This is a genomic window from Ensifer sp. Root278, assembly GCF_001429285.1.
Taxonomy (GTDB): Bacteria; Pseudomonadota; Alphaproteobacteria; order Rhizobiales; family Rhizobiaceae; genus Ensifer.
In genome coordinates, this window is sequence record NZ_LMJJ01000019.1 from 1 (window position 1) to 41314 (window position 41314).

Below are 41314 nucleotides of genomic sequence, written 5' to 3' on the forward strand. Positions count from 1 at the left end.
TTGAGGATGCGCGCTCCGGCCAGGGGGTCGCTCTCGCGATCCTCGACCATCAGCGAGCCGCAGATGGCGGCGCGCAGCCGGCGGCCATTCAGCACCATGGGCAGGACGTTGACGCCGACAAATCCGGAAATGACGCCCTTGTCGTTCACGTGCACGAGGGGGCGTATCTGCGGATCGCAGCCGGGCGCATCGAGGTAAAGCTGCTGCATGTAATCGGCAAGTGCCGGCGGCGGTGTGCTCTGGTCATTGCGGAACACCCGCTGGAACATGCCTGCAATCGCCGGGATGTCCGCGCGTTCGAGCGAACGGATTTCGCTCATCTGGGTAAGCTTCCGGCCCGGTCATCGATTTTTCTGACGATGGCGACGCGCGGCTTGCCGTCGCGATCGGTTGCGAACGTCACAGGCTCATAGGTCTTGATGCGCGACAGAAGGGCCGCCGCCTGTCGATCCTGGCCCTCGCCAAACTCGAACAGCAGCCAGCCGCCCGGCTTCAGAAAGGCGACGGCGTCGCGGATCAGGCGCTGGTGAATGGATATGCCATAGGGGCCGCCATCAAAGGCTTCACGCGGCTCGCTTTCAAGCAGGTGCGCCCGGTCTCCCTCCAGACGTCCGGTCGAGATGTAAGGCGGATTGCAAACGATCATATCGACCGCGCCTTCGAGATTATCGCCTTCGAAGGCGGCGAAGAGATCCCCCTGCCGGATGGAGACACGTGCGCCCGTCTCGAGCCGGTCGACGTTGCGGCGCGCCAGCGCAACGGTGCTGTCCGTGAGGTCGGCGCCCCAGACGCGGGCAGACGGGACATCGTTGGCGATACCGAGTGCGAGATTTCCAGAGCCGCAGCACATGTCGATGACGGTTGGTGCCGAAGGGCCATCCGCGAGGATCGACACGGCTTTTCTTCCGAGGAGCTCCGTTTCCTCGCGCGGGACGAGAACGTCGGGTGCCAGTTCAAGCTCCACGCCCATGAAGCGATGCAGACGGATATGATTGTCGTTGTGCGGCACGGCCACCCCCTCATGTCCTCGGTCGAATTGTTCCTGGATAAATCTGTAGACGCGCAGTGCTGCAGACTATTGTAATCGGGTAAATGAAGCTCAAATGCAATTGCGGCGCATGTGTTAACCGCGCAATCATCTCTACCTGCTACCTTGCGCAGCGATCAAAGGCGATTGCTCGCTGTCATTGAGTGCGCTTCTGCGCAATGAACGGCTGGTTGGTGTCAAAGGCAGATCGGAATGGCTTCGGAAGGTGTGAAGGAACGCGCGCACAGACCGTTCCTCTCGATGATCATGTCCTATGCTGCATCTGGCGGCAGCCTCGTCATCGGGTCCGCCGCCCAGCTTCTGACGTTTGCTATCCTGGCGCGCTGGCTCGGCGTGCATGAGTTCAGCGTTTTCGTCGCAATTACCGCTGTCGCCAACATCGCCGTGCACCTGTGCGGTCTCGGCGCGATGGAATGCCTGGTGCGCCGCGTGGCGCGCGATCGCAGCATGTACGCGCGCATGCTCGGGCACAATATTCTGCTGACCGCCGTGAGCGGCGTGATCCTGGTTCTGCTCGGCGCTGCCGTCCTGCCATTCTTCTTCACATTGTCACCGGATCCCGCCACCAATGTCGCGGTGATCACGCTGATGCTCATCACCAACATCGTCTTCGTTCGCATCATCGTGCTGGCGGAGCAGATTTTCCTCGCGCATTCGAATTTTGCCTCGGCAAACAAGGTCGTCGTCGGCTTTGCCGTGGCGCGCACCATTGCCGCCGCGCTCGCCTGTATCGCGTTCGGAGCTGCGACGGTCGCCTCCTGGGCGGTGTGGCAGTTCATCTGTCATGTGCTCGTGGCTGTCGGATGCTGGCGTGCCGTCAAGGTGCTGGGGCGTCCGACCTATGGCATCGTCCGTGAAGAGTTGCCGCTGGGGCTCTATTTCAGCATCCCGTTCATCCTGCGGGCCGTCAGGCAGAATGCCGACCTCTTGGTTTTGAGCCTGGTGGCGACTGCCGAGGTCATGTCGAGCTACAGCGTCGCGCGGCGTATGCTGGAGAGCAGCTACCTGTCGGTTGAAGCGCTGAACCGGTTGATCTATCCCGGCTCCGCGAAAGCGACTGCAACCGGGCTGCACCATGCGTTCGAACGTGTGCGCAAGGTGCTGATTGCCGCCACCTCGATCAGTATCGCTGCCGCCGTCGCGGTCTTTGTGCTCGCTCCAGTCTTGCCCTATCTTTTCGGCAAGGATTACGTGTCGCTCGTTTCCTTCGTCCGCATCCTCTGCTGGGTCGTGGTGCCGCTTGCCATGTGGACGGTGGCGATGGAGGCGCTCGGCGCATCTGGGCACCATCCGGCGCGCGCCTCGGTCATGGGCCTCGGCAGCGTGCTCGGCGCCGCGCTTACGGCCTGGGCCACCTGGCATGCGCCGCCGACCGGAACCTTCGTCTCCTTCTATGTCATCGAAATTGCGATGGTCTTGGTGTCCTGGACCGTCTTCTTGCGCTTCGTGCGGAATGATCGGGAGCAGGCCGCTGGCGGCGCGTCTCTGGCAACGAGGATGGCCCATGAAGCTTGAGGCCGAAAACAGCCATGCCGCAAGGCCGCTCGGCCGGGAAACGCCGCGCCTGGGCAACGTACGGGCCATGGAGCCGCGGGATATTCCCATCGTCAGCAGCATGTTCACCCGCATCTTTCGCAAACGCGAAGAGGCGGCGAGCGAAGAGCTTCGACAATATCTCGAGACCACCTTCTTCGGCAGCCCGCTCTATACGCCGGAAAACGGCAGCATCGTCTATGACGACGGGACTGGCGGTATCGGCAGCGCCATACTGGCGCTGCCGATGGAGTTCACGGTCAATGGCCGACATACGGTGGCGAAACTGCTTTGCGCCTTCATGTCCGAAGGCAAGGCCGGCGCAGTCGGCGCGGCCTGCCTTGCCCGCGCCATGCGCGCCGCCAGACAGGACATGTGCTTTTCGGACAATTCGTCGCCGGTCAGTGCGGACCACTGGGTGGCAGGCGGGGGCGTCGTGCTTCCGATACAGAGCCTCGATTGGCGCCGTGCCTTTCGGCCGCTCAAAGCCTGGGCTCTGACGATTGGCCGGCAGGCACCGCTCCTCCGGTCGCGCGTCGTCATGGGGCCGCTTGCTGTTGCCGATCGAATCTTGCGCCGCCGTCGCCCCCGGACGAAGCCGGATGCGCGAGCCGGTTGCACGACGCGCGCCATCGATCCCGCGGCCTTTGTCGAATGCGCCGAGCCGATGCTCCTGCGTTTTGCCGTCAGACCCGTCTGGTCCCGCAGTGAATTCGACTGGCTGACGGCCGTCGCCGGTTTGAACAGCACTCTGGGGGAACTCCTGAGCCGGGAGGTCGTGGATGAGGGCGGGCGCGTGATCGGCGCCTATCTCTATTTCGGCAAGGCCGCTGAGACGGCGACGGTGCTCAACATCGTCTGCGAGGCGGGCCGTGAGTTCGACGTCACCGCGCAAATGTTCCATTCGCTTGATGCGGAGGGCTATGCGCTTGCCGTCGGCAGCGCGCAGCCTTTCCTGATGAACGCGATCTCTCGCCAGAGATGGCTCTCCTTCCATCATCGCGGCTACTTCTGCATGGTGACCCGGCACGCGGATCTCAAGGATGCCGCGCAACGCAACGACATCTATGTCGGCGGACTGGCGTCGGAGAGCTGGAGCCGGTTGCTGACTGACTTCTGACCCCGCGCGTTAAGCGGCAAGCCCTGCCGTTTAACGGAATATTCACCCTACAACCTTAATTCTGCGATAGATGGCGGCTCGCGGGGTCACGATCTTCGCGTCTTGATGGGCGTGCGTGAGGGATGCTTATGTACAGGCCGGACGAGGCCGAAAAACGGAGGCCCAGCCAGCAGGCGCACGATCAGCGTGCACCGGCCGCGAGAGGCTCGTTGCTCGATCTGCTGTCGTCTGACTTGCCGGAAACGGAGCAGGTGGCCGAGAAGTATGTAAACGCCCGGCCGCAACCCAATGAACCCTCGGAAGTATCAAGGCGCCAAGTCAAGGCCGCTGCGTCACCCCCACCGGTGCGTCGCGACAGCTATCTCCCCGGATTGAACGAACTCGGCAACATTGGCGTCGATGATATCATCGGCTGGCTGCGCGACGGGCTCCTCTGGATCGTCGTCGCAGTGATACTCTGTGTGGCCGCCGCGCTTGCCTATGCGATGACGGCGACGCCGCGCTACAATGTCTACACCGACATCGTTGTCGACCCCTCCAATCTGAATGTCGTCAGCGATGACGTTTTCACCTCCAACCCGCAGCGCGACGCGCAGTTGCTGGAAGTCGAAAGCAAGCTTCGCATTCTCACGTCGCGCAACGTGCTGTCGCGTGTGATCGACCTGTTGCACCTTGCCGAGGATCCGGAGTTCGTGAAGCCCTCGGCCTTCGGTTCGCTGAAGAGCCTCTTTTCGACGAAGGCGGAGCAGCAGGCAGGAAATGAACTTGCCGCGATGCGAGCGCTATCGGAGCGCGTCGAAGCCCGGCGCGAGGAGCGCTCCTTCGTCGTGGTCATGAAGGTCTGGAGCGAGGAGGCGGCGAAGGCGGTGACACTGTCCAACACGATCGTCGCGGCCTTTGAGCAGGAGCTGTTTCAATCTGCCGCCGAGAGCGCCGGCCGTGTTGCCCAGAACCTCAATGCGCGCCTCGATGAATTGCGCCACAATGTCACCGAGGCTGAACGCGCCGTCGAGGATTTCCGCCGCAAGAATGGTCTGCAGTCGACCAATGACGGCCAGCTCGTCAGCAATCAGCTTTCGAACGAACTGAACACGCAGGTTCTCGACGCCCAGCAGCGCTTCATCCAGGCGGATACGCGCTATCGGCAGATGAACGATGCTATCGCTCAGGGCCGAATCGCGAGCGCCTCGGAGTTCGAATCCGTCAACATGACGAACCTGCGCGAGCAGTACAACGTGCTGCAGCAGCAGATCGCCTCGATGCAGCGCACCTATGGCGAGCGTCACCCCCGTCTCGTCAATGCCCGGTCCGAGCGCACGACGCTGGAAGGCGCTATGACCGACGAAGCGCGCCGCATTCTCGATCGTGCCAAGGCGGACATGGGTCGCGAGCAGCAGGCGTTTGCTGCCCTGCGGGCCAAGGCGAGCGACGAGAAGTCCAACGTGTTTTCCGACAACGAGGCTCAGGTGCAACTTCGGGATCTCGAGAGAGATGCCCGCGCCAAGGCCACCATCTACGAGACCCACCTGGCGCGCGCCCAGCAGATCACCGAGCGCCAGCAGATCGACACGACCAATGTCCGCGTGATCTCGCGCGCGCTGCCGCCGAATGCGCGGAGCTGGCCGCCGCGGACATTGATCCTGCTCGCGGGAGGCGTAATCTTCGGTCTCGCACTTGGTATCGGCCTGGCCCTGACGCTAGGGCTCTGGCGTTTCCTGCGCGGACGCCGGCTCGCAGTGGCCTGAGAAGGGGGACGGCATGACGAGCGCCGTCTATCGCGAGGAGAGCCCGGCGGACCTGCTCCGCGTCCGTATAGGAACCGTGCTCTTCATGGCGACGTTCCTGTTTTTCTGGATAACGACCACGCCCTTTATCGACCTGACCGGGGCGGCGGTGCTGGATCCTTCGGCCGGCAACTCCAATCGGTTGAACCAGATCGTATCGCTTGCACTCTTCGCGGCCATGTTGGCCTATGGGCTGGCGCACCCGATGCGGGGCATCATCCTGCAGCCGCGGCCATTGCTGGCCGTGCTCTACATCTGGTTCCTGTTCGTCTCGGCCATATCGGCCTATCCGATGTTCGGCATCAAGGGGACCGTGCTCGCCGTAATGGTGACGATCAATGCCAGCATTTACCTGCTGCTGCCCGCTTCGGAGCGACATTTCGCCAAGATGCTCGGTATCGGCACCCTGTTCATGCTGGCGGTCGCCTATTACGGGGTTCTCTTCAAGCCGACCCTGGCGATCCACCAGGCCTCCGAACTGCGCGAACCGATGAACGCCGGCCTTTGGCGTGGTCATTTCCCCCACAAGAACAGCGCTGCGGCGGCCATGGTGATTGCCGCCTTCTTTGGCCTCTTCGTCATGAACGTCTGGTCACGACTGGCTGGGCTGGTTATCGTCGTTTTATCGTTCAACTTCCTGCTCCACACGGGCGGCAAGACTTCGACCGCCATGCTGCCGGCGATCGTGCTGCTTGCCTGGGTTTTCGAGCGGTTCCGCTTCCTGCGCATCCCGATCGTTATCGGCGGGGTCGGTCTGTTCAATCTCTTCGCCGTCGGCTCCGCGGTGTTCAAGCCACTCAGCGACTTCGTCACCGAGCTTGGCATCGATGCGACCTTTACCAATCGCGCCGATATCTGGCGCTTCGCCTTCACGGCGCTCGCCGAACAACCGATCACCGGCTACGGCTTCAAGGCTTTCTGGCAGACGTCGGAACTGGTCAACAGCGGCGGCTCGATCGAGACCTGGGCTGTGGCGGCCGCAAATGGTCACAACTCCTATCTCGATATCGCCCTGACGACGGGTTTTCCCGGATTGTTGCTGACGGTGATCTGGCTTTTGGTTCTGCCTCTCCGCAACATCGCGCGCCTGGCACCGGCCGTGGAGCATTCGCATCTGACCCGGCTTTACATCCGCGTCTGGCTCTACACGATCTTCAACGCCGGCCTCGAAAGCCTGTTTTTCGAGGGCGGCAACCTGCTGTGGTTCACATTCCTCTTTTCCCTTTACGGCCTGCACCTTCAATCGCGCGCGGTTCTTTCGGTGGCCCCGCAGCAGGTAAAATCCGGAGCCGTCTATGCCTGATCTCCTGCAAACCGTCGACGGCCTTGTCGATCGCGTCGCCAACCGGTTGATCTGGCGCTTCGCGGCTAAGCCGCGCGACGTTGTGACCGATGTGCCACTCGTTTCCTTCACCTTCGATGACGTGCCGGATACTGCGCTTCATAACGGTGCCGCGATCCTCGAGCGCCACGGTGCGCGGGGAACGTTCTACATCGCCGGCGGATTGGCTGATCGAGTCGAAGCTGATCGCACTCTGATCTCAGCGGAGGGATGCGCCGATCTCGCCGACCGCGGCCACGAAGTCGGCTGCCATACCTTTTCACATAGCAAGATCAGGCGCCTGGGTGCTGCCGGTCTTGCTCGGGATCTCGACCGCAATACCGATTATCTGAAGCGCAGCGGTGTCGGGGCGGCAGCGACGAATTTCGCCTTTCCCTACAATGCCGCCTGGCCGCTGTCGCGCCGGGAACTGGGTCGGCGCTACCGCACCTGCCGCGCCGCTGGCGAAAGCATCAACCGCACCGCCGTCGACCCGTTGATGCTGAAGGCAGTAGAGATCCGACAGCCGGAAGCGGATGCGCGCGCACTGAGCGGTTGGATCGACGATGTGGTCGCCCGGCCCGGTTGGCTCGTGTTTTTCACCCACGACATCGCCGCGCGTCCGACGCCCTATGGCTGCACGCCGGAAACGTTGGAACACCTCGTCGAATACGCGGTCGCAAAGGGATGCGTGGTCCTGCCCGTCGAGCGGGTGCTCGACAGGCTTGGCTGGTAGGAGAGCGCCATGTCTGGCCAACGAAACGGCAACAACAGGCTGCTCGCCATCAACAACTACTTCTATCGCCGCGGCGGCGCCGAAGCGGTTTTCTTCGACCATATGAAGATGTTCGGCGATATCGGCTGGGACGTGGTGCCCTTCGCCATGGAGCATGAGGACAATAAGCCTTCGCCATGGTCCGACTATTTCGTCTCCGAGATCGAATATGGCCGGCGCACCAATCTGCTGCGCAAGGTCGTGCAGGCGGCGAGCGTGATCTACTCGCGCGAGGCGCAGCGCAATGTCGACCGGCTGATCCGGAGTGCCCGGCCCTCGATCGCCCATGCGCACAATGTCTATCATCATCTGTCGCCGGCGATCTTCTCGACGCTGAAGCAAGCCGGCATCCCTGTCGTCATGACGGCGCACGACCTGAAGCTTGCCTGCCCCTCCTACAAGATGCTGCGTGATGGCGCCGTCTGCGAGGACTGTCGCGGCGGGCACGTCTACAACGTGTTGCGCCACCGCTGCATCAAGGGAGAGGTGACGCTGAGCGCGGTGGTGCTGGCGGAAACGCTGGTCCACCGCGCGCTCGGTCTCTACCGCAACCAGGTGGACCGCATCGTCGTGCCGAGCAAGTTCTATGTCGACAAGTTGGTCGAGTGGGGATGGCCGCGTGAGCGCATGGTCCACATTCCGAACTTCGTCGACGTCGAGGACTATTCCGACCAATGGACAGAGGGCGACTACTTCGTCTTCGCCGGACGTCTGGCGCCGGAGAAGGGGTTGGGGACGTTGGTAAGAGCGGCGGCATCGTCGCGTCAGCGCCTGGTGATCGCCGGAACCGGGCCCGAGGAAGCGATGCTTCGCGAGCTGGTCGAGCAGACCGGGGCCGATGTCACATTCGCCGGTTATCTCTCGGGCCAGGCCCTGCACCGTCTGATTGGGGAAGCACGCGCCCTGGTCCTGCCATCTGAATGGTACGAGAACGCACCGATCAGCGTGCTTGAAGCCTATGCGTTGGGACGACCAGTCATCGGCGCATCGATCGGCGGTATCCCCGAAATGATCCGGGAAGGTGAGACCGGGATGACGGCAAAACCCGGTGATGCTGACGATCTCGCACGGGTACTGACGCGGATGGCGGCGCTCCCTTCCTCCGAACGTGCGGCGATGGGGGCATCGGGCCGGCGTTGGGTCGCCAGTGAATTCTCCGCTGCCGCCTATCGAGACAGAACACTTGACCTCTATGCATCGCTCGGGGCGGGGGAGGGCCGGCGCCGTTAACCGTCGCGCGCAATTTGTAGTAATGTGGGCTCGCCGTATGGTTTCTGGTCAGTTATATAAGTGGTCAATGAAATATTTACTTGGTTGATAAGTATTTCGCCGTGAAATCCGGTACGGACAACCTTCGAGGCGACGCATGAGCAGTAACTCTGATGTCTCGCGAAGTCACCGCCAGCAGCCGGTGATTGCACAGGAGATCGCACAATCCGGGCTGTCCGAGGGACGCGCGCAGATGCCCCGGCGCGGCGCGGCTCTGTCTGGAAGGCAGCGGGCTCTGGCCGTCCAGAGTGGAGCTGTTGCCGCCAGAGGCGAGCGCAAGCGCGTGATGATGCTGGGCTTGCGCGGCATTCCGAACGTTCAGGGTGGTGTCGAGAAACACGTCGAAATGCTCGCCAGCAAACTTCTGGGCTACGGCTGGGATGTCGAGGTCGTCGGGCGTCGGCGCTATCTTCAGGAAAGCGACTGCTACGCCTGGAACGGGGTCGAGGTCATCCCTCTCTGGTCGCCGCGCCGCATGGCGCTGGAGGCGCTCGTTCACACCTTCCTCGGCGTATGTCTTGCCGCCTGGCGGCGACCGGACGTATTGCATATCCACGCCATCGGCCCGGCATTGATGACGCCGCTTGCACGCGTTTTCGGACTGAAGGTTGTCGTCACCCATCATGGCTACGACTACGACCGGCAGAAATGGGGCGCCTTTGCCAGGCGGACGCTGAAGCTCGGTGAGTTCTTCGGCATGCGGTTCTCGAATGGGCGTGTGGCGATATCGCAGGATATCGTCCAGACCATGCGCGCGCGCCACCATGTGTCGATGACGCTGGTCCCAAATGGTGTCGCGATTACGCTGCCCTCCGGCAACGCCGGTATCCTGCGTGAATTTGGCCTGGCGCCGCGATGCTACATCCTGCTCGCCGCACGATTGGTTCCGGAGAAGCGGCAGCTCGATCTCATCAGGGCCTTTGCGAAATGTGGGCTGACGGATGTCCGGCTCGTGATCGCCGGTGGCGCGGAGTTCGAGACACCCTATGTCCGGGAGATGAGAACCCTCGCCGCCGAGGTGCCGGGGGTGGTGCTTACCGGCTTCCAGTCCGGCGATAGACTGGCAGAACTCTTCGCCAATGCCGCCCTGTTCGTGCTGCCTTCAAGCCATGAGGGCATGCCGATCGCGCTGCTGGAGGCGATGGCCTACGGCCTGCCCTTGCTGGCAAGCGATATCATTCCCAACCGGGAACTGGACCTTGCGCCCGACGAGTACTTTCCGCTGGGCGATATCGATGCGCTTGCAGCCGGCATCACCGCAAAGCTTGCTGCGCCACTCAGCGATGACGATGTGCGGGAGCGCGCGGCCCACGCGGAAGCTACCTACAGTTGGACAAACGTGGCGCAAAAGACTGCGGCGGTGTATAGCGCATTGCTGGCGAAATAGGCCGACGTTCGCGTCTGCCCGTGTCTTCGCCAATCAAGTACGACAGCGCGCCTTGCACGTTTGGACGGGCAGGCGGGCGCCGTCGTGGTCCGTTCGACGATTGCCGTGCCTTGCACGCCGCCTGGAAGACAAGCTGACAATGAACCTCAAACGCGCCGCCGGCCTTTTCGCATGGCTCCTTTTTGCCGTGATCGCCTATTCGACGATGTCTCCCCTCGAATTGCGTCCGCGCATCGGGCATCTCGTTCATCTCGAGCGGTTCGGCGCTTTCGGCCTGCTGGGGCTGCTGTTCGCGATCGCCTATCCGAAGCACCTCGTGCGTGTCTTGGTTCTCGTGCTTGCCACTGCGATCGGCTTCGAACTTTTGCAGATGATTTCGGCGGATCGCCATGCGCGGGCGGCTGATGTCGCTGTCAAGCTTCTCGGTGGTGTCTGCGGCGTCTTCGGCGGCTGGTTCCTCTTTCGCTATCGGTTGCCATTGCTGCGTTTGCTGGGGCGGTAAACCAAAACGCAAAATATCGCGGGTAAGATCGCCCGCGACTTGGGCGCGGTTGTCGACGCGCTGTTGATATGAGGAGAATGCGTGGCAGTATCCGTCATCATCAAGACGCTGAACGAAGAAAAGCGCATCGCCGCGAACATCGAGAGTGCGCTTGTCGCCCTCAAGACGGTCGGCGGTGAGGTCATCGTTGCCGATAGCGGTTCCTCCGATAGAACCATAGAGATTGCCTCCCGCTATCCGGTCGTCATCGCCCAGATCAGCCCGCCGGCGCTTCCAAGTTGCGGGATCGGTCCGCAGCTCGGTTTCCAGTATTCCCGCCACGAGCACATCTGCCTGCTCGATGGCGACATGCTTCTGGACAGCGATTTTCTTGAGGTTGCCGAGGTGTTCCTGGCCGACAATCCTAAGGTCGGCGGCGTCACCGGTCATGTCCAGGAGATGCTGACTTCCAACCTCGAATTTGCCCGGCGAGTAACGCGCAATGCGCCGGAGAACCGCATCGGCGCGATCGACCGCATGAACGGCGGCGGCCTGTATCGCCGCTCGGCGATCCAGGCGGTCGGTTACCTCTCCGATCGCAATCTCCACGGCTACGAGGAGTTCGACCTCGGTATCCGGCTGCGCAGTGCCGGCTGGAAGCTGCATCGCCTCGACCGCCGCTTCGTCCAGCATTTCGGCCACACGGACAATTCCTACCGGCTGCTCGTCCGCCGCTGGAAGAGTAAGTATCTGTTCGGCATTGGCGAGCTGCTGCGCGCATCGCTTGGCCGGCCCTATTTCCTGCAGCTCATCAGGGAGCTGCCGGAGCTCAAGCTCTGGGCTCTGGTTTATCTCTGGTGGGCGGTTTCGCTCGGCCTGCTGCTTTTCATGCCCAACAGGGCGCTCGCGCTCGGCGTGGTCCTTGCGATCCTCGCCGGCGTCGTCGGGCTCATGAGCCTGCGCAAGGGGGGCATCAGCATGGGGCTCTACACCGTCGTTGCCTGGTTCTTCCATGCGGCGGCCCTGCCGGTCGGCTTCTTCCGGGCGCGCCGGAAGCCTGATGCGCCAATCGAGAGCAAGCTGCTCGGGGCCCCGGCGTGATAGGGCGTCGGCTGTTCGCTGCTGCGGCATTGCTCCTCGCATTCGGTTCGCCCATGCGCGCATCGGATCAGTGGCTTCCCGTGCGCGAAGTCTCACTCGAACTAGAGGCTGGCAGCCCTCTCGACTTCTCATCTTTCCTGCCGAACGGGACGATCAATGCGGATCGTCGCCTGGTCGCAGGCACCAATGGCCGACTCGCGTTCGCGAGCTCGCCCGAAAAACCTGAAAGGATGCTCTGCGCGTCACTCGCCTGGAGCCCGGCGTCCGGCGGGTTTCCCGATCACGTAACGGCCGATCGCTACGCCCGGCAGTTGGCGATGCACGGCTACAATCTCGCTCGACTGCATTTCGTCGATGCCAGCCTGATGTTCGGCCGTGACCGGGATTTCGACTACGACCCCGAGACCCTCGACCGCATTCAGTATCTGCTGGCGGCGCTGAAGCGCAACGGCATCTACTGGATGGTCGATGGCCTCTCGTCGCTGCGCGGCGTCTATGGCGGCTTTGACGACCGCTGGGACGATGGAGGAAACCTCAAGCTCGAGCTGCTTGTGGATGACCGGGCGTTCGATCACTGGAAGCGCATGCAGGAAACGATCCTTGCGCGCGTGAACCCCTATACGGGCGTCGCGCCCATCCGCGACGATGCCCTGGCGGTCGTCATTCTCGCCAACGAGAACGGGATGGAGTTCGACGCTGTCGTGCACGATCGGCCGGGAAAAGCGCCTTACGATCCGTTGCTCGCCAAGCCCTTCAATGACTGGCTGGCGAAACGCTATGGCTCCACCGAAGCTTTGGCCAAGGCTTGGCCCGATCTTCGCTCCGATGAGACGATCGAGGCGAGATCGGTCGAGCTTCCCGCAGACCGCTACGGCGACAGCGCGCGTCTGCGGGATCTGCAGGCTTTCTTCATCGAGACGGAACGGGCCACAACCGCACGAATGAGCGAGGTGCTGCGCGGGCTTGGCTACCGCGGCCTGATCAGCAACTACAACAATTGGCCGACGGTCCAGGCGTCGCTCAGCCGGCGCGACCTCGAAGCCGTGACCATGAATACCTATCACGACTGGGTCAGCGGCTACGCGCCGGGCAGCAAAACCACCCAGGCCAGCTCGATTGCCGACGGGGTGAACTATATCCGGATGATCGCCGCAGCGCGCTGGCTCGGCAGGCCCTTCGTGATCAGCGAATACGATCATCTCTTCTGGAACCGCTACCGCTTCGAGGCGGGGCTGGCGATGTCGGCCTATGCGGCGCTCCAAGGCTGGGATGCGCTTTGCCGCCATGGTCACGGCCCGATCGTTCTTACCTATGGCGAGCCCTTCGCACACAAGAAGGCAATGCTTCCCTATGCGATCGCCCTCGATCCCGTCGCCCGTGCCGGCGAGACGCTGGCAGCGTTGCTTTACCGCCGCGGGGACGTTGCGACATCGGACGTAACCGTCCCGTTTGCCGTGCGTGGTGAAGAGGATCTATCTGACGACATGCAGGCGCGGGAGCCGGAATATCTGACCGACCTCGCGCTCGTCGGGAGGATCGGACTTGAGGACGTAAAGGATCTCGACAAAACACCTGCCGTACTGCAACCACGTCAGCAAAACAGCGAAGCGCTGCTCGAAAGCCTGCGCCAAAGCGGCGCGCTTCCGGCGGACAATGGCACGAACATCGATGCCGGCATCTATCAGAGCAGCACAGGCGAGATCGTGCTGAACCGTTTTGCCGGGCAATTGCGCGTTGCAACGACCGCGACCGAAGCAGCAGCCTTCTCGTCGCTACGCGAGCCTATCGATCTCGGGGTCCTGAGCATCGACGGGGCCGACGGCAATGGGCTGATCGCGGTCTCGGCCCTCGATGCGGAAGCATCCCTGAGCAAGAGCCGCCGTTTCCTCTTGATCTTTGCGACCGATGCGCAGAACACCGGCATGACATTTCGCGACACCGAAGAGAAGGTGATCGAGGATTTCGGGCGGTTGCCCGTCCGGATCCGGGAAGGCTATGTGGATCTTTCGCTGGAGCGAAGCGCTGCGAGCTGGAGCGTCTCGCCTGTTGGTCTCGATGGGACTGTGCATGCGCCCGTCGTGAAGGGGAAGGGCGCCGTCGCCTTCCGTCTCTCAAACAAACTTCCCTCCGGTCCGACGACCTATTTCCTTCTCGAGCTGCAATAGAAATCGTCTGTCGCCAGTGGATCAATGAATGGCCACGATGTCAGCTTATTCTCCGCCGCTTTCAAGCACAGGAGGGTACGATGAAAATATCGGAAGCCATGCATCCCGGCGCTCGCTGGATCTCTCCCGAAACAGATATCAAGACGATCGCACGCATCATGCGGGACGAGGATATTGGGGCCTTGCCCGTCGGCGAAAACGACCGCCTGATCGGCATGGTCACGGATCGCGACATCGCCTTGCGTGCCTTTGCCAATGGGCGCGATCCCGCTTCGATGACGGCACGCGACTTGATGACCAGGGATATTGTTTACTGCCGCACCGGTGAGACGATCGAACACGCCGTCCACCTGATGGAGGCGAAACAGGTCCGGCGTCTGCCTGTAATCGACGAGGACAAGCGCATGGTCGGCATGCTGTCACTGGGCGACATATCCCATGCCAGCAGCCGGCAGTTGTCAGGTGAACTTGCGCGGGCAGTCACGGCTCATCACCTCTAACATCCTGCCTCTACAGTTGCGGCGCCTACTACGGCGCCGCAAACGGTTTCTCGCGTCGCTCCGCGAACGGATCAGAAGCGGTAACTGATGCCCGTGCCGATCAGCCAGGGGTCGAGTTTGACCTTGCCGCTGACCGCACCGGCACCGGGCAGCGTCGCGTTGACCTCAGGCTCAAGGAACAACTTCTTGACGTCGAAGTTCAGACCCCAATGGTCGTCGAGCTTGATGTCGACGCCCGCCTGCAGCGCCACGCCGAAGGTGTTCTTCATGTTGAAGCTCGAGAAATCGCCCCGGGGCTTCTCGTTGTAGAACATCGTGTAGTTCACGCCAGCGCCGACATAGGGCTTGATCTCGTCGGTGACGTTGAAGTGGTACTGCAATGTCAGCGTCGGCGGCAGCAGCCACGCCTTGCCGATTTCGCCGAGACCGGAGATCGAGCCGCTGCCGCGCGCCGTGTGCGGCGTCGTGCCGAGGACCAGTTCAGCCGCGATGTTGTCGGTGAAGAAGTAGGTGATGTCGAGTTCCGGCACGACGGAATTGCTGACGCCGACCTTTTCGCCATCAAGCGCTGTGCCATTCAGGGAGAGCGAGGCTTTGTCGTCGGGCAGGACGGCCAGCGCGCGGGCGCGGATCATCCATCGGCCCGGCTCGCTGGCGAGAGGCATTTCCGGTGCCGCGACCGCGCTGGGCTCGGAGAGATCTGCCGCCGTCGCGATCGCGAGCGGCGCCGCGAGTACGGCAAAGACGACGGCAGATGGCAAGATGGCGCGAGTAGGCATGATTTCCGGACCCCCAGAAGAAATTGAACATCGCCGGTCAGGGCGTTCGGCCACAGGGTATCTGCGGCCGGCGGCACTATGCTCACGAAGTGCGTCTCAGGGGTTGTCCTGGATCAATGCGGCCACGAATCACCAAGTCCTTGGGGGTAAAGGCGGATTCGTCCGGACCCAAGAACTTCGTGCAATCCCTTGTCAGGCAGGCATGCGCGGAATGCTGGCAAGCAACCGCTGCGTATAGGGGTGCTTGGGTACAGCCAAAATGTCGCGGGTCTTGCCGCTCTCGACCACCTTGCCCCGTTCCAGGATGATCATTTCTTCACAAAGGGCGGCAACGACGCCGAGATCGTGGGAGACGAACACCAGCGTCAGTTTTTCCGAAAGCGTCTTAAAGAGCTCGACGATGCGGATGCGGGTCGAAAGATCGAGCGCACTGACCGCTTCGTCGGCGAGCACGATCTGCGGACGGGCGACGATCGCACGGGCAATAGCGATGCGCTGGCGCTGGCCGCCCGAGAATTCGTGCGGATAGCGGCGCATCGCGTCAAGCGGCAGGCCTACCGCTTCGAGCGCTTCGGCGACCGTCTGCGTGCGATCGCCCGGGATCCGCAACGACCTGAGCGGCTCGCCGATGATGTCGATCACCCGCTGGCGCGGGTCGAGGGACGAATAGGGATCCTGGAAGACCGGCTGCACCGCGCGTCGATAGCGCTGCATGAAGGCACTGTTTCCAGTATCGAGGCTCTCCTCGCCAAAGCGAATGACGCCGCTGGTCGGGCGAATGAGCCCGAGCATCAGCCGCAGAAGCGTCGTCTTGCCGGACCCGGATTCGCCGACGAGGCCGACGCTGACACCGGGGCGGACAGACAGCGAGACGTCGTTGAGCGTGGTCTGCTCGCGGGAATAGCCGAAGCTGACGTTTTGAAGATCGAGCATCATCATCCGGTTGCCCCGAGCGCTTCGTCGAACAGGCGGGCCGCTTCAACCAGGGTTTTGGTGTAGTCGTGTTGCGGGTTGCCGAAGACCGCCTTGACGGGCCCTTCTTCGACAGCAACGCCGTTCTTCAGCACGATCACGCGCTCCACCACCTGGGCAACGACGGGCAGGTCGTGGCTGATGAACAAAAGCGCCATGCCGGTCTCGCGCACCAATTGATCCAATAGCTTGAGGATTTCCGCCTGCGTCGTGACGTCGAGTGCGGTCGTCGGCTCGTCGGCAATCAAGAGCTTCGGGCGGCAGGCGAGCGCCATGGCGATGGCGACGCGCTGGCGCTGGCCGCCCGACACTTCGTGCGGATAGGAGTTGATGATGCGTTCCGGCTGCGGCAGCGCCACCTTGTCGATGAGGTCGCGGACTTCGCGCTGGACGACATCCTTCGATGTCTTGCCGCTCTCCCGCTCCAGTCGGCGGCGAACCGGTTCGGCGATCTGCCGGCCGATCTTCATCAGCGGGTCGAGTGCTGTCAGCGGTTCCTGAAAGACGACGGCGGCGGCAGCGCCGCGCAGACGGTTCATGACGCTGTCGGTGGCGCCGACCACCTGCTGGCTGTCAAGCTCGATCGAACCGCTTACGCCGATCGACACGGGCAGCAGGCCGGTCGCAGCCATGGCGGTCATCGACTTGCCTGAGCCGGACTCGCCGATCAGTCCGATGCGCTCGCCCGGCCGGATCGAGAAGGAGAGATCGGATACCAGCGGCTTATCGCCGGCGCGAATGTGGAGGCCCTGGATGTTGAGAAGCGCTGTCATCGCGATCTCCCGCGTGTCGGATCGCCGATGTCGCGCAGGCCGTCGGCGAGAAGGTTCATGCCGATGACAAGGGCGACCAGGGCGATGCCGGGAGCAATCGCGCCGATCGGCGCCGTATAGACGGTGCCCTGCGCTTCCTGCAGCAGCCGTCCCCAGGAGGCGTTTGGCGGCGGTGCGCCGAGACCAAGATAGGAGAGCGACGCCTCGGCGATGACGGCAAGGCCGAACTGCAAAGCGAAATTGACCGAGAGCGTCGGCCAGATATTGGGAAGCACGTGGCGAAAAACGACGCCGGCCCAAGAGGTTCCCGATGTTCGCGAGGCGACGATATAGTCCTGGCGCAGCACCCGTTTGGCGAGGATGCGGGTCAGCCGAGCGACGGTTGCGGAGATCGCGAGGCCAAGGGCCAGGATTGCCGTCCACAGACTGGCGCTGTCGCTTGCCGCGACCACCAACATGGCCAGAAGCAGGGTCGGGAAGGCGATCAGGATATCGAGCGTCGCGGCCATCACGTCGTCGGCAAGGCGTGTTGCAAAGGCGGCGAGAACGCCGAGACTGACGCCGACCGTCGCGCCGATCGCAACGGCGCCGGTGCCGACAAGAAGCGCCGTTCGCGCACCGATCATCAGTTGCGTGAGCAGGTCGCGCCCCAGCCGGTCGGTCCCGAGCCAGTGCAGGAGCGATGGCGCTTCCAGTCGGCCACCGGAGGCGTTCAAAGGATCGTACGGCGTCCAGAACAGCGTGAGCAGGGCGACGAGCAGATTGATGCCGACGAGCGCGAGCCCGAGGGTGAGGGCAAGAGAGTGCCGTTGCTCCCGTCTGGATACCGACGTCTCGACCGGGCTCATGCGCTGCCTCCAACGGCGCGCTCGCGCAGGCGCGGATCGATCAGCCGCTGGGTAAGATCGGCGCCAAAGCCGATCAGCAGCACCAGTAGCGTCGAGATGAACAGCACGCCCTGGACGTTGGGATAGTCACGCTGCTCGATCGCGAGCAGCAGCATCGAGCCGAGACCCGGCAGCGCGAAGACACGCTCGATGACGACGGCGCCGAGCAGGGTCGTGGCAAGCTCGATGCCGAGAATGGAGACGATCGGCACGGCGCCGTTGCGGATGCCGTGGCGAACAAGCGCTTCAGGAAAGCTGGCGCCGAGGGCGCGCGCGGTGCGCAGGTAATCGCTGCCGAGAACATCCTGTGTCGCCGAACGCACGTAGCGCAGCAGCGATGCGCCCATGACGAGCCCGATCGTCAAAACAGGCAGCGCCAGCGCATAGAGCACCTGTCCCTCATTCTGCCAGCCGCGGCGGGGAAAGCCGCCTGATGGAAACAGCCGGAAGGTGACGGCAAAGACAGTGACGAGCAGGATGCCGACCCAGAAGACCGGAATGGCGATGCCGAGCTGCGAGACCGTCGAGATCAATCCGCCATACCAGCGGTCGGCCTTGACGGCCGAGAGAATGCCGAGCGGCACCGCGATCAGAATGGACAGCAGGAAGCCCATCAGCGCCAGCGGTACGGTGACCGTCAGCCGCGCGGCGATCTCCTCGATCACGGGCTTGCCACTGACGAAGGAGGTGCCGAGATCGAAGCGGGCGAGGCTGCCGGCAAAACGAAGGAACTGCTGCCAGAGCGGCAGGTTCGAACCGACCTGCTCGCGAGCCTTTTCGATCTGCGCGGCATCGGCGCCGACGGACAGAAGCGCATTGGCCGGGTCGCCGGGGAGCAGGCGCAACAACACGAACAGCACCACCGCCGCGATCAGCAGCGACAGGATGAGGATGGCAAAGCGGCGGACGAGATAGGTGAGAATGGCTGCATTCCTTTCTTCTCACGGGGTCCCGCGATCAGAGAAGTTGGCTTTTGCATCAAAACGGAGAGGGAGGCTAGAGCGGCGGCTCTATTTTAGTGTGGCCTGTATCGGACTGGCCGAAACGGCTCGGGCGAGGCCAAGCAAGCTTGCGGAACGCAAAGCCCCCGGATTGGATCCGGGGGCTCTTCATTGCCGCGAAAAGCGGAAGTCGTTTCGCTTACTGCTCGCTCTTCTTGATGCCGTAGGCAAAGAACTGCGAGTTCAGACCATTCACCGGGTAGCCTGACACAGCCGAGCTCGAAACGACGATTTGCGGATAAAGATAGAGCCAGTTGCTGGCGGCATCCTCGGCGATGATCGTGTTGGCTTCCTTGAGCTTGGCGGTCTGCTCGTCGGTGTTGGCGGCGGCTTCCGAGGCCTTGATCAGGTCGACAACCTTGGGGTTGTTGTAACCCCAGTAGAAGTCCGGGTTGCCGTAGAAGACGATGTCGCGGTGGTTGACGTGCTCCTGCAGCGTCGCCTGGAAATCATGTGCCTTGTAGACCTTCGTGTACCATTCGTTGGCGGTGATCACGTTGATCTCGACCTTGATGTTCACCTTGGCGAGTTCGCTCTGGATGAACTGGGCGACGATCGGGTGCGGGTCGTAGTTCGGCGTGTCGAGCTTGAAGGTGAAGCCATCGGCAAAGCCTGCTTCCTTCAGGAGCGCCTTGGCGCTTTCGACGTCATAGGTGTCGACGGCGGTGAGGTCCACGTACCAGGGATCGGTCGGCGGCACGAAGGAGCCGATCAGCGTGCCGTACTCGCCCCAGATCGAGGTCAGCAACTTCTTGTCGTCGATGGCGCGGGCGATCGCCTTCCTGACCTTGACGTTGTCAAAGGGGGCGACGCGGTCGTTGAAGGCAAGCAGTTGCTTGGTGGTCGACTGGCCGGCGGTTACGGTGAAGTCAGGATTGTCCTTGAACTGGGCGATCGAGTCCGGGCTCTGGACACTGGTGATGATGTCGACCGCGCCGGTCAGAAGCGCATTGTTGAGTGCGGTTGCGTCGGTGAAGTACTGGAAGACGACTTCGCCATTGGTCGGTGCTGTGCCCCAATATTTGTCGTTGCGGGTCAATGCCAGCGACGAGCCGCGGCGCCATTCGTCGAGGCGATAGGGGCCGGTGCCGTCTTCGCTGGCGTTCAGGTCCTTTGCCGCATCGTTGACGATCCAGACGTAGCTCAGATTGTAGGGGAGCGAGATCGAGCGTGCGGACAGCTTGACGACGACGGTTTGGTCATCGGGCGTCTCAATCGCGCTGATCGTCGAAAGGCTCTTCTTGCGCGAACTCTTGGATTGCTCGGCGGTCACGCGCTCGATGCTGTACTTCACGTCGGCTGCGGTGAGCGGGTCGCCGGAATGGAAGGCAACGCCAGGGCGAAGCTTGAACGTGTAGGTAAGGCCGTCTTCGCTGACGCTCTGCTCGGCGACCAGACCCGGCTGGACGTCGCCCGCATCGGTCAGCGTGAACAGCGCTTCATAGACATTGCAGTTGAAGGCTTCGTTGATGCCCTGGCCGGCGCCGGCGGTGTTGTCGAGGTTCTGCGGCTCGTAGAGCGAGCCGATGGTGATCGAGGCGTTGGGGTCAAACTTGGCGTCCTCGGCGAAGACGGCTGTGCTCGTCGACAGAGCGAGCGCCAGTGTGGCGGCAGCCAGAGTTGCCCCTCGTGCGCGGCGGGCTTGTCCCGCGGTCTTGCCAAAACCGATGATAGTGCCAGTCATGTCCCAAACTCCTGCATTGTGCCTGTCACGCGGATCGCGTCGCCACCCGAATGTACGCACCGGATGATTGCGATGCATCATACTTATTCCCTAGTAATTTAGTGGGAAAATTGGTTTCTTTTGTCCGTCGAAGTTGAAAATTGTACCCGCGGCCGTGGCGGATGGGCATACGCGTATTTCGCCTTCCGTCGTCCGGCGCACTTTCGAGATATATCAGGGAGCCTTCACGGACCAGTTTGGTTCCGGCGAATTGGGCCGCCACCCAACTCTGATTTTGAACGGTCTTCTCCATAAGCTTTATGCAGGATTGCCGGCTTGGAATAAGGGGGGACGTCGATTGTTATTCATGACGATTTTCCCTCGAAAATTGCAAAATGCAACACGTCGACAAAAGGATTCGACACCCAGGAGATTCTGATATATCGCATGATTAATCGTTTAATCATGCGATAGCGGAAACCACGGATTTTGGCGCGTTCCGGACCAAAACTAACGAGGATTGCCAGAGCGCTCGGCGTGTCCGCAGCCACGGTTTCGAACGCGCTCTCCGGCAAGGGCCGCGTGTCTGCCGAAATGGTGGAGAAGATCCGCGCGACCGCGGCCGAGCTCGGTTACGTACCGAGCCAGGCGGGCAGGGCGCTCAGGACCGGTCGCACCGGCGTCATCGGTCTCGTTCTTCCCGATATCGCCAATCCGCTCTTCCCCCAGATCGCCCAGGCGATCGAGCTTGCCGCCTCGTCGTCGGGCTACGGCGTGCTGATTGCGGACTCGCGCGGCGACGTCTCGACCCAGACCAAGGCGATCGAGCGGCTGATCGACCGCGACGTCGACGGCCTGGTGATCGTGCCGCGGCGCGGTACCCGCGTCGCCGATGTCGGCTGTCCGGTTGCCGTCATCGATACGCCCTCGACGCCCGGCAACACGGTTGCCGCCGACCACTGGGGTGGCGGCCAGCAGATCGCCGAGCACCTGAAGGCGCTCGGGCACCGGCGCGTGCTGATCATCGGCAACAATCCCGCCTCGAACGTGCAGAACGACCGCGCCGGCGGCATCCGCTCCGTCTTCGGCCAAGGGCTTCATACCGACACGCTCTGGATCGAGCCCTTGGAGAAAGTGTCCGGAAAGGGCTGTCCGCTCGGGCTCGCCGGGAAGGTGGCGGAAGGCTACACCGCGTTTGCCTGCATCTCCGATCTCCATGCGCTCCGGGCACTGACCGAATTGCAGCGCGCCGGCATCAATGTTCCGGAAAAGGCGAGCGTGACCGGTTTTGACGATCTGATCTGGTCGCCGGTTATCACTCCAGCGCTCACGACCGCGCGCATGGACATGACCGAGATTGCCGCGATTGCCGTTGCCGCGCTCGTCAAGGCGATCCGCGAGCGCGATCCGTTCGATCCCGAGATCGGCGCACCGGTCACGGCCGAGAAGTCGAAAGTGCCGATGCATCTGGTCGTCAGGCAATCGGCCGCCGCACCGCCCGCGCTTCAACCCGTTCATACCACTGCCACCGCAGCCACATCCGTCACCGAAGGAGGACACCAGTCATGAAGAAGTTCCTGCTTGCCTCGAGCGCGCTCTTGCTCGTCGCCCCTGCCGCGTCTGCTCAGGAAAAGACGCTCACAATTTCCGTCTACGGCTTTGCCCAGGACGCATTCAAGGAGCTTGTCTACACGCCGTTTGAGCAGAAGTGCGGTTGCAAGCTGGTGGTCGAAACCGGCAACAGCGTCGAGCGCCTGGCAAAGATGGAAGCCAACAAGGCAAGCCCGGTTGTCGACATGGCCGTCGTTTCGATGGCCGACGCGCTCTCGGCTTCGCGCGCTGACCTGATCGAAAAGATCGACACCTCGAAGCTCCAGAACTTCAACAAGCTCTATGACCTTGCCAAGGATCCGAACGGCGACGGCATGAGCGTCGGCTACACCTTCTACGCAACCTCGATCGTCTATCGCTCGGACAAGATGGAAGTGAATTCCTGGGCCGATCTGCTCGACGAGAAGAACGCCAGCCACGTCGCCTTCCCGAACGTCACGACCAACCAAGGCCCGCCGGCGCTCTACATGGTTGGCGAGGCCATCGGCAAGAATACGCCGGACCTCAAGGAAGCGATTGCCGCCGTCGGTGCCAAGAAGGACGACATCGTCACCTTCTACGTCAAGTCTTCGCAGCTCGTGCAGTTGATGCAGCAGGAAGAGATCTGGGCCGCACCGATCGGCCGCTTCTCTTGGGAAGGCTTCACCAAGCTCGGCCTGCCAATCAAGTGGGCAACGCCGAAGGAAGGCCAGACCGGCGGCATGAATGTGATGGTGCTGACCAAGGGCGGCAAGAACCAGGACTTGGCGCTTCAGTTCATGGATTTCTGGCTCTCGACCGAAATCCAGACGGCGCTCGCCGAAAAGCTGGTCGACAGCCCGGCCAACAAGGACGTCAAGGTTTCGCCGGAGATCGCCGAGAACCTGACCTACGGCGAAGAGACGGTGAAGAACCTGAAGCTGATCCCCTCGGCTGTTGCCCTCGACAACCGCGAAGCGTGGCTGTCGGAGTGGAACGCGCAGGTCGGCCAGTAAGCCAAACAACTGAACTCCATCGGCCGAACTTTTCGGCCGGTGGAGCCACGGCCACCGGGACGGGCAGGCCGCTCTACTTGATGCCTTGAAAGGAAGAAGGATGTTTCAGAACCGCGCCGAAGCCCTGGCGCTCGCTCTGCCCGCAGCGGTCTTTGCGGCGATCGTCTTTCTTGCGCCGGTGGTGATCCTGCTGGCGGAAGGCTTTCGCAACGCCGACAGCTGGTCGCTGTCGGCCTATACGACCTTTTTCTCGGATCCGCTGAACCGCACCGTCTTCCTGCGTACCTTCCGACTTGGTCTGATGGTCACCGCTGTTTCGGCGGTCATTGGCTATGCCGCGGCCTTTGCCATCGTCAATCTGACGCCGCGCAACAAGGGGCAGATGATCGGCCTCGTCGTGCTGCCGCTGATGATCTCGTCGGTTGCCCGCACCTATGCCTGGATCGTCATCCTCGGCCGCACCGGCATCGTTAACCAGGCGCTGCAACTGGTCGGCCTCTCGGATGAGCCGATCCGCTTTCTCTTTACCGAAACGGCCGTCTTCATCGGTCTCCTTCAGCTCTTCCTGCCGCTGATGATCCTGTCCTTGATCAGCGCGCTTGAGAACATGCCGAAGGATGCAATTCCTGCGGCGCGTGTTCTTGGCGCCAACTGGTTCCAGGTGTTCTTCAAGGTGATCCTGCCGCTCACCAAAGAGGGCCTTGTGATCGGCGGCACGCTGGTCTTCACCGGCTCGCTGACGGCCTACATCACGCCTGCGATCCTCGGCGGTTCCAAGGTGCTGATGCTCGAAACGCTGCTCTACCAGCGCGTCACCGTCGCCAACGATTTCGTCGCAGCCAGCGTCATCGCCTTCATTTTGATCGTCATGAGCTTTGCCGCCAATCTTCTTTTGAAACGGCTTGCCACCGCGAGGAACAAGCGATGACACCCCGCGTCTTTTCACCCCTTGTGCTCTTCCTGGTGATTGGCTTCCTGATAGGGCCGTTCTTCATCATCGTCGCCGCCTCGCTTTCAGGCGGCGAGACGCTGGCCTTCCCACCGCAGGGCTTCTCGCTCAAATGGGTCGCCAAGGTCTTCACTGTCGAGAGCTTCCGCGAGAGCTTCGCGATCTCGATGCTTTTGGCGATCGGCGGTACGGCTGCGGCGCTTGTGCTTGGCGTTCCCGCGTCCTATGCGCTTTCACGCTACAAGCTGCCGTTCGGCGAAACCATCCGCACGATCGTGTCGCTGCCGATCATTGTGCCGGGCATCATCGTCGGCCTGGCGCTGCTGCGCTACATCGTCGTGCCCTTCGGTTTCAACATCACGCTGACCCTGTTTCTCGCGCATACGGCGCTGGTTCTGCCCTATGCGGTGCGGGTGGTCTCGGCGAGCCTCAACAACCTGCGCTCCGACATCGAGGAGGCGGCCGTGCTGCTCGGCTCCTCGCGCGCCGGCGCCTTCTTCCGCGTGGTGATGCCGAACATCCGCAGCGGCATCTTGGCCGCCTTCATCCTCGGCTTCGTCACGAGCTTCAACCAGGTGCCGGTATCGCTCTTCCTTTCCGGCCCCGGCGTGCGCACGCTGCCGATCGACATGCTCTCCTACATGGAGATCACCTACGATCCGTCGGTCGCCGCCCTCTCGGCACTGCTCGCCTTCATGTCCATCGGCATCGTCTTCCTTGCCGAACGCTTCCTGGGATTCTCTCGCTATGTCTGACGCCGCCTTCCTCAGCCTTGAAAAACTGACGCTCGCCTATGGCGATACCGTTGCGGTGAAGGATCTCGACCTTTCGATCCGCAAGGGCGAACTCGTGGCGTTCCTCGGACCGTCCGGTTGCGGCAAGACGACGACGATGCGCTCGATCGCCGGCCTGCTGACGCCGGCCTCCGGTGCCATCAGGCTCGACGGTGCCGATATCACTCGGGTCTCCGCAAACAAGCGCTCCGTCGGTCTAGTCTTCCAGTCCTATGCACTGTTCCCGCACCTGACCGTGTTCGAAAACGTCGCCTTCGGCCTGCGGCTGAAGAAGCTGCCGGCGACAGAGATCGAGAGCAAGGTAACGGCCGGGCTGAAGTCGGTCGGGCTTTCGAAGTTCTCCGCCCGTAAGCCGGGCGAACTCTCGGGCGGCCAGCAGCAGCGCGTGGCGCTGGCGCGCTCGATGGTCATGGAGCCGAAGGTGCTGCTTCTCGACGAGCCGCTGTCGAACCTCGACGCCCGCCTGCGCCTCGAAATGCGAACGGAATTGCAGCGCGTCCAGAAGGAAACCGGCGTCACGATGATCTTCGTCACCCACGACCAGGGCGAAGCCCTGTCGCTGGCGGATCGGATCGTCGTCATGCTCAACGGCGCGATTGAGCAGATCGGCACGCCCGAGGATATCTACAACCGCCCGATCTCGCGCTTCGTCGCCGATTTCGTCGGCTTCGAGAACATCTTTGCCGTCGAGGGCGGCAAGCTTGCGGTCGGCAACGGCCCGATCGATCTTTCCGGATCCCTGCCGCCTGACACGGCAGGGCTTGCGTGGCGTCCGCGCATGGTGACCCTTGGTTCAGGTCCTTTCCAAGGCACCGTGCGCGGAGCCTCTTTCTCCGGCAGCACGCGCGAATACCTGCTCGATACGCCGCTCGGTGCCATCAAGGCCGAGGAAGATGCCGCATTGGCGGCGCGCGAAACCGGCTCTACGATTGCCTTCGATCTCCCGGTCGACAAGGCTGCGCGCCTCAAGAAGTTCGGTTGACGTCATATGGGTGTCTGGATCGATACGGACATGGGCTTCGACGACATCGCCGCGGTGCTTGTCGTCCTTCATGCCGCTGAAGAAATCGACGGCGTTTCGCTCGTCTTCGGCAACACGCCGATCGAACAGGTGAAGCGCAACGCCGCCAGTGCCGCGCTCGCCTTCGGCTGGAACTTCCCCATCCATGAGGGCCGCGCCTCGCCAGTGCTTGGCAGGCTTGAGACTGCCGAACGTATTCTCGGCGAGGCCGGCATGCCGACCGCCGGGCTGACGCTGCCGCGAGCCGATGCACTGCCGCAAAGCGACGCTTTCGCTGCTCTCTCAGCCTGGTTGGAACAGGAAGGGCCAAAGCGCATTCTCGCTCTCGGGCCGCTCACCAACCTTGGCGCCCTCTGCCTTGCCCGCCCGGACCTTGCCGCGCGCATCACCGACCTTACCTGGATGGGCGGCGGCGTCACCAGCGGCAACCACACAGCCTCCGCCGAATTCAACGCCTTTGCCGATCCGGAGGCGCTTGCCATCGTGCTCGCGCACGGCCTGCCGCTGCGCATGGTCGATCTCGATCTCTGCCGCAAGGTCTTTGCCTATCCGGACGACGTTGCGCCGATCCGCTCGGCCGGCGGCGTCAATGCCGCGCTGATCGCCGATCTGCTTGCCGGATACATCTCGATCGGTACCAGCCGTGGACGCCCGGGCATGGCGATCTATGACCCCTCAGCCGCCGTCGCCTTCGTCAACCCCGGCGCAGTCTCCTTTAAGAGCGCACGTATCGATGTCGAGCTTGGCGGATCCCTGACGCGAGGGCGTACCGTCGTCGAAACCCGCGCGAGCCATGCGACCTTCAATGCCGAATACGCCGTTGACGCACACGTCGAGACGACGCGGGCCCAGATCCTGGGTGCGTTGATGAAAGAAGCGCAGAAATGAACTCCGTGCTGCAGCCTCAGGACCTGGCCGATGCGGCGCTCCGGACCCGCGCGGTGGCCGCAGCGCGCGGTGAGCAACCCTTCGACATCCTGATACAAGGCGGGACGCTGGTCGACGTGGTCACCGGCGAGCTTCGTCCGGCCGATATCGGTCTGGTCGGATCGTTGATCGCGAGCGTGCACGAGCCCGGCACGCGCAGCGACGCGGCTGATATCATCGATGCGGGCGGTGCCTTCGTTTCACCTGGCCTGATCGATACGCATATGCATGTCGAAAGTTCGATGGTGACACCGGCGACCTATGCCAACGCGGTGCTGCCGCGTGGTGTCACGACCGTTGTCTGGGACCCGCATGAGTTCGGCAACGTCAACGGTGTCGCTGGAGTGCGGTGGGCTGCGGATGCCATTCGCGATCTGCCGCTGCGCACCGTTCTGCTGGCGCCGTCCAGCGTACCGTCGGCGCCGGGTCTGGAACTGGCCGGCGCCGATTTCGACGCGGGCATCATCGCCGACATTTTGAGCTGGCCGGAAATCGGCGGCATTGCCGAGATGATGAACATGCGCGGCGTCATCGACGGCGAGGCGCGCATCAGCGCTATCGTCCAGGCCGGGCTCGCCGCCGGCAAGCCGGTCAACGGCCATGCGCGCAGCCTTGCCGGCACCGACCTTCAGGCGTTCGTCACCGCAGGCGTCAGCTCCGACCACGAGCTCGTGTCCGGCGACGATCTGATGGCGAAGCTGAGAGCAGGGTTGTCGATTGAACTGCGCGGCTCGCACGATCACCTGTTGCCTGAGTTCGTCAATACCCTCAATGCCCTAGGCCATCTTCCTCAGACGGTGACGCTCTGTACCGACGACGTCTTTCCGGACGATCTCGCCCGCGCTGGCGGCCTTGATGATGTCGTCCGCCGGTTGGTCCGCTACGGCCTGCCCGCCGAATGGGCGCTACGGGCGGCGACGCTCAACGGTGCCGTCCGGCTCGGCCGGCACGATCTGGGGCTCGTTGCGCCCGGACGCCGGGCGGATATCGTGGTCTTCGAGGACCTGAGCGAGTTCCGCACGCGCACGGTGATCGTCGACGGCAAGGTCATCGCGAAGAGCGGTGACATGATCGAGCCGCTGACTGACATCGATGTCGCGCCGTTATACGGCACGATGAAAATTGCACCGCTCGCAGAGGCCGATTTCCGCATCTGCGCTGCCGGAACGAAGGTGCGCGTCGCGACCATCGATCGCCCGCGTTTCACCCAATGGGCCGAAGCAGTTGCCGAGGTGGAAGGCGGCTTCGTCGTGCCGCCCGAGGGGACTACGGTGATCGCAGTCGCGCACCGCCACGGGCGCGCTGACAGCCGGCCACGCGTCGGCTTGCTTTCGGGTTGGGGCGCCTGGCGCGGGGCCTTCGCCACCACGGTCTCGCACGACAGCCACAACCTCACCGTCTTCGGTGGCAACGCTGCAGACATGGCTGTGGCGGCCAATGCGGTGATCGCCGCCGGCGGCGGCATGGCCGTCGCGTCCGGCGGCAAGGTTGACGTTCTCCTGCCGCTACCGATTTGCGGGTTGGTTTCGGAACAGCCGCTCGCGGAGATAGCTGCCGGCTTCGCAGAACTTCGCGATGCTGTTGGCCGCATTGTGGATTGGCAGCCACCCTATCTGGTCTTCAAGGCCTGTTTTGGCGCGACGCTCGCCTGCAACGCCGGACCGCACCAGACCGACCGCGGCATCGCCGATGTCGCAATCGGCAAACTGATGGAAAGCCCGATATTGGAAGTGCTTTGAGGTGTAACTCGCGCGGTCAGCTCGGTTTAAGCCGCCTGTGCGATCCGCTCTCAGCTCCAATGGGACAGATCACTTCTCCGTTCAGAGAACTGATACAAGCCCCTGAAATTGCGCATCTTCGGGTGATTTGCGGCCACGCGCCCGGGCTGGCGCGCGCTATTCGGCGCGCGGCAGCTCCTGCTCCACCAGCGTCGACCAGAAGGCAACGCCCGGGCCGATCGCGGCGTCGTTGAAATCATAGGCGGTGTTGTGATGCAGCGCGCCGTCGACGGCGGGGCCGTTGCCGAGCCACACATAGCAGCCCGGAGCTTCGAGCCCGAAAAAGGCGAAATCGTCGCCGGCGGTGGAGGGCGGAAATGCCGTGCGGGTCTTTTTGCCGAAGACGGCTTGGGCCGCCTTCAGCGCCCGGGCGGTCGCATCGCCATCGTTGACGACGGGTGGGATGCGGCGCTCGAATTCGTAGTCGACCGCAATCCCGTACATTTCCGCCGTGCCCCGGGCCAGTCGTCCGATCTCGGTTTCGAGCTGGTCGCGCACTTCGGGTGTATAGGCGCGGGCGGTGCCGCCGATTTCCACGATGTCGGGGATCACGTTCAGTGCTTTTGGGTCGCCGGCACGCACGGAGCAGGCGCTGACGACGGCCGGTTGCAAGGGATCGACGACGCGGCCGACGATCGACTGCAGCGAGGCAAGGAAGGTACCGGCCGCCGTTACGGGGTCGCGGCCGAGATGCGGCTTGGCACCGTGGGTTCCGACACCGCGGAAGGTCAGACGCCAGCTGTCCGAGGAGGCGAGCTGCGGCCCGGCGACGACGGCGATTTCGTCCGGATCGAGGCCGGGCATGTTGTGCAGACCGTAGACGGCGTCGCAGGGAAAACGCTGAAACAGCCCTTCCTCGACCATGCGCTTCGCGCCGCCGCGGCCTTCCTCGGCCGGTTGGAAAATGAAATGAACGGTGCCTGAGAAATTGCGGGTCTTTGCCAGATGGCGGGCGGCACCGAGCAGTAATGTGGTGTGGCCGTCATGGCCGCAGGCATGCATCTTGCCGGCTTCGCGGGACTTGTAGGGTCGGTCGGCGATTTCGGGCATGGCGAGTGCGTCCATGTCGGCGCGAAGACCGATCGAGCGCGTGCCGTTGCCCACTTGCAGGGTGCCGACGACGCCGGTTTTTCCCAAGCCTCGATGGACCTTTAGCCCGGCGGCCTCGAGCCATTTGGCAACGAGGTCGCTGGTGCGCTCCTCCTCGAACCCGAGTTCCGGATGGGCATGCAGATCGCGACGGAAGTCCGTGAGGAAGGCGAGGTCGTCAGCAATTCCGTCTGGCAGGCGCATGTTCAGGTATTCCCGTGGTTCATCTGGCGAAGGGCTTGTGAATTCCGCGCGCTTTGCTCGCTGCACGGTGCCCTTTCGGTTTGATCGAAGTCGCAAACGGTATAGACGAAAACCACCGGGATCAGAACAGCGAACCGGCTTTTTGGGTCGCCTTTCAATCCGGGCGAAATGCGCAGACGAGGACGGAACCGATGCAGCCTCACGACTTCTGGCAGGAGGTCTACCCGCCGAAAAGTTTCGGCATTCAGGCGGGTTATCGCGATTTCTTCCCGGCAACGCTCGGCGACGGCCGCCAGATATTGCTGCCGATCCGGCCGCTCTCGGATGGCAGGCACGCGCTCGCCTCGCTGATCGTCAACCAGGCGAGCTTTGCGGTGGAAGATGCGCTGGCCACCGAACTTGCGGCAAAGCTTGCCGCCTTCGAGCCCGATGTCGTGGCCGGTCTCCCGACATTGGGCCTGACGCTTACTTCTGCCGTTGCGCGCAAGCTCGGCCATAGCCGCTACGTGCCGCTCGGTACATCAAGAAAATTCTGGTATGTCGACGACCTGTCGGTGCCGCTCTCCTCGATCACGACGCCGGACCAGAAGAAGCGGCTCTACGTCGATCCGCGCATGCTTCCACTGCTCGAGGGGCGACGTGTCGCGCTGATCGACGACGTGATATCGAGCGGCACGTCGATCCTGGCCGGGCTGACCCTGATGGAGGCTTGCGGCATCGAGCCGGTCGCGATCGGCGCCGCCATGCTGCAGACCGAGCGCTGGCGACAGCCGCTCGCCAACCTCGCGCCTTATTGGCCGGAACGCGTCGTGGGGGTGTTCCAGACCCCGATGCTCGCGCGCAGCGACGATGGCACTTGGCAGGTGGTCTGACCGCGTAGAGATCGCAAACAGGCGCGCTACCATGAAACGGCCGAGCCCGAGAGGGCTTCGCGAACGGCATTCTCTTTGCCATCTTTCAACGTGAAAACTTTAGGCAAGCTTTGGTCCGAGCGGCAGTCTTCGCGAAAGGAAGTCCATGCGCTTCGTCAATCCGATCCCTTTCGTCCACGACATCGCCCGGTCGCGGGAATTCTACGAGAAGACGCTCGGCCTGACAGTTCGCGAGGACTTCGGAAACTTCGTCCTCTTCGAGAGCGGCTTTGCCGTCCACGAAGGCCGCTCGCTCGAGCGAACAGTCTGGCGGGAAGAACTCGCCTCGGCGGAACCCTATGGGCGAGGAAACCTGCTCCTGTATTTCGAACACGATGATGTCGACGCAGCTTTCGCACGCGTCGCGCCCCATGTGGAACTGATCCATCCGGTCGAACGGCAGGATTGGGGGCAGCGCGTGTTCCGTTTCTATGATCCGGATGGGCACGCCGTCGAGGTCGGGGAGCCGCAGGCGCTGGGATCCACGGTCGAACTGGAGAAGCGCTAGCTTCCTGCGAGGCTGAGCTTCATTGGGGGCCAGACGCTTCCGACGAAAGAGGAAGCGCCCAGGTTTCGTGCTTGCGAGGCGCTTCGGGGCCGAAGCGCTGCCGCTTTGCAGCCAATGCCCTAATTCGCCGGACGGACCTGATAGTAGACCGTCGACTGGGCGCCTGCCTTGGCGATCGTATAGACGTCGTAGGACGCCTGCGGGTCATTGCCCATGCCGAGCGAGCCTGCGGGCATGCCGGGCACGGCGATGCCGGCGATATCGGGCCGCTCAGAGAGAAGCTTGCGAACCGCTTCCAGCGGCACATGCCCCTCGATGACGTAGCTGTCGACTACTGCCGTATGGCAGCCTTCCACGTCGGCGGGCACCGCGAAGCGCGTCTTGATCGCCGACATATCGGCCTCGTCGTGCACCTCGACCTTGTAGCCGGCCGCCTCCATCGCCTCGGCCCATTGCTCGCAGCAGCCGCATTGCGGATCCTTGTAGATGGCCATGGTGCCGGCCGCAGCCGCGGCGGCTGTCGCAAAGAGGGTGATGCCTGCGATTGCGCCTGCTACGAAATGTCTACGTAACACGTCCATTGGACGCTCCTTTCCGGTTCTGCCTGACTATAGCATCGTGCCGGCCCGGGCGGCGTGATTTCGACCCGGGCCGTTTGTCGCAGCTTACTTGACTTCGGTCACGGTCAGCTTGCCGTTGACCCGGTCGGCGACGAATTCGATCGAGGCGCCTTCCTTGAGCTTGGCAAGCACCGCATCGTCGCCAACGCGGAACACCATGGTCATGGCCGGCATGTCGAGGTTCTTCAGGTCTTCATGATCGATCGTCACCTTCTTGGCCTTGGTATCGATTTTCTTGACGACGCCCTTGGTGAACTCCGCCGCGTGTGCGGGAAGGGCAAAGGCGGCGGCGGAGGCAGCGAGCGCAAGCGCTGCGAAGAATGTACCTACGGTCTTCATGGTCAGATCCTTTTCTATGATCGGGGATTACTTCTTCACGACGTAGAGCGGACCGTGCATGCCGGCGTCGTAGTGGCCGGGCACCAGGCAGGCGAACTCGAAGGTGCCGTCATTGGTGAAGGTCCAGTAGATGTCGCCGGATTTGCCGGGCTCGAGCCGGATGGCGTTCGGGTCGTCGTGCTCCATGTCGGGGAACTTCTCCATGGTGATCTTGTGTTCCTGGATCGTCGCCTTGTCGTCGAGAACGAATTCATGGGCCAATTCGCCGGCATTCTTGATCGCGAAATGAACGGTCTGGCCCTGACGCACCTTGATGGTCGCCGGGGTGAAGATCATCTTGCCGTCGTCGGTTTCCTTCATCGTGACGCGGATCGTCTGCGTCGCCTTCTTGCTGTCACCGGGCTCGCCGACGGACACTTTGTCGTGGCCGCCCGCGTGGCTGCCCGATGCGAGCGCCTGGGCGGAGAAGGCAGAGGCGACAACGAGCGCCAGAGCGAATGCTGTTTTCTTCATCGTATGGTTCCTGGTGGAATTGAGAGAATTCATCGTGGTCAGCCGTTGCTTCATGGTTTCGGCGTGATCACGGTCTTGGCACCCTTTGCCCGCGTTGCTTCCGGCAGTTCGCCGGTCCACTCCCAGGCTTGTGTTCCCGGCGGGTTCTCGTACCAGCCGGGATCGCTGTAATCGCCGGCGGAGATGCCTTCGCGCACCTTCACCACCGAGAACATTCCGCCCATCTCCAACGCGCCGTGCGGACCCCAGCCGGTCATCATCGGGATCGTGTTGTCGGGGAGCGGCATTTCCATTTCGCCCATGTCGGCCATGCCGGCCGTTCCCATGGGCATGTAGTCGGGCTTGACCTTGCGGATCTTCGCCGCGACCGATGTCTTGTCGGCGCCGATGAAGGTCGGGATATCGTGGCCCATCGCATTCATCGTGTGGTGCGATTTGTGGCAATGGATCGCCCAGTCGCCCTCATACTTTGCGTCGAATTCGTAGGCGCGCATGGCGCCGACGGGGATGTCGATCGACACTTCCGGCCACCGCGCCTCCGGCCGCACCCAGCCGCCATCGGTGCAGGTTACCTCGAAATCGTAGCCGTGCATGTGGATCGGATGGTTGGTCATGGTGAGGTTTCCGACCCTCACCCGCACCCGGTCGTTCTTGGACACGACCAGCGGGTCGATATCGGGGAAGATCCGGCTGTTCCAGCACCACATGTTGAAGTCGGTCATCTCCATGATCTTCGGCACGTAGGTGCCGGGATCGATGTCGTAGGCGTTGAGCAGGAACACGAAGTCGCGGTCGACGCGCATGAAGTCCGGGTCCTTCGGATGCACCACGAAGAAGCCCATCATGCCCATGGCCATCTGCACCATCTCGTCGGCGTGGGGATGGTACATGAAGGTGCCCGACTTCACGAGGTCGAACTCGTAGACATAGGTCTTGCCCGAGGGGATGTGCGGCTGCGACAGTCCGCCCACGCCATCCATGCCCGAGGGCAGGATCATGCCGTGCCAGTGGATGGTGGTGTGTTCCGGCAGCTTGTTGGTGACGAAGATCCGAACGCGGTCGCCTTCGACCGCCTCGATCGTCGGACCCGGCGACTGGCCGTTGTAACCCCAGAGATAGGCGGTCATACCGTCGGCCATTTCGCGTTCGACCGGCTCGGCGACGAGGTGAAATTCCTTGACGCCGTTGTTCATGCGGTGTGGCAGTGTCCAGCCGTTGAGGGTGACGACCGGGTTGTAGTCAGGTCCGCTCGTCGGCACCAGCGGCTTCTGGGTCGCGGCATTGTCCATGCTTGCCGCTTCGGGCAGGCCGGAGTTGGAGGTTTGCGCCCATGCGGCGGTGGAAACGAGAGCCGCGCCTGCACCAAGGAAGTGTCTTCTGTTGAACATGATCCTATTCCTTCTCAATGCCCTGCAGCGCCGGCTTCCGCCGTCGCGGGGGCGGCCGTTGCTTCGGCTGCTCCGCCTGATCCGCCACCGTGGATCGCCGTCATCAGATCGCTGTCGGCGAGCCAGAAATCGCGTTTCGCATTGACTGAGAGAACGGTCGAATCGACCCTCGCCCTGACGTCGGCAAGCAGTTCGAAGGTGCTGGTGATCATCCCGTTGTAGCTAAGCGTCGCCTCCTCCTCGATCTTGCTGCGCAGCGGCACGATGCTGTTGCGATAGTGGCGGGCGATATCGTAGCGCGAGCGATAGGCCTCATAGGCGGAGCGCGCCTCGGAGCGGATGTTGACCGCCTTTTCGGCAAGCAGGTTGGCCGAGCGCATGTGGGCAAGCTCTGCCTTGCGCATGCGCGCGTTGCCGCTGTCGAAGATCGGGATGACGAATTCGAGCTCGAACTGGCCCGTCGTCTCGACCTTGGTGCCGTGATCCTCTTGCTCCCGTTCCGCTTCCGCACCAGCGACGAGTTCCAGATCGGTGACGAAGCGGGTCGCCTCGGTCAGCTTGTAGGATTTTGCGACGGCCTCGAGATCGAGACGGGCGATCTGCAAGTCGACGCGTCGCTTCAGCGCCTCCGCCTCGATGCTATCCTTGCGGGCAAGCGTCTTCGGCAGGTCCGGCAGGCGGTTCGGTACCTGGTAGTCGACATCGGATCCCCACAGGCCCATCCGTCGTGTGAGGTTCTCCTTGGCAAGCCGCGCGGCAAGTCGCGCCTCGGCCGCCTGTCCGGCAAGTTCCGCATTGAAGACATGTTCCCGCGCCTGCGCGCCCTTGCCCATGGCACCGGTTTCACCGAGCTTGGCGGCAAGTTCCGAGGAGGCGTCAGCAGCAATCTGGGCCCGGCTCAACTGTCCGACGGTTTCCCAAGCAGCGACGGCCTCGATCCAGGCGCGACGGGCTTCAGCGGCAAGTTCCAGGGTCCTGAGCGCTGCTGAAAGTTGCGCCTGGCGAAAACGGGCATCGGCGATGGCAATGGTCTTGTCGCGCGTCAGCAGCGCCAGGATGTTGGTGGTGACCAGGCCCTCGATTGCGCGGTAGGCTTCGAGTTCCGGCGCGCCGATCCCGGTCGTGCCGATCGAGACGGTGGGGTTAAGGAAAAGGGTCGCCTGCCAGGCGTCCGCCGAGGCATCGCCAAGATCGGCGTAGGTCGCTTGAAGACCCTTGTTGTTGAGAAGCGCGATCTGAACGGCGGTGTCAGCGTCGATCGTCTTGCGCTTCAAGAGCGCCTTGACCTCGGCATTGACCTTGTCCGCCTGTTCTCGGTTTTGGATCCAGACGCTTTTCTTGGTCGCAGCTGTCGCAACCTTCGCATCCACCGTCGTAAAACCCGCGTCCTTGGCCGAATACTCTGCGTTGGTCGCGCAGCCGGCGAGCACGAGCGGCAGGCCGATGAGCGCCGCCAGCTTGATCTTGCGGCTCATCATGACGCGTCCCCCTTCTTGGGCGATTGGGCGTCGTTCAATGGACCCCACGGCTTCGGGCCGATCGGCTCGCGGTGGGTATAGCCGACAACAGGGCTTCGATACTGGAGGCTACGAATTCCGCTGGTGCCGTCGGCGGGATCGCCAAGGCTTGAAACCTCGGCAGGCAATGTGGCAGCGCATCCGCCCAGAATGATGGGCAGGAGCGCCATGGAAAACAAACGTTTCATGGTCAAACCTGAAATGTGAATGGCAGAGGTCGGCGACCGACCGGCAGTGGTCCGGGCGGGCCTCATCGCTGACCGTGCTACGGTGCCTCGCGTTTCAGTTGACGCGCAAAAGGCGGCCACAGCGCTTTGCTCTGCTGCATGTTTTTGCCCTTCAATCGGCTAGGATAAAAGGCAACATGCAGAAGCGGTCACGGCTTCACAAAGTCAGGCTTTTGGAGGGCGATGTAGGCCGTCGAGCTCACCTGGGGTCAGCTGCGGCTGCGGTCCGAAGTTGCGGATGGAGCGCGGGAAAACGGGATGGCTAGCGCCGGTATCGGCAAGGACTGCAACGGCGGCACAGAAGGTCTTGCAGCAATCCTTCTTGTCGGCCTTGCCGCTATCCTGGGTCGGCTTCACCTTGCCCTTGTCGAGGCTCGGGCAATGCTCGGTCGCTGCCTGGATCGGGTTGTCTGAGGACGCTTCGATCTGCTTCGAGCCGTGCGTGGCCGCATGTGTCATGCCGGATGCGGTGGAATAGGGCAGCAGGGCCAGCGACAGCATGACTGCCAGCTTCAGCACAATCAGCAAACGCAGATATGTGGTTCGCACCTTTTCCATAATCGATCCGTAAAAACGCCCGCGATTCCTGTCAATGCCGCTTGCGCTTCGCACCGTCACGAATGCGTGAGACTTTGCCAAGCGCATGGGACCACGTCATCCGCGGCGGCGGTTGCGAACAGGATCGATGCCGGCCGTGCCGAAACGGGCGGGCTCCGCCTGCTTTGCTGGGGTGTTCCCGGCATCGGCCAGATCGTCAAGAATAGGACAGTCCGGTCGTCCGTCGCCATGGCAATGGGCCGCGAGATGCTTCAGCGTCCGGCTCATCGCCTTCAGCTCCTCCGCCTTGCGTTCCAGGATCTCGACATGTTCGAGGGCGATCTTCTTGACCTCGCCGCTGGCACGCGATCGGTCGCGCCACAGCGCCAAAAGGTCGGCCATCTGCTCGACGGTGAAGCCGAGATCCCGCGAGCGGCGGATGAAGCGCAGCGTATGGACGTCGTTGTCGCCATAGTTGCGGTAGCCGGCTTCGCTGCGGTCGGCCTGTGGAATGAGGCCGATCGTCTCGTAATAGCGGATCATTTTCGTCGAGACGCCGGAGGCGCGTGAAGCTTCGCCGATATTCATGATTTCATCCTTGCAGCCGCCTTCGCGGCCATTCCCTTCGAATATAAGGGCTCTCCCCGGCTTCCGCCATGCTGTGGCGGGAAGCCGGGGAGAATGTCGATCTTACGCCGCGCGTCCTGCCGCGACCGGGCGGAATGCCCTCAGCCGCAGCGCGTTGCCGAGCACGAAGACGCTCGACAATGCCATGGCGCCGGCCGCGAAGATCGGCGACAAGAGCAGGCCGTAGGCCGGATAGAGCGCGCCGGCTGCTACCGGGATCAGCACAACATTATAGGCGAAGGCCCAGAACAGGTTCTCCTTGATGTTGCGGATCGTCGCCTTCGACAGTGCGATCGCATTCGGGACACCGAGCAGATCGCCGGACATCAGCACCACATCGGCGCTTTCGATGGCGACATCCGTGCCGGTGCCGATCGCCAGCCCGACATCGGCTTCGGCCAGCGCCGGCGCGTCGTTGATGCCGTCGCCGACGAAGGCGACCGCGCGTCCGCCTTGCTTCAGCTTCTTCAGCGCTGCGACCTTGCCGTCGGGCAGGACTTCGGCGATGACCTCGTCAATGCCGAGCTTGGCGGCGATGGCTTCGGCGGTGCGGCGGTTGTCGCCGGTGATCATCGCGACCTTCAAGCCAAGCTCGTGCAGCATGCGGATCGCCTGCGGCGTCGTCTCCTTGATCGGGTCGGCAACGGCGATGATCGCCGCAAGCTTGCCGTCGATCGCCGCATAGAGCGGGCTCTTGCCTTCGGAACCCAGGCGGGTCGCCTGCTCGGCGAAAGCGGAAACGTCGAGCTTCAACTGCGCCATCAGCCGGTCGGCGCCGACATGGACGGTGCGGCCCGTGACTTCGGCGCTGGCGCCGAAGCCGGGGATGGCCTCGAACTTCGCCGGCTCGGCGATTGCCAGGCCCTTTGTCTTTGCGGCCTCGACGATTGCTTCGGCGATCGGATGCTCGGAGCGGGTTTCGACGGCGGCGACCAGTGCCAGAACGGTATCGCGGTCGAAGCCTGCGGCGGTTTCTAGGTCGGTCAGTTCAGGCCGTCCCTTGGTCAAGGTACCGGTCTTGTCGACGGCGATGACGGCGGCATTGCGCAGCATCTGCAGTGCCTCGCCCTTGCGGAAGAGTACGCCCATTTCGGCGGCGCGTCCGGTGCCGACCATGATCGACGTCGGGGTGGCAAGGCCCATGGCGCAGGGGCAGGCGATGATCAGAACTGCGACGCCGTTGACGAGCGCGAAGGTCAGCGCCGGATCGGGGCCGAAGACCAGCCAGATGCCGAAGGTCAAAAGCGCGATGGCGATGACTGCGGGCACGAACCAGGCGGTGACGCGATCGACCAGCGACTGGATCGGCAGCTTCGCGCCCTGGGCCTGCTCGACCATGCGGATGATCTGCGCCAGCACCGTGTCGGCGCCGACCTTGGTTGCACGGAAGGTGAAGGAGCCGGTCTTGTTGATCGTGCCGCCGACCACCTCGCTGCCGGCGATCTTTTCAACCGGAACCGGCTCGCCGGTAATCATCGATTCGTCGACATAGGAGTTGCCGTCGATGACGCTGCCATCGACCGGAACCCGGTCGCCGGGACGCACCAGTACGGTATCGCCGGCGTGCACGTCGGAAAGCGGGACCTCGATCGTCTCGCCGTTGCGGACCAAGCGGGCGGTCTTTGCCTGCAGGCCCATCAGATGCTTGATCGCCTCGGATGTCCGGCCCTTGGCGCGTGCTTCGAGGAAGCGGCCGAGCAGGATCAGCGTGACGATGACGGCCGCCGCCTCGTAGTAGACGTTGGCAGTGCCGTCAGGCAGCAGATCCGGTGCAAAGGTTGCGACGACCGAATAGATCCAGGCGGCCGACGTGCCGATCGCGACAAGCGAGTTCATGTCGGGCGCCAGGCGGAAGAGGGCGGGGACGCCCTTCTCATAGAAGCGCAGGCCCGGGCCGAAGAGCACCAGCGTCGTCAGCACGAACTGCAGATACCAGCTTTCCTGCATGCCGATATTGGTCATGACGAAATCATGCACGGCCGGGATGAAGTGCGAGCCCATTTCGAGCACGAAGATCGGCAGCGTCAGGACGCCGGCGATCAGCAGCGAGCGTGCGAGCTTGCGGGTCTCCTGTTCGCGCTTCTCGCCTTCGCGGTCGACGCTTTCGTCGCCGGTGATGCGCTTGGCGGCGTAGCCGGCAACGCGAACCGCCTCCTCGAGCGCGGCGGCCGTTGCGATCCCCTTCGTCACGTGTACGGAGGCGCGCTCGGTCGCCAGATTGACACTGGCTTCCGTGACGCCCGGCACGGTCTTCAGCGCCTTCTCGATGCGCGCGACGCAGGAGGCGCAGGTCATGCCTTCGATTGTGAGTTCGATCGTGTCTTCGGCGGCGCCGTACCCTGCATTTTCGATCGCCTTGACGATGTCGGCGGACTTGGTGCTGGCATCGAAGCGAACATCGGCGCGTTCCGTTGCGAGGTTGACCGAGGCTTCGGTGACACCAGGCACGGCGCGGATCGCCTTTTCAACGCGGGAGACGCAGGACGCGCAGGTCATGCCCTCGACGGGTATGCTCGCACTCAGCGCGGCCGCGGAAATCGCTTCGAGATTGTTCGTTCTAATGGGGGTCACCGATCCCATGATCGTGCTCCTTTCGCTGTCTTTGTCACAAGATGGAGCTTCCAACGATGGGAAGGTCAATGGCGCTGCCGAACTTTCTCTGCGCCGCCAACCCTGATGGGCCAAAACTAATTTGAAGCGGCGCCAAAAACACACGGCACAAACCCAAAAAATCTTGGTGTTTCCGTTTGCGTATGTCCTTGATGTAAAATTGATTAGTCGCTCTCGCGCGATTTAAGCGGGCCCGCCGTTACTTGGCTTCGTCCTCGGTCCGCTTCTCGAAACGAACATTCGCCGCGCAATGACCATCTCGCGCCCGATCAGTCTTATGCTCCTTATCGCAACGGTTGGCATGTTCGTGCTGATGGTCGTGCCGTCCTTCCGGCGGACGTGCGAAGAAGCATTCGAGGACGAGGAAGACTGATCGCAAGCCGACTGGGAAACTTGATAACGGCGGCCACGTGCGGCCGTTATCAATTTCAGCTCGGTCCCAGGTGAGCCAGAAGCTCTCGCATTCGAAAGCCCTGACGGAAGGTTCGAATCTGGTCAAGGCGAAGAGAAGCTGGTCCGACATCGTGCTCGATGCCAACTGCGGTCCACGCTCAACAACGGCTTTGCGCCCTCGCTCCTTCCGGAATGGCCGGTGGAGTTCCCAAGAGCATACGTTCCCCCGGAGGCGAGTTTCCCGACCCGCGCTACTCGTCTTTGCTTGAAAGCAATTCGTCGAGCTGCTCCAGCTGTTCCGGCAATGCGGCCGCCGAGCCCTGTAGTGTTTCCTCAAGCGCCTCCTTGGACGGATAGATTTCGTGGAAATTCAGCAGCGTCTTCCCGCCCTGGTCCTCGAAGGTTACGGTCGTGACCGCGCCCTCTTCGCCCTCGTCGTTGGTCCAGACGATGCGCTCGTTCGGCACCACCTCGAGATACTTGCCGTAGAAGGCCATGGTGTCCGAACCGCCGGCGCCGAATTCCAGCCGATATTTGCCGCCGGTACGGACGTCCATATCGCACGATACGAGCGAAACGCCGGATGCCGATTTTGGCACCCACCAGCGCTGGAACAGCTCGGGCTGGCTTGTCCGCGTTACGACGAGTTCGCGATCCCCTCTGCGCTCGACTGACATGCCGTGCTACTCACCACCGGGACTGTTAACTTGCTGAATCATCGCTTCCCTCTTTTTTCATTTCGCTGATGATTTCGTCCAATGCTTCGAAGCGGGCCCCGACGAGCTTGCGATGCGCCTCGATCCACTCGGCGTCCGCCTTGAGGCCGCGTTTCCCAAGCTTGCAGATCTCACCCATCCAACCTTCTGCGTGACGACGAGGCACGTATCGCCCTCAGGATCAATCCCGGTTTTGACCCCAAGGCTGCTGGCATGAAGATGGGCGGGGGCCCAAAGTTTGGAATTGACCAACGCTGAAAGCCGACCCTTGTATTCAGCGTAGTGGGCCGACTGCAGGGACGACGAACGGAGCGACGGCCCTTACTTCACCGTGATGGCAAGTCCGCTGAGATCGGCGTTGACTTGCAGGCCTACCTGCTTGCCTGAGAGCTCGAGTTGGGCATCCTTGTCATTGGTCATGGCGATCACCTGGGCCCCTTTGCCGACCGCGCCGCCACCGCCTACCGCACCGTAGACCCCCGTCACATCTCGGGCGCGGCGA

The 41314-nt window shown here is 62.7% G+C and carries 37 protein-coding genes and 4 pseudogenes; 20 read left to right on the top strand and 21 right to left on the bottom strand.

The window, feature by feature from the left end; translation table 11 throughout:
• Positions 1-320, bottom strand: a pseudogene (locus ASE60_RS15725) (hypothetical protein); the annotation flags it as partial.
• Positions 317-970 (bottom strand): HemK/PrmC family methyltransferase, encoded by a 654-nt coding sequence (locus tag ASE60_RS15730; RefSeq protein ID WP_082615888.1) that lies wholly within the window; start codon positions 968-970, stop codon positions 317-319. The pseudogene ASE60_RS15725 and the gene ASE60_RS15730, both read right to left, overlap by 4 nt.
• A gap of 270 nt (positions 971-1240) precedes the next feature.
• On the opposite strand from ASE60_RS15730, the gene ASE60_RS15735 reads away from it, so the two are divergent.
• The 11 genes from ASE60_RS15735 to ASE60_RS15785 all read left to right on the top strand — a co-directional run bounded on the left by ASE60_RS15735 (position 1241) and on the right by ASE60_RS15785 (position 14484).
• Positions 1241-2563 carry a lipopolysaccharide biosynthesis protein gene (locus ASE60_RS15735; RefSeq protein ID WP_057251508.1) on the top strand — a complete coding sequence of 441 codons (1323 nt, stop codon included), beginning with the start codon at positions 1241-1243 and terminating at the stop codon, positions 2561-2563.
• Positions 2564-2630: 67 nt separating this feature from the next.
• On the top strand, positions 2631-3701 hold the full coding sequence (locus tag ASE60_RS15740; RefSeq protein ID WP_112994701.1) for a GNAT family N-acetyltransferase: 1071 nt from the start codon (positions 2631-2633) through the stop codon (positions 3699-3701).
• Between the two features lie 128 nt (positions 3702-3829).
• Positions 3830-5446, top strand: coding sequence for a GumC family protein (locus ASE60_RS15745; RefSeq protein WP_057251510.1), 1617 nt, complete (start codon positions 3830-3832; stop codon positions 5444-5446).
• A gap of 13 nt (positions 5447-5459) precedes the next feature.
• A complete protein-coding gene (locus ASE60_RS15750) occupies positions 5460-6788 on the top strand; it encodes an O-antigen ligase (protein WP_057251511.1) in 1329 nt (442 codons plus the stop codon).
• Entirely contained in the window at positions 6781-7542 is a 762-nt protein-coding gene (locus ASE60_RS15755) for a polysaccharide deacetylase family protein (RefSeq protein WP_057251512.1), read from the top strand. The genes ASE60_RS15750 and ASE60_RS15755 overlap by 8 nt, the downstream gene beginning before the upstream one ends.
• 9 nt (positions 7543-7551) lie before the next feature.
• A complete protein-coding gene (locus ASE60_RS15760; protein ID WP_057251513.1) occupies positions 7552-8811 on the top strand; it encodes a glycosyltransferase family 4 protein in 1260 nt (419 codons plus the stop codon).
• 325 nt (positions 8812-9136) lie between these two features.
• Entirely contained in the window at positions 9137-10237 is a 1101-nt protein-coding gene (locus ASE60_RS15765; RefSeq protein ID WP_244495634.1) for a glycosyltransferase family 4 protein, read from the top strand.
• 139 nt (positions 10238-10376) lie between these two features.
• Entirely contained in the window at positions 10377-10739 is a 363-nt protein-coding gene (locus ASE60_RS15770) for a VanZ family protein (RefSeq protein ID WP_057251514.1), read from the top strand.
• Between the two features lie 81 nt (positions 10740-10820).
• Entirely contained in the window at positions 10821-11819 is a 999-nt protein-coding gene (locus ASE60_RS15775; RefSeq protein ID WP_057251515.1) for a glycosyltransferase, read from the top strand.
• A gap of 53 nt (positions 11820-11872) precedes the next feature.
• On the top strand, positions 11873-13984 hold the full coding sequence (locus ASE60_RS15780; protein ID WP_057251537.1) for a hypothetical protein: 2112 nt from the start codon (positions 11873-11875) through the stop codon (positions 13982-13984).
• Between the two features lie 80 nt (positions 13985-14064).
• Entirely contained in the window at positions 14065-14484 is a 420-nt protein-coding gene (locus tag ASE60_RS15785) for a CBS domain-containing protein (protein WP_057251516.1), read from the top strand.
• A gap of 71 nt (positions 14485-14555) precedes the next feature.
• Here ASE60_RS15785 and ASE60_RS15790 read toward each other — a convergent pair whose 3' ends face one another.
• From ASE60_RS15790 to ASE60_RS15815, 6 genes are all read right to left on the bottom strand, one after another.
• On the bottom strand, positions 14556-15263 hold the full coding sequence (locus tag ASE60_RS15790; protein WP_063891513.1) for an OmpW family protein: 708 nt from the start codon (positions 15261-15263) through the stop codon (positions 14556-14558).
• A 192-nt stretch (positions 15264-15455) separates the two neighbouring features.
• Positions 15456-16202 carry an ABC transporter ATP-binding protein gene (locus ASE60_RS15795; RefSeq protein ID WP_057251517.1) on the bottom strand — a complete coding sequence of 249 codons (747 nt, stop codon included), beginning with the start codon at positions 16200-16202 and terminating at the stop codon, positions 15456-15458.
• On the bottom strand, positions 16199-17008 hold the full coding sequence (locus ASE60_RS15800; protein WP_057251518.1) for an ABC transporter ATP-binding protein: 810 nt from the start codon (positions 17006-17008) through the stop codon (positions 16199-16201). The genes ASE60_RS15795 and ASE60_RS15800 overlap by 4 nt, the downstream gene beginning before the upstream one ends.
• The gene (locus tag ASE60_RS15805; protein WP_057251519.1) at positions 17005-17856 is read right to left on the bottom strand and encodes an ABC transporter permease; all 852 of its coding nucleotides are present in this window, start codon (positions 17854-17856) and stop codon (positions 17005-17007) included. The genes ASE60_RS15800 and ASE60_RS15805 overlap by 4 nt, the downstream gene beginning before the upstream one ends.
• The gene (locus ASE60_RS15810) at positions 17853-18818 is read right to left on the bottom strand and encodes an ABC transporter permease (protein ID WP_057251520.1); all 966 of its coding nucleotides are present in this window, start codon (positions 18816-18818) and stop codon (positions 17853-17855) included. Before ASE60_RS15810 ends, ASE60_RS15805 begins: the two co-directional genes overlap by 4 nt.
• Positions 18819-19035: 217 nt before the next feature.
• Complete coding sequence (locus ASE60_RS15815) at positions 19036-20580, bottom strand: ABC transporter substrate-binding protein (protein WP_057251521.1); 1545 nt, start codon at positions 20578-20580, stop codon at positions 19036-19038.
• 468 nt (positions 20581-21048) lie between these two features.
• On the opposite strand from ASE60_RS15815, the gene ASE60_RS15820 reads away from it, so the two are divergent.
• The 7 genes from ASE60_RS15820 (at position 21049) to ASE60_RS15850 (ending at position 28574) form a co-directional block, all read left to right on the top strand.
• Positions 21049-22128, top strand: coding sequence for a LacI family DNA-binding transcriptional regulator (locus ASE60_RS15820; protein ID WP_057251522.1), 1080 nt, complete (start codon positions 21049-21051; stop codon positions 22126-22128).
• Entirely contained in the window at positions 22125-23144 is a 1020-nt protein-coding gene (locus ASE60_RS15825) for an ABC transporter substrate-binding protein (protein ID WP_057251523.1), read from the top strand. Before ASE60_RS15820 ends, ASE60_RS15825 begins: the two co-directional genes overlap by 4 nt.
• Before the next feature lie 100 nt (positions 23145-23244).
• Positions 23245-24072 carry an ABC transporter permease gene (locus tag ASE60_RS15830; protein WP_057251524.1) on the top strand — a complete coding sequence of 276 codons (828 nt, stop codon included), beginning with the start codon at positions 23245-23247 and terminating at the stop codon, positions 24070-24072.
• Complete coding sequence (locus ASE60_RS15835) at positions 24069-24848, top strand: ABC transporter permease (protein ID WP_057251525.1); 780 nt, start codon at positions 24069-24071, stop codon at positions 24846-24848. The genes ASE60_RS15830 and ASE60_RS15835 overlap by 4 nt, the downstream gene beginning before the upstream one ends.
• Positions 24841-25869, top strand: a complete 1029-nt coding sequence (locus ASE60_RS15840; protein WP_057251526.1) for an ABC transporter ATP-binding protein — start codon at positions 24841-24843, stop codon at positions 25867-25869. Before ASE60_RS15835 ends, ASE60_RS15840 begins: the two co-directional genes overlap by 8 nt.
• A 6-nt stretch (positions 25870-25875) precedes the next feature.
• Positions 25876-26796, top strand: coding sequence for a nucleoside hydrolase (locus tag ASE60_RS15845; RefSeq protein ID WP_057251527.1), 921 nt, complete (start codon positions 25876-25878; stop codon positions 26794-26796).
• On the top strand, positions 26793-28574 hold the full coding sequence (locus tag ASE60_RS15850) for an adenine deaminase C-terminal domain-containing protein (protein ID WP_057251528.1): 1782 nt from the start codon (positions 26793-26795) through the stop codon (positions 28572-28574). The genes ASE60_RS15845 and ASE60_RS15850 overlap by 4 nt, the downstream gene beginning before the upstream one ends.
• 156 nt (positions 28575-28730) lie before the next feature.
• Here ASE60_RS15850 and ASE60_RS15855 read toward each other — a convergent pair whose 3' ends face one another.
• Positions 28731-29906: a M20 aminoacylase family protein gene (locus ASE60_RS15855; protein WP_057251529.1), complete on the bottom strand. Its 1176-nt coding sequence runs from the start codon at positions 29904-29906 to the stop codon at positions 28731-28733.
• A 185-nt stretch (positions 29907-30091) separates the two neighbouring features.
• Here ASE60_RS15855 and ASE60_RS15860 point away from each other — a divergent pair.
• Positions 30092-30778 (top strand): annotated as a pseudogene (locus ASE60_RS15860) (phosphoribosyltransferase); the annotation flags it as partial.
• Between the two features lie 145 nt (positions 30779-30923).
• Positions 30924-31325, top strand: a complete 402-nt coding sequence (locus ASE60_RS15865; protein ID WP_057251530.1) for a VOC family protein — start codon at positions 30924-30926, stop codon at positions 31323-31325.
• A 119-nt stretch (positions 31326-31444) separates the two neighbouring features.
• Here ASE60_RS15865 and ASE60_RS15870 read toward each other — a convergent pair whose 3' ends face one another.
• The 12 genes and pseudogenes from ASE60_RS15870 to ASE60_RS15920 all read right to left on the bottom strand — a co-directional run.
• Entirely contained in the window at positions 31445-31906 is a 462-nt protein-coding gene (locus ASE60_RS15870; RefSeq protein WP_082615885.1) for a DUF411 domain-containing protein, read from the bottom strand.
• Positions 31907-31990: 84 nt separating this feature from the next.
• On the bottom strand, positions 31991-32284 hold the full coding sequence (locus ASE60_RS15875) for a copper-binding protein (RefSeq protein WP_057251531.1): 294 nt from the start codon (positions 32282-32284) through the stop codon (positions 31991-31993).
• 27 nt (positions 32285-32311) lie between these two features.
• Positions 32312-32797, bottom strand: coding sequence for a plastocyanin/azurin family copper-binding protein (locus tag ASE60_RS15880; protein WP_057251541.1), 486 nt, complete (start codon positions 32795-32797; stop codon positions 32312-32314).
• 50 nt (positions 32798-32847) lie between these two features.
• On the bottom strand, positions 32848-34185 hold the full coding sequence (locus ASE60_RS15885) for a copper oxidase (protein WP_057251532.1): 1338 nt from the start codon (positions 34183-34185) through the stop codon (positions 32848-32850).
• A 14-nt stretch (positions 34186-34199) separates the two neighbouring features.
• Complete coding sequence (locus ASE60_RS15890) at positions 34200-35663, bottom strand: TolC family protein (RefSeq protein WP_057251533.1); 1464 nt, start codon at positions 35661-35663, stop codon at positions 34200-34202.
• Positions 35660-35890, bottom strand: a complete 231-nt coding sequence (locus tag ASE60_RS33825; protein WP_082615889.1) for a hypothetical protein — start codon at positions 35888-35890, stop codon at positions 35660-35662. Before ASE60_RS33825 ends, ASE60_RS15890 begins: the two co-directional genes overlap by 4 nt.
• Positions 35891-36094: 204 nt before the next feature.
• Entirely contained in the window at positions 36095-36487 is a 393-nt protein-coding gene (locus tag ASE60_RS15895; protein ID WP_057251534.1) for a hypothetical protein, read from the bottom strand.
• 96 nt (positions 36488-36583) lie between these two features.
• A complete protein-coding gene (gene cueR, locus ASE60_RS15900) occupies positions 36584-37054 on the bottom strand; it encodes a Cu(I)-responsive transcriptional regulator (RefSeq protein WP_057251535.1) in 471 nt (156 codons plus the stop codon).
• Positions 37055-37156: 102 nt separating this feature from the next.
• Positions 37157-39673, bottom strand: coding sequence for a heavy metal translocating P-type ATPase (locus ASE60_RS15905; protein WP_082615886.1), 2517 nt, complete (start codon positions 39671-39673; stop codon positions 37157-37159).
• 674 nt (positions 39674-40347) lie between these two features.
• Complete coding sequence (locus tag ASE60_RS15910) at positions 40348-40773, bottom strand: SRPBCC domain-containing protein (protein WP_082615887.1); 426 nt, start codon at positions 40771-40773, stop codon at positions 40348-40350.
• A gap of 25 nt (positions 40774-40798) precedes the next feature.
• A pseudogene (locus ASE60_RS15915) lies at positions 40799-40974 on the bottom strand (ArsR family transcriptional regulator); the annotation flags it as partial.
• A gap of 159 nt (positions 40975-41133) precedes the next feature.
• Positions 41134-41314: pseudogene (locus tag ASE60_RS15920) on the bottom strand (hypothetical protein); the annotation flags it as partial.

Coding starts and splice junctions, on each gene's coding strand:
- ASE60_RS15895 (WP_057251534.1), bottom strand. CDS start 36,487: ATGGAAAAGGTGCGAACCACATATCTGCGTTTGCTGATTGTGCTGAAG.
- ASE60_RS15885 (WP_057251532.1), bottom strand. CDS start 34,185: ATGTTCAACAGAAGACACTTCCTTGGTGCAGGCGCGGCTCTCGTTTCC.
- ASE60_RS15905 (WP_082615886.1), bottom strand. CDS start 39,673: ATGGGATCGGTGACCCCCATTAGAACGAACAATCTCGAAGCGATTTCC.
- ASE60_RS15815 (WP_057251521.1), bottom strand. CDS start 20,580: ATGACTGGCACTATCATCGGTTTTGGCAAGACCGCGGGACAAGCCCGC.
- ASE60_RS15805 (WP_057251519.1), bottom strand. CDS start 17,856: ATGAGCCCGGTCGAGACGTCGGTATCCAGACGGGAGCAACGGCACTCT.
- ASE60_RS15890 (WP_057251533.1), bottom strand. CDS start 35,663: ATGATGAGCCGCAAGATCAAGCTGGCGGCGCTCATCGGCCTGCCGCTC.
- ASE60_RS15800 (WP_057251518.1), bottom strand. CDS start 17,008: ATGACAGCGCTTCTCAACATCCAGGGCCTCCACATTCGCGCCGGCGAT.
- ASE60_RS15865 (WP_057251530.1), top strand. CDS start 30,924: ATGCGCTTCGTCAATCCGATCCCTTTCGTCCACGACATCGCCCGGTCG.
- ASE60_RS15760 (WP_057251513.1), top strand. CDS start 7,552: ATGTCTGGCCAACGAAACGGCAACAACAGGCTGCTCGCCATCAACAAC.
- ASE60_RS15830 (WP_057251524.1), top strand. CDS start 23,245: ATGTTTCAGAACCGCGCCGAAGCCCTGGCGCTCGCTCTGCCCGCAGCG.
- ASE60_RS15850 (WP_057251528.1), top strand. CDS start 26,793: ATGAACTCCGTGCTGCAGCCTCAGGACCTGGCCGATGCGGCGCTCCGG.
- ASE60_RS15780 (WP_057251537.1), top strand. CDS start 11,873: ATGCGCGCATCGGATCAGTGGCTTCCCGTGCGCGAAGTCTCACTCGAA.
- ASE60_RS15735 (WP_057251508.1), top strand. CDS start 1,241: ATGGCTTCGGAAGGTGTGAAGGAACGCGCGCACAGACCGTTCCTCTCG.
- ASE60_RS15795 (WP_057251517.1), bottom strand. CDS start 16,202: ATGATGATGCTCGATCTTCAAAACGTCAGCTTCGGCTATTCCCGCGAG.
- ASE60_RS15770 (WP_057251514.1), top strand. CDS start 10,377: ATGAACCTCAAACGCGCCGCCGGCCTTTTCGCATGGCTCCTTTTTGCC.
- ASE60_RS15855 (WP_057251529.1), bottom strand. CDS start 29,906: ATGCGCCTGCCAGACGGAATTGCTGACGACCTCGCCTTCCTCACGGAC.
- ASE60_RS15835 (WP_057251525.1), top strand. CDS start 24,069: ATGACACCCCGCGTCTTTTCACCCCTTGTGCTCTTCCTGGTGATTGGC.
- ASE60_RS15740 (WP_112994701.1), top strand. CDS start 2,631: ATGGAGCCGCGGGATATTCCCATCGTCAGCAGCATGTTCACCCGCATC.
- ASE60_RS15745 (WP_057251510.1), top strand. CDS start 3,830: ATGTACAGGCCGGACGAGGCCGAAAAACGGAGGCCCAGCCAGCAGGCG.
- ASE60_RS15870 (WP_082615885.1), bottom strand. CDS start 31,906: ATGGACGTGTTACGTAGACATTTCGTAGCAGGCGCAATCGCAGGCATC.
- ASE60_RS15910 (WP_082615887.1), bottom strand. CDS start 40,773: ATGTCAGTCGAGCGCAGAGGGGATCGCGAACTCGTCGTAACGCGGACA.
- ASE60_RS15755 (WP_057251512.1), top strand. CDS start 6,781: ATGCCTGATCTCCTGCAAACCGTCGACGGCCTTGTCGATCGCGTCGCC.
- ASE60_RS15875 (WP_057251531.1), bottom strand. CDS start 32,284: ATGAAGACCGTAGGTACATTCTTCGCAGCGCTTGCGCTCGCTGCCTCC.
- ASE60_RS15880 (WP_057251541.1), bottom strand. CDS start 32,797: ATGAAGAAAACAGCATTCGCTCTGGCGCTCGTTGTCGCCTCTGCCTTC.
- ASE60_RS15825 (WP_057251523.1), top strand. CDS start 22,125: ATGAAGAAGTTCCTGCTTGCCTCGAGCGCGCTCTTGCTCGTCGCCCCT.
- ASE60_RS15765 (WP_244495634.1), top strand. CDS start 9,137: ATGATGCTGGGCTTGCGCGGCATTCCGAACGTTCAGGGTGGTGTCGAG.
- ASE60_RS15750 (WP_057251511.1), top strand. CDS start 5,460: ATGACGAGCGCCGTCTATCGCGAGGAGAGCCCGGCGGACCTGCTCCGC.
- ASE60_RS15845 (WP_057251527.1), top strand. CDS start 25,876: ATGGGTGTCTGGATCGATACGGACATGGGCTTCGACGACATCGCCGCG.
- ASE60_RS33825 (WP_082615889.1), bottom strand. CDS start 35,890: ATGAAACGTTTGTTTTCCATGGCGCTCCTGCCCATCATTCTGGGCGGA.
- cueR (WP_057251535.1), bottom strand. CDS start 37,054: ATGAATATCGGCGAAGCTTCACGCGCCTCCGGCGTCTCGACGAAAATG.
- ASE60_RS15730 (WP_082615888.1), bottom strand. CDS start 970: ATGGGCGTGGAGCTTGAACTGGCACCCGACGTTCTCGTCCCGCGCGAG.
- ASE60_RS15790 (WP_063891513.1), bottom strand. CDS start 15,263: ATGCCTACTCGCGCCATCTTGCCATCTGCCGTCGTCTTTGCCGTACTC.
- ASE60_RS15785 (WP_057251516.1), top strand. CDS start 14,065: ATGAAAATATCGGAAGCCATGCATCCCGGCGCTCGCTGGATCTCTCCC.
- ASE60_RS15840 (WP_057251526.1), top strand. CDS start 24,841: ATGTCTGACGCCGCCTTCCTCAGCCTTGAAAAACTGACGCTCGCCTAT.